We start from the raw sequence: 57,039 nt of genomic DNA on the forward strand, positions 1-57,039 counted from the left end.
TTTTGCATGGATAATAATCGGGCATTAAGTATACCACCGAAGCTATGGCTTCCGAAAGGAGGGGTAGGGGAGCATTCTATATGCGTTGAAGAAGAGCTGTGAGGCGATTTGGAGCGTATAGAAACGAAAATGTAGGCATAAGTAACGATAATGCGGGCGAGAAACCCGCACGCCGAAAGACCAAGGTTTCCTCAGCTATGCTAATCAGCTGAGGGTTAGTCAGGTCCTAACACGAACCCGAAGGGGGTAGTGGATGGGAAAGCAGTTAATATTCTGCTACCTGCATAACGCTAAAAGTGACGGAGGACAGAAGAAGGTGCGTACTGACGGAATAGTACGTTGAAGGGAGTGGTGACACCCCGATAGTACACTACGGCTTCGGCCACGGTGATAATCCTTTGTATGTACTTCCAAGAAAAGCGAGTTATGCAGCCTGTACCGTAAACCGACACAGGTGGTTGGGATGAGTATTCTAAGGCGCTCGAGCGATTCATGGCTAAGGAACTAGGCAAAATAGACCTGTAACTTCGGGAGAAAGGTCGCCTCCCTCCGGGGAGGCCGCAGAGAAATGGCCCAGGCGACTGTTTATCAAAAACACAGGACTCTGCTAAATCGAAAGATGATGTATAGGGTCTGACACCTGCCCGGTGCTGGAAGGTTAAGAGGAGATGTTAGCATTAGCGAAGCATTGAATTGAAGCCCCAGTAAACGGCGGCCGTAACTATAACGGTCCTAAGGTAGCGAAATTCCTTGTCGGGTAAGTTCCGACCTGCACGAATGGTGTAACGATCTGGGCACTGTCTCGGCCATGAGCTCGGTGAAATTGTAGTAACGGTGAAGATGCCGTTTACCCGCAGTGGGACGAAAAGACCCCGTGAACCTTTACTATAGCTTCGTATTGACTTTGGATAAGTGATGTGTAGGATAGGTGGGAGACTTAGAAGCAGCATCGCCAGGTGTTGTGGAGTCGTTGTTGAAATACCACCCTTTGCTTATCTGAAGCCTAACTCCCTTATGGGAGGACAGTGCGTGGTGGGTAGTTTGACTGGGGTGGTCGCCTCCAAAAGAGTAACGGAGGCTTCTAAAGGTACCCTCAGCACGCTTGGTAACCGTGCGTAGAGTGCAATGGCATAAGGGTGCTTGACTGAGAGACCTACAAGTCGATCAGGTAGGAAACTAGAGCATAGTGATCCGGTGGTTCCGTATGGAAGGGCCATCGCTCAAAGGATAAAAGGTACTCCGGGGATAACAGGCTGATCTCCCCCAAGAGCTCACATCGACGGGGGGGTTTGGCACCTCGATGTCGGCTCGTCACATCCTGGGGCTGGAGAAGGTCCCAAGGGTTGGGCTGTTCGCCCATTAAAGTGGCACGCGAGCTGGGTTCAGAACGTCGTGAGACAGTTCGGTCTCTATCTACTGTGGGCGTTAGAAATTTGAGTGGATCTGACTCTAGTACGAGAGGACCGAGTTGGACAAACCTCTGGTGTATCTGTTGTTGCGCCAGCAGCATTGCAGAGTAGCTATGTTTGGAAGGGATAAGCGCTGAAAGCATATAAGCGCGAAACCCGCCACAAGATGAGATTTCTTTAAAGGGTCGTGAGAGACGATCACGTTGATAGGCTACAGGTGGAAGTGCGGTAACGTATGGAGCCGAGTAGTACTAATAACCCGTAGACTTATCTAGCAGCTTTTTTGTTTTTGTTTTTTAAGTATAGTATCTCAATATGTACCTTATACAGGTGTTTAAAGCACTTGAAAGATTTAAGGTGGCTATAGCGATGGGGCTCACCTCTTACCATTCCGAACAGAGAAGTTAAGCCCATCAGCGCAGATGGTACTGCTTATTGCGGGAGAGTATGTCGCCGCCTTGTTTTAAAACCCTTCACTAATTTAGTGGAGGGTTTTTTTGTTTTTTGTATGGTGTGAGTTATGTTTTTTTTAAAGCAACTACTTTTACCTGCAAAAAAAGCTTTGTGTGAGGGGATAGAAGCGGTATCCTTTTGTTTTAAAAAAACAAAAGATTTAAGCGGATAGCCCGACCCGAAGGGACACACCCAAATAAATGAAAACGGATTTAGACAGCTACTTTTTGTTAAGAATATATGGGTTTTACTTGCGAAATTTAATAAGTTATACTTTCTTTTTAATTTTATACAGAATAGTAAAGAGTTAAATTTTTAAGCATGAACCAATCTAAAAGGGAAGAATTTTGGAATGTAATTTCTCATGCGATAGGGATATTATTTGCTGTAATTGGGTTGTTTATTTTACTTTTAAATAATAATGATAAAACTCCTTATAGTACTTTTAGCATTGTAGTTTACTCAGTGTCGTCGGTAATTTTGTTTTCTGCTTCTACAATATATCACGCAGTAACTAAAGAATCTTTAAAGAAATTTTGGAGGAAGATAGACCATATTAGCATTTATTTTTTAATAGCGGGCACATATACGCCGGTAAGCTTGATTACTTTAGAAAAAGAATCTGGTTGGTTATTGTTTTGGATTGTTTGGGGTATTGCTTTTGTAGGAACGGCATTGAAAATATTTTTTACCGGGCGGTATGAAATTTTATCTCTTGTGTTGTATTTATTGATGGGATGGTTAATAGTTTTTGATTTGAAAGCCTTATTGAATAATTTATCTGAAACGGGATTGTATTTATTGTTATTAGGAGGTGCTTTTTACACTTTAGGAACAGTTTTTTATGCAATAAAAAAAATACCATACAACCATGTAATTTGGCATTTTTTTGTTCTTGGAGGGTGTGTTTCTCATTATCTTTTTATATTACTTGAAGTTGTTTAGTTTTTAATTATATCTTGATATTCTAACCAAAACGCTTCGAATTTTACCATTTTTTGATACAAAAACTCCATAGTTTCTTGCCATGTGTTTTTGTTGTGAATGCACACATTGTTAAGCTGTGTGTAGATTCTTGAGATTTCTTTTCCGTTTTCTAATATATAGCAATCTTCAAATATTACATCCGGAATATACTCTTGTTGTAGTATAGTTTTTAGAGAGCGTACTTTTTCGTAGTACTTTATTCTGTTTTCCAGGTTAGTGTCTTCTATGTCTAGCGCTACAATTGCTTTTTTGGTATCAAAATAAAATTTAAAAGAGAAGTCTTTAATTTTAGTGTTGTAAAGAATCCACTTTCTTGGGAAAGATTTTCCGAAAGAAGTCCAAAATTCTTGTCGTATTCTTTTAGATTCTTCTTTACTAAACATATTTATAATATATATGCTATACTAATTGCCAGTACAATTGCAACTAATTTATTGAGATTAAATTTATGACCTTCTGAGCTTTCAAATAAAATAATGGTAGATATGTGTAAAAATGTACCAATTACAAGTGCATTTACATAAGGCTCTATATGTTGCAAGAGGTTAGTTTGATTTGTTATTATGGTTCCGAGTGGGGTCATTAAAGCAAAGAGTAAAAGTATTACCAAAATTTGCCATTTTTTTACGGCCGTTTGCATTAAAAAAGTAACAAGTATAATGGTTACCGGCAGTTTATGAACCAAAATACCGTACATAAGGTTATTATCTTGTTTTATAGGGAATCCTTCTAAAAATGCATGTATAAACAACCCAATTAATACAGACCACGGAATTGTTGTGTTTGTTGGTGTATGAATATGACCGTGTTCTACTCCTTTAGAAAAATACTCTAAGATTATTTGAAGTAATATGCCCAATAAAATAAAAAGGCCTACTACTTTTTCATGCCCAAAACTAAAAGCTTCCGGAATGATTTCGAAAATTGTGATAGATAGTAAAAAAGCACCACTAAAAGCTAAGAGTAATTTTGTGTTTTTGGGTTTGTTTGGTTTTATAATAAAAACAATTAATGCGCCAATAATAACTGCATAAATAGGGAATAAATACTTGTTCATTATTTAAAAATCATGATTAAGCGTTCTGAGCTTTCGGGTTTAAATTTAGTAAGTTTATAGTCTCCAAATATATCTAATAAATAAGCTCCTGCCTCATTAAAATAGTTTTCGAAATCTGAAAGTGATAACGCTTTTACTTTTTCTACATAAAAGTGATCTTGTTGGTTGTGTGTAAATTTAATTTCTTTAAACAAATATCCGTCTTTTATGTAGCGTTTTTGATGAAACTCTATTCCGTTTACGGTTTTTACATCTTCGGGTATTAAATTGGTTTTAACATACTCTATGTTTAAAAAATCTATAACGCCAAAACCAACTTTGTTTAAGTTACTTTTTATTGCCTTAATGGTGTTTAGGTTATCTGCTTCGTCATCAAAATAACCAAAACTAGTAAAGAGATTAAAAACAGCATCGAAAGTGTTATGAAATGGTTTTGTCATATCATGAATCACAAATTTAAGCGATTCATTTTCAAATTGTTTAGCATAGTTTATGCTATTTTCAGATAAATCTGCCCCAGTAACATTATACCCTAACGTGTTTAAATAAATAGAATGACGGCCTCTACCACATGCTAAATCTAAAATACTGCCACCCTTAGGAATACTAAGATATTGGGTTAAATTATCCATAAATAGTTTGGCTTCTTTATGGTCTCTGTCTTGGTAGAGTAAATGATAATATTCTGTATTAAACCACTTAGTGTACCAATTGTTAACTGCTTTTTGCATGAAAGTAACTTTAGGGTGCAAAATTAACGTATTTTTGCTTCTTTATAGGAAGAAAAAATGACTGATAATTATACCATGATTGCCAAAACATTATATGGTTTAGAAGATGTTTTGGTAAAAGAACTTAAATTACTCGGAGCTATTGCTCCGGAGAAAGGTGTTAGAAGCGTTAGCTTTAAAGGAGATAAAGGATTTATGTATAAGGCAAATTTGTGCTTGCGTACTGCACTAAAAATTTTAAAACCAATACATAAAGCCACCGTAAAAAATGAAAAAGATTTATACAACACTATATATAATATAGCTTGGGAAAATTACTTAAACGCAAATCAAACTTTTGCCATAGGTGCAGTTACGTTTTCTAAAGATTTTACGCATTCTAAATATGTTGCGTTAAAAGCAAAAGATGCTATTGCAGACAGGTTTAGAAAAGTTGTTGGAAAAAGACCTAATGTAGATGTTAAGTTCCCTGATTTGCAAATTAACATACACATACAACATAAAACATGTACAATTTCTCTTGATTCTTCCGGACGGTCATTACATCAAAGAGGGTATAGGACAGACACTAACAAAGCGCCAATTAACGAAGTGTTAGCAGCAGGAATGTTATTGCTATCCGGATGGGATGGACAATGTGATTTTTTAGATCCTATGTGCGGAAGTGGTACAATACCTATTGAGGCTGCTATGATTGCTTGTAATATTCCGGCTAACATTAACAGAAAAGAATTTGCTTTTGAAAAATGGAATGATTTTGACGCTGATTTATTTGATAAAATTGTAGAGAGCAGTTTAAACAAGGCTCGAGATTTTAAATATACTATTAAAGGATATGATAGAAGCTTTAGTGCTGTACGCAAAGCACGTGAAAATGTTAAGAATGCTAACTTGCAAGACTATATAACAATTGTAAAAGACGATTTTTTTGAAACCGAAAAGACTTCAGAAAATAAACTGCATATAGTGTTTAATCCGCCATACGGAGAGCGTTTACCAATAGATGTAAACTATTTTTATTCGCAAATTGGTAACACATTAAAACAAAATTACAGCAATAGTGAGGCATGGTTTATAACATCTAACTTAGAGGCTTTAAAGCATGTTGGTTTACGCCCAACCAGAAGAATAAAGCTTTTTAACGGGAAATTAGAAAGTAAACTTGTTAAATACGATATTTATAAAGGAAGTAAAAAAGCTAAGCAAAAATCTTTTAATATATGAAAGCAGAGAACAAAGCATTTGCTTTAAATTTTTTATGTTTTGCAGTACTATTTTTAGTAATGCGTTATGCGCTTGTTTTATTGTTTAACTTAACAAGTTTGTTTGGAGGCGTATTGGCTGCTGTTTTAGCAAGCATATTAGCGCCAAAATTTAAAGTTATAAAACAAAACAAAACCTCTAAAATGTATATTTCTTGGTTTTTTAAGAAAGGAAAACCGCTTTAGTTTTTTTCTTTTTTATATAACGGGATAAAATAAGATACGGTATAGTTAAAACTTACTCCAAAATTATTACTTAACGTAACTTTATTAAACCCCGGAATCCATAAATTAGGAAACTCGTCAGAAGCTTTATCGCTAATTAAATAATGCAGTCTAATACTTGCTCCAAAGTATAAGTTATTAAACATTTCTGCTTTTAAACCAAAAACAGCTTCTGCCCAGAGAGCATTAAGGTTTTTAAATTCTCTAAGTAAATCCGGATTATTACCGGCCTCTTGAGGTTCTTGCCAATAAGGTGTATCTGTAAAAAAAGAATATGAATTAAGCTCTTGACTAAAAGTACTTGCACTAATACGTAAACCGGTATAAATACTATTTTCCATCCCATACCAGTTTTCGTAGGTATTGTAGTCTAAACCTACTTTAAAATAGCTTCCTTTAGAGGTGAAATTAAATAAATCTTCTTGAGTTGTTTTTTGTTCTGTACCCAATTCTCCGGCTAAATAAAAACGCTTAGAGATTCTAATATCTCCTACTACTTCTAAACCGGTGTAATCGTCATCAAAAAAAGCACGTACCGGTTTACTAACATCTATTCCTATACGCAATCCGTAACGCTCTTTATAAACAAGTGTATCTTGTGAAGTTTGCGCTACGTTAAGTAATGGCAATGCAAAAACTAATAAATTAATGATATATTTTAATATGCGCTGATGTTTCATTTTCTACGTTCTGCTGCTGAATAATTATTTGTTTAATCCAATTGTCTGAGTCTGATGTAACCGAAGCATTTATGTTTGTGAAGTTTGCAATATATCCGCAAGCTCTAGAAATAAATACTTCTTTAACAGTATAGGTAAATGTTACCGTATCCGGATTTTTTACAACAGTTGTATCTGTTGATGCACCGTTTAAAGTAAGGGTAAAAGCTGTACTATTTTCTAAAGTTTTTAACGGTATAGCAATAGAGTCTGCACTTGCAACCGGAAAAAGTAATTCGTTGCCAACACCTTGTATCGTTAAATTGCTTACAGCTTTAGTTTGAGTAGTGTCTGTTTCATCATAAAATCTAACAATTAGTAGCGGAGTATTGCCTTCTACACATATATCATCTTTTTCACAAGAAGATATTGTCCCAATGCAGCATAGTATAAGTAAATAATACCAAATAGTTTTCATAATAAAAATTGGTCTATCGTTCTAAAAGTACAACATTTTCTACATGATAGGTTTGCGGAAACATATCTACCGGTTGAACTTTAGTTATTTTATAAGTTTCTTTTAACAGTGCTAAATCTCTGGCTTGTGTTGCGCTATTGCAGCTTACATACACAATTTTTTTAGGTTTTAGCCATAAAAGTTGTTTTACTACATCTTTATGCATACCATCTCGAGGCGGATCGGTTATTACAACATCTGGTTTTCCGTTGGCTTCTATAAAGTCTGTATTAAATACAGTTTTCATATCGCCTACAAAAAAATCAACATTTGTAATGTTATTTTCCTTTGCATTTTGTTTTGCAGCTTCTATGGCTTCAGGAACAGCTTCTACGCCTACAACTTTCTTTGCCTTTTTGGCTACAAACTGAGCTATAGTACCGGTGCCGGTGTATAAATCGTACACTAGTTCATTACCGGTTAGCCCTGCAAAATCACGTGTAATTTTATAGAGTTCTAAGGCTTGTTCCGGGTTGGTTTGGTAAAACGACTTAGCATTTATTTTAAATTTAAGTCCTTCCATTTCTTCTACAATGTAGTCACTACCATGGTAGCAAATTACATTTAAATCATAGAGCGTATCGTTTGCCTTATTGTTAATTACGTACAATAATGAGGTGATTTCAGGGAAGGTTGTTTTTATGTAGTCTAATAATTTAGTTTGTAGCGAATGGTTTTCTTCTCTAAACTGTATTAAAACCATTATTTGCCCAGTAGTGGTGGTCCTAATTAGTAAAGAGCGCAAAAAACCTGTTTGTGTTTTAGTATTAAAAAAAGTCATGTTATTGGCTACAGCAAAGTTTCTAACGGCCAATCTAATTGCGTTGCTGGGATTTTCTTGTAAATGACATTCTTTAATATCTAAAACTTTATCCCACTTACCAGGAATATGAAAACCTAGTGCATTTTTATCGGTTATTTCTGTGTTACTTTCCAGCTCTTCTTGTGTAATCCATCTACTATCAGAAAAAGAAAACTCCATTTTGTTTCTGTAGTAGTACTGTTTTTTGGAAGCTTTAATAGGAAATACTTCCGGGAGTGTTAACCCTCCAAGTCTTGTAAGGTTGTTTTCTACTTCTTTTTGTTTGTAGTATAATTGATGCTCGTAAGCCATATTTTGCCACTTGCATCCTCCGCAAACGCCAAAATGTTGGCAAAGAGGTTCTGTTCGTTTATTAGAATATTCATGAAAATAAATGGCTTTGCCTTCGTAATAATTTTTACGCTTTTTATAGGTTTCTACATCTACAATATCTCCCGGAACGGTGTTGGTTAAAAAAATAACCCTACCGTCTGGTGCTTTGGCAACGCTCTTACCTTTAGCCCCGGCATCTATAACAGTTAACCGGTTAAATATTTTACGATTTCTTTTTCTAGACATAGCGCAAAAATAGCGCATTTTAGAAGTTAGCTTGTAAAAGGGAAGAAAAAATTAAAAACTATCCTTAAATAAGGGGTTAGTACCCTTCGAACTCACTTACAATATTTTTTAAATTTTCTAATGTAATTGGTTTAATAATGTAGTTAGTAACGGCTTCGTATTCTTTAGCTTTTTGCATGTCTTTAGGGTCTGCAGATGAGCTTACAATAAAAATGGTGATTTTCTTTTTATTAGGAATTTTAATGAACTCCTCTAAAAATTCCCAACCATCCATTATGGGCATGTTTAAATCTAACAAAATAAGCTCAGGAACATCTATACCTGATTTAATAACGGGAGTGAGTTTATTTATAGCTTCCTGTCCGTTTCTAAACACCATAAATGAATTGCAAAAATCTACCACCTCCAGTATTTTTTTGGTGCCAAAAACAAAAATCGGATCATCATCTATGATGCAAGCTATATCTATTTTTTTCAAGACTGAAAAAAGTTGGTGTTTATGTAAATATAATCATTAATTAGTTGTAGTACTAATCATGAAGCAAGTTTAAGATATATTTTAAACTCTGTGCCAACATCTACTTGACTATTTACTTCTATTTTACCACCCATGGCTTCTACTTGATTTTTGGTAATAAAAAGCCCAATACCTCTTGCATTTTTGTTGTTATGAAAGGTTTTGTACATGCCAAATAGTTTTTTACCATGTTTTTCTAAGTCTATTCCTAAGCCATTATCTGTAATTTGCAGTACACAATAGTTGCCATCTATATAATTATTTATTGTTGCTCTAGATACCCGTTTAGGCGATCTGTATTTTATGGCATTGGTTAAAAAATTAATAATTATGCTCTCTAAATACGCCGGAATAGCCATTACCATAGTACTATTATTAGTTTTGTTTGTTATTGCGCAATTAGCATCTTTAGCCAAACCGCTAACATTTTCTAATGCTTTTTGTGCAAATTCATTTAGGTTTAATTTTTGAAGATTATCGTGAATTTTAGTGTTTATTACTACAACTTCATTTAAATGTTGTACGGTTTCATTTAAATTTTTAGAAGCATCTGTTAAATGACCAAAAAGCTCGTTGTTTACAACTAAATCCGGATATTCAGACTCGAATAAGCTTAACAGCATTCCAATGTTTCCGGTATGCGATCTTAAATTATGAGATACTATATGAGCAAAGTTTATTAGGCGTTTATTTTGATCTTCGAGTGTATCTAAAAGTTGTTTTTTTTCTGTTATATCTTGAATTTGAGATACAAAGTGAATAGGTTCACCTTTATCATTTTTAACCATAGAAACCGATAAATTAACCCAAACTATATCGCCATTTTTTGTAAAGTACCTTTTTTCTAATTGGTAACTGCTACGCTTTCCATCTATAAGCTCTTGTAGTAGGTTAAGGTCTAACGTTAAATCATCTGGGTGTGTAATATCTTGAAAGGTGAGTTTAAGCAATTCCTTTTTAGGATAAGCAACAATATCACAAACACTTTTATTTACATCTAACCATTTACCATCAAGCCCAACAAGAGCCATCCCAATAGATGAATACTCAAAAGTTTGTCTGAATTGTTCTTCTCTGAGCGCAATTTTTAGTTGTGATTTTTTTAACTCATCTATATCTTGAAACAGGCCGTAAAAACGTTTAATATTTTTTGTAGAGTCTATAATACCGATAGCTCTAACCCATTTTAAATTATTTTTATAGGTTTTAATTTGTAACTCTATATCATAATTTACACCATTGTTTATTGCTTGGTTAACAGCATCTTCAATTTTTTCTCTGTTTTCACCTTCAGGGTAAAAGTTAAAAGCATTCTCAAAATTAGGAGAAAAGCTGTCCGGTACTTCATGAATTTCCCTGGTAGTGTTACTCCAAAAAACTTCATTTTTTTCTAAATCTACTTCCCAAGTGCCAATTTTGGCAGCAGCATTAGAGCGCTCTAATAAATCTTTATAGTTTTCAAGTAAAAGCTCATTTTTTTTACGGTAGGTTATATCTATGTGAGAGCCTGTCATTAATAAAGGTTTTCCATCGTCTGTCCAACTAACAACTTTCCCTCTATCTACAATCCAAACACAGTGACCGTCTTTATGCTTCATTCTACCTTCATGCATATAAAGCTCGGTTTTCCCTTCAAAATGGTCTTGAAGTAATTTATTAGACTTCTCTAAATCGTCGGGGTGCGAATGTTTTACCCAAGTTTCTATACTAACAGGACTAATTTCTTCTAAAGTATAGCCAATAATCTCAGCCCACCGTTCATTAAATCTGGTTTCGTTGGTTTGAACGTTCCACTCCCAAGTACCTATGTTAGTACCTTTAATTATGTGGCTGTAACGTTTGTTTTGTAGGGCTAGTTTTTCTTGTGCTTTTTTTTGAGGAGTAATATCTATATGAGTCCCCAACATTCGGGTGGGTTTACCATTTTCATCTCTAATTACAACACCTTTACAGCGCACCCAAACAGTATGCCCCTTTTTGTGCTTGTACCTAACTTCTTGGTCGTAAGGATGGTTTGGGTCTTCACAATGTTTTATGAAATTATCGGTTGCAGTTTTTAAATCGTCCGGATGAATTATATTCTGCCAAGCAGCAGCTTTATGAGGCATTTTTTTTGGGTTGTACCCAAGGGTTTTCCAGAATTTATCATCCATCCATTCGTTTTCAGGGTTTTCTAAATCCCAATACCACATTCCGTCTAAAGCATTGCTTGTAATAAACTCAAAAATTGAGCTGTCTTTAAGCATTAAGGAATACAGTTCTTTTTTTAAATAATTATCTTTAGAATTGATTGAATACATTAGATTGGTGGCAGAAAGCGAAGTATTAAAGAGGTTAATATGTTACTAAAATAGACTTTATTTTTCGGAAAATCAATACAAATAATACGGTTTATCTTAAAAACAATAACATTAATCGGTATTTATTATTGTTTAATCGATGCTGTTTTTTTGTTGATTAAAGAATGTTTTAAAGGTTAAATTTTACTTCTAATAACTTTTACTGGTTAAGTATCAAGAAAAAAGCAACGTTAATACACTCATAAGAAACTTTAAAAAACCCAAAATATTTGCTAATTTGCGGGCGCTACAGGATGATTTCTCTCCTACTTAAGAAGGAATTGCGAAAGTTTTACCCTAAAAAATTACATTATGGCAGTTTTAGAAAAAATCACGTCAAAAGACGCCATTGCATTAGAAGATAAGTATGGAGCACACAACTACCATCCGTTACCTGTTGTTTTAAGTAAAGGAGAAGGTGTTTATGTGTGGGATGTAGAAGGAAAAAAATACTTTGATTTTCTTTCTGCTTATTCTGCAGTAAATCAAGGTCATTGCCACCCCAGAATTGTACAAGCAATGACCACTCAAGCACAAAAACTAACGCTTACATCAAGAGCATTTTACAATGATGTTTTAGGTAAATACGAGCAGTATACAACACAGTATTTTGGTTATGATAAGTTATTACCAATGAATACTGGAGCAGAAGCCGTAGAGACCGCAATTAAAATTTGTAGAAAGTGGGCATACGAGAAGAAAGGAATACCGGAGCACGAGGCACAAATAGTTGTGTGTGAAAATAATTTTCACGGCCGAACAACAACAATAATCTCTTTTTCTAACGATCCTGATGCTCGAAAAAACTTTGGGCCTTACACTCCCGGTTTCATTAAAATACCCTATGATGATGCAGATGCTTTAGAGAAAGTTTTAAAAGAACATAAAAATATTGCAGGGTTTTTAGTAGAGCCAATACAAGGAGAAGCTGGTGTTTATGTGCCAAACGAGGGCTATTTGGCTAAAACTAAAGCATTGTGTGAGGCGCATAATGTACTATTTATTGGCGATGAAATACAGACAGGTATAGCCCGAACCGGAAAATTGTTAGCTGTAAACCATGAAAATGTTCGTCCGGACATTTTAATTTTAGGTAAAGCACTAAGCGGAGGAGCTTATCCTGTAAGTGCTGTATTAGCTGATGATGAGATTATGAATGTAATTAAACCCGGACAACACGGAAGTACCTTTGGAGGAAACCCGGTGGCTTGTGCCGTTGCTATGGAGGCATTACAGGTTGTTAAAGATGAAAATTTAGCCGAAAATGCTGCTAAATTAGGAGAGCTTTTTAGAGCCGAAATGAATAAGTACATTGCAAACAGCTCTATTGTAAAGTTAGTAAGAGGAAAAGGACTTTTAAATGCTATTGTTGTAAACGATAGTCCTGAAAGTGATACAGCCTGGAATATATGTTTAAAACTAAGAGATAACGGTTTGTTGGCAAAACCTACTCATGGTAATATTATTAGATTTGCTCCACCGTTAGTTATGACAAAAGAACAACTTTTAGAATGTGTAGATATTATCACTAAAACCCTAAAAGAGTTCGAAAAATAGAAAAAAAAGCTGCCTTTTGGCAGCTTTTTTAATAACTATAATTTTCACCAATAAAAAATGCCATAATCACTCCAAAGTAAATAATAAAAAACACTAACATTAGTAAGCCTAATACTAAGCCAATCCAAGACATTACTTTGCCAACACTAACGTTATTGTAGCCAATATACTTACTCGGGTTATCTTTATAAATAGTATTTGCTTTTTGAGCGTAAATTAGTCCAATAATACTAAATATTATACCAAAAGGGCCACAGCAAAAAAGAGTACCAACCAAAGAGCTAATACCCATGGCTAAAACTAAATCTGAATATGGTAGTTTTTGCATAGTAATGGTTTATTGAAATTGTTCTAGCTGTCTTTGGTACTCTTCTATATAAGCATCTATACCTCCTAAAGAGATTATGTAAACTACAGCTATTATTAAATTAATGGCAGCTAATATTAGTCCGATGATGGCAATAATTTTTGCAGTTTTTAACTGACTGTAGTTACTGTATAGCTCCGGATTTTGTGCATATAATTTTTCGTCTTTATTTACAAAAAAATAGGCTATCCCAGAAAAAAGCAAACCGCCAATACCAGAAGAGCAGCAACAAGCAATGAAAGAGATAATTCCCAATACTAAAGAGAGGGTTACATTAGGTAGTTTTTGTTGTTCCATGCTTTAGTTATATAGTTTTAAAATGTAATTGGTGAGTATAATGGTTAGGTTAATTACTGCAAGAGTAATTATAATTTTATTAGCGTATTTTACCGTATAAAATTTGTTAAATGCTAAAAAACCAAAAAGTAATAGCAAAGTGTAAATTGCCGGATACATTGCAAAAGCTGCTCCAAACTCACCTTTAAATAGCAGTACAACAGCTCTTTGGATACCACAACCAGGGCAAGCAACTCCAAAAAGTTTTTTATTTAAACAAGGCAGCATGTAAGAATCTGCATTTATAAATAAAGAAAGTGCGGTATGCATGGTTGTATTGGTAGTACAATTTCGTTCGTATAAAAATACAACTATTTTTGTAACACTAAATATTATAAAATGCGGTCTATTTATTTAAACTTACTAAGTATTGTTTTAGGAGTTATTTTGGTTTGGAGTTTTTTAAACAAAGAAGGTTTTTTATATGTGTTTGCAACTGTTATTGGTTTTGTGTTAATTATGTTTGGGTTATACAAAACAACAAAGTTTACACAAGCTAATAAAACTGATGCTGACAACAACACAGAAGAAAACTAATTAAAAATGGGTTTTGCAATAGGCGATAAAGTAGAGACTATTGATGATAATTTAACCGGAATTGTTACTAAAATAACAGGAAATGTTATTAGCATAGAAACAGATTTTGGGTTTGAATTAGATTTTAAAGCTCATGAACTGGTTAAAATAGAAAACAACCAATTACTTAAAAAAGTTTCTACGGCAGATGTTAAGCATAAAATTTCGTCCGAAACACAAAACACCAAAAGAAGAGTTGTAAAGAAAAAAGAAAAGAAAGAACCCCCAATGCAAGTAGATTTACATATAGAGAAGCTGGTAAAATCTACAAAAGGAATGACTAACCATGATATTTTAACCTACCAAATAGAAACAGCTAAACGCAAATTAGAGTTTGCCATACAAAATAGTATTAAACGTGTTGTATTTATACACGGAGTAGGAGAAGGGGTTTTAAAAATGGAGCTAGAATATTTACTGGGGCGCTACAATGTATCTTTTTATGATGCAAACTTTAAAACCTATGGTTTTGGTGCTACGGAAGTCTATATTTATCAGAACAATTAGTTTTCTACTTGGGTAGTAACCGTACCAAACTCAATTTCGTTTAAATCTGTAATTCGCTCACCTTCACTATTAATAAAAGTTAGATTGCTTAATGTTATGGTATGATTGTAACTTGTTGTAGTGCCTTCTGCTACAGCTTCTGTATAAACGTTTACAATACCGTCTTTAGCCGACACTTCTTCAACCACAACAGGGTTTACCGGAGGGATATCGTCACAAAAATAACCTTTAGTAACAGTGTTGTTAAACACTCTGTACACTAAGGTAGTGCTAGAACCTATTGTTGCGGTACGAGGTTCGTTTTCAGGTGTTTCTTCGTTTTCTATGAGTCCGCTTTGTAGGGTAAGTACAAGTGCTTCTTCAGTATTAATTTTAAAAAATACGTTTGTTTCTGTAGTTACTTCACTACACGTTTCTACAGAAGCGTTAGAGAAATCTATAGTCTCTATTTGCAAGTCGCCATCATCACAAGAAAAAATCAAAAAAAGTGCTAAAAAGAATACAATTTGTTTCATAACTATACTTGCATTGTATGGCAAATGTAATAGAATACAGGTTTATTAAGAAGTATAACAATATTATTTTTTAAAGTTTTATTTTTGCGCTTATGAGAAAAGTGTACTTAGATAGCGCAGCTACCACTCAGGTTAGAGAAGAGGTAATAGCATCAATGCAAAAAGCATTGCAAGAACATTACGGAAATCCCTCTTCTACACATAGTTTTGGCCGTTCGTGCAGAAGTATGATAGAGCGTGCCAGAAAAACAATTGCAAAACAGTTAAATGCTCATCCTTCTGAAATAATATTTACTTCTGGAGGAACCGAAGCAGATAACATGATTTTGAGGTGTGCTGTTAGAGATTTGGGAATACAGACCATTATTACGTCTAAAATAGAGCACCATGCAGTGTTACATACTGTAGAGCAATTGGCGGTAGAATATAATGTTACAGTACACTATGTAGATTTAGACGAAAAAGGTTTTGTTAAGATTTCTCATTTAGAGCAATTATTAACACAAGACTCTTCAAAAAAATTGGTGAGTTTAATGCATGTTAATAACGAAATTGGTAACATGCTTGATATAGATACAGTAGCCAATTTGTGCAAAGAAAACAATGCATATTTTCATTCAGATACGGTACAATCTATTGGGCACTTTGAGTGGGATGTGCAAAAAACAAAAGTAGATTTTATGGCTGCTGCTGCCCATAAATTTCATGGGCCTAAAGGTGTTGGTTTTGCATACATTAGAAAAGATTCCGGTTTAAAACCACTTATTTTTGGGGGCGGACAAGAAAGAGGATTTAGAGCCGGTACAGAAAGCTCACATAATATTGTTGGTTTAGAAACAGCTTTTGTAGAAGCTTACAAAAATTTAGACCAAGAAAAAGCCTATGTAACCAATTTAAAACAGTACTTTATTAATAAACTTACAGAAGCAGTACCGGAAGCTAAGTTTAATGGTGGGTGTGCAGATTTAAACCGTAGTACCTACACCTTAGTTAATGTAAGTTTACCATTTACTGCAGAAAAGGCACAATTATTACTCTTTAATTTAGACTTAAAAGGGATTGCATGCTCTAAAGGAAGTGCTTGCCAATCTGGAAGCAATATGGGCTCTCATGTTTTAAGAGAAATCCTTACTGAAGAAGAATTACAATACCCGTCGCTACGTTTTTCTTTCTCTAAATATAATACTAAAGAAGAGTTAGATTACGTAGTACAAGTACTAAAAGAACTTTTAAATAGTTAATTTTTATCGTAAGGAAATTTTCTAGCAGCTTGTTTCATCATACTTTCTATGATGGCTTGTGTGTTTTTGCCAGATTTTCGGGTAATGGTTTTTTCGTATTTCCAGAGTAATTTGCCGGTTGCGCCATCACTTATTTTAATGGCAATTCGGCCGTAATCAGACTTTCCAGTTAAATAATCAATTAAATTAAAATTATCAGAAACACCCTTAGAAATTAAGGCGTTAAGAGTTAAGTTTCCGCTAATTACTGCATCTACACCTAAAATTTCGGCAAGCTCTTGGGTAGTATAAACATCTATGTTTTGGTATGTAATATTGTTTTTTTGTAAGCTGGCATTGGTGGCTGCTATATCTTGAAAACTAACCGATAGCTTTTTTCTTTTTTTTCTTTTTAAAAAATAAGTTTCTAAAGCATTTTGTACTGCATAACCTTCTGTTTCTTCAAGTTCTTTTAATTGGTTTTCAGAAATGGCTTCGTCAGAAAGATGCAGTGTTGCTAAAAAAGGTATAATTGCTATGGTTTTATGATTTTTGCTAAGAGATTTAAAAGCAGCACTTTCGTAAATTGTTTTTTGGGCTAAGCAAAAAGAATTAACACTGAGTAAAAGTATAAGTACGTATATTTTTTTCATTACAACTGCATATTCAATTTCACATTAAACACTCTACCGGTCATAAAATTTGGTATTCCAAACTGCTGTTTACTATACACATCTCTAACCCATGTGTTAGTAATTGCATTTTGGACGTCAAAAATATTGAATATTTCGAACCCAACACTCAGTTCTTTAAATTTATGTAGCCAATGCCCTTTTTTAAATTGATTGTTATAATCTGTTAGCACATACCAAATACCTAAATCAGCTCTTTTGTAATCGCGCAATCTGTTTTGAAACAAGTACGGATTAGCATAGCTGGGAGAGCCTCCCGGCAAGCCGGTATTATACACCATATTTAAATACATTTTTAGTTGAGGTATGTTGGGTACGTAATCCTGGAATAAGAGAGCAAACTTTAAACGCTGATCTGTTGGTCTGGCAATATACCCTCTGTTATTTAAATTCTCTTGAGTTTTAAGATACCCAAAACTAAACCAAGATTCTGTACCCGGAACAAAAGCTCCGTGCAAGCGTAAATCTAATCCGTAAGCATATGCTGTTGCGTTGTTGTTTGCTCTATACCTAACCCTCACATTTTCTACTGTGTAGGTGTTTACATTGTTTAGTTTTTTGTAATAGGCTTCAGATATGAGCTTAAAAGGACTTTTCCATAGCGTGAAGCTATATTCGTGTCCGGCTACAAAATGTATGGATTCTTGAGCCTTAACATCCGGTACTACATTGCCGGTACTGTCTCTGAGCTCTCTGTAAAAAGGCGGTTGATGATACCACCCACCGGAAAGTTTAAAAACCATGTCTGTTTCCCAGTTAGGCTTAAAAGAAATTTGAGCTCTCGGACTTATAGTAAAATCTGATGAAGATTGATTGTTTTGTGCAGATACATTCCAAAACTGAGTTCTGGCACCAAGATTTATGTAAAGTTTTTGATTGTTAAAACCTAACCTTTTAGACCATTGTGTAAAACCAGATACTCTGTTTATAGTTGTATTGTTTTTTGCTCTAATATTTTGGTAAGGAGTTAGCGGAGCAACAAAGGGTTGGTAGGGTTGGTTGTTATTAAATTCTGCTAATGGAGGCCTAATAGAAAATCCTGTAGAATCAATAACTTCCCATTCAACAATTCTATCATTTATTGCTTCGTACGTAAATGTTGCTCCCCATTCTATTTGATTGTTATTTACTTGATAGTTCCCTTTATGAGTGATATTAAAAATTGATGCGTTTACTGTATTACGACCATGATTTAATTGAGAGCCAATTCCTTGAGAAAATGTAACCTGACCCAAATCATCCGAGCTAAAATCTGTATTAATATCGGCTAATTCATATTGGGCCAGCAAATCAAAATACTCTCTTTCTGTAGTTACATATCCTGATGCTATTAGTTTTAATGTAAGGTTTTTATTAGCAAAATATGTTGCTTTAAAAGCACCTAAAGCAGTTTTATAAGCATCGTCTTCTTTACCTTGATAATTAATAATTAATGCAACAGGATTTAATAACGATCCAAAATTGGTTTGCCTTGTTAATGGTTTGTATTTATATCGATTTATAGATGCTGTGCCCAGAAAATTAAATTCTAATTGGCTTGAGGCTCTATAAGTTGTATAAGATTGAAAATCTGCAAAAAGCGGATTAAAGTCTGTTTGTGTTTCTTTACTGTTTACTAATAAACTATTATCTCTGTACCTAATTCCGTTAATGCTTAACCATTTTCCGTTTTTATTCTTTGTGGCCAATGTAGCGCTCGCACCAAGTAAACTGGCAGCTATTTGCGTGTAGTTAACATCAGGAATTTTATAGGTAATATCTAAAACAGACGATAGTTTGTCGCCGTACTTAGCTTGAAATCCACCGGCAGAAAAATATATATTCTGAACCATATTAGAGTTAACAAAACTTAACCCTTCTTGTTGTCCGGAGCGAATTAAAAACGGACGGTAAACTTCTATTTCGTTAACATAAACAAGGTTTTCATCGTAATTACCACCTCTAACATTATATTGTGTACTAAGCTCATTGTTATTACTAACTCCGGGTAGTGTAAGCAGTATGTTTTCTACACCTGCATTCGCACCCGGAATTTTTCTTAGTTGTTGGGGTGTAATATGAGTAACACCTTGAAGTAGTTTATTTTGATTTGCTACAAGTGTTATCTCTGAAATTTGTGCAATTTGTGTTTTTAGTACCGGATTAAACTCAAAATCTGCACCGTCTTTTAAAGTAATTGTTAGGGTAATGTTTTTGTATGAAACATGACTAAAAACTACTTGTATACTTTTGTTTGTAGGTAAATTTATACTATAAAACCCGTTAATGTTGCTTACAGTGCCATTACCGGCAGATGTGCTAATATTTACATTACTTAGCGGTTGGTTATTTTCGTTTAATACTACACCTTTAAGCGTAGCATTTTGAGCTTGTACACTTAACAAAGAGGCGCAAAAAACAGTAAGAAAAAGAAAATAACGCATTAAGTGTTTTTATTTTTTATAAAAAACGCAAGAGTAGGTAGTTGTGTTGCCCACATTATCTGAAACAACCACTCTAAGATTATATTTTGTGTTTTTAAATGTTTTATCATTAAAATTATACTTTAAAGTTGCTGTTTTAGGATCGTACTCCATTAAAATCCATTCTCCATTCAGGTAAGCATTATAAGTAGCAATTCCGCTTAAATCGTCTTTAATTTTAAGAGTTAAGTAATTGTAGTTAGATAACCATTTATTAGGCTTAAAGTTCTTAGGTCTAATTGTAGGTGCAATAGTATCTGTACTAAGAGTAAACTTACCCAAGGTTTTAGTACGGGCGCTAAAGGTGTTGTTTCTTTTGTATGTTTTTAAAAATACAGGTTCATTTTTATTATTTAAATACGCTATAAACATTTTTTCGCGCTCTTTATGGCTGTATTTGGCTACGTTAAAAGTAATGGTAAAATTTCTGTGAACAGGAACTTTATTATTATGAACAATAATTGTATCTGAATTAGATAATAGTTGTAAGTTTTGGTTTTTATAAAATGTTCCGGCCGGAAAATACACGGTTGCAATACCTAAATTATAACTATTGGGTTGGTTAGAAATCAAGTAGGTGTTTGCAGGTTCGGGTTTAGGTGTAGTTAACACCTCTTGCGCTTTACCTTCAACAGGAATATTAATAGTGGTTTGATTGCCATAAATATCTTTAACTAAAAGCTTTATGTTGTAAAATTGCCCGGGGTTAACAGTAAGTAATCCGTTTCCGTTTTTAGTATTGTACACACTTAATTTACTGTGAGGCTGTTTAAAACAGTATTGTATTCGTCTTTTGTCTTCTATGTAATGTTCGTAATCTATAAGCGTATTAATATATCGTGTTTCGGTAAAAGAAAACGAATCAAAATTATATGAAAAATGAGGCGTACCATTAACAAGCATTTGTACTTGGTAAACTCCATTTTTGTTGTATGCCAAATCTTGCCTGTCGTAGGTGTTAATTCCAAATCCAATTGTACCCAAAGCAGTTACTTTACCAGCCTCTAAGCTACCTGAAGGAGTTCTGTTAAGAGGTATCCTAACTTTTTTGGCAGATTGGTTAACTTGTGAATTTTCTCCAACAGGATAAGCGTATAGCTCTTGTACCATGGGACTTTGGGTGTCTTTAACATCAAAACCAAAAAACAAAGGATTAATAGGTTTTTGTGTTGCAGTATTTCTAATTTCAAAATGCAAATGCGGCCCGCCAGACCCTCCGGTGTTACCACTGTAAGCAATAACATCACCTTTGTTAACTTTTAGTTGAGTTTCATCAGGAAATAACTCAATTTCAAACGTTTCTTGCTCGTATTGTTTTTGTTTTATGTAGGCTTCTATTTCTGGAGAAAATTTTTGTAAATGCGCATAAACAGAGGTGTAGCCATTAGGATGTGCCACATAAATAGCTTTACCGTAACCCCATATAGAAATTTTAATACGGGTAACAACACCATCGGCAATTGCATATACCGGAAGCCCTTCTCTTTGTTGAGTTTTTATATCTATTCCTGAATGAAAGTGATTAGAACGTAACTCTCCAAAAGTTCCCGATAAAATTAACGGAATATCTAAAGGTGATCTAAAATAGTTTTCCGGATAATTATATTGAGCAATACAGGTAATGTAGCTACTAACAAAAAAGCAAAGCAAGAAGAGTGTTCTCATAGTAATAGGCTTCGAGACTAATGTATAAAATTTAAAACAATCTTATAAAAAACAAATACATAAAACAAGCGAGTTTTATAGGTAAGAATATTTTAACAAAAAATATTGCGAACTATGCTAAGGTATGTTACCTTTGTAAGTAACATGTATTGATTTTGCAATATGAGCGATATCTCTGAAATTGTGGATGTTCTAGAAAATCGTATTAGCAAATTGCTTCATAAATTAGAATTATACAAGCAAGCTAATGGTAAATTACAAGAGCAAGTAGCAACTTTAGAGAACCAGAAAGTGCAACTTGAACATGAAGTTGCAGACTGGAAAGAAAAATACGAATCGCTTAAGTTGGCAAGCTCAATACTTGGCAGTAATGAGAAAAAAGAAGCTAAGCTAAAGATAAATGCTTTAATTCGGGAATTAGACGAATGTATATCGCAATTAGCCGAATAGCTGTTAAATACATATGGATAACAAGCTTAAAATTAAACTTACTATTGCAGACAGAGTATATCCGTTAACCATTAACCCCAGTCAAGAAGAGGGGCTTCGGAAAGCTGCAAAAAAAATAGAAGGTTTAATTAAGCAATTTGAGCAAAGTTATGCGGTACGAGATAAACAAGATGTATTGGCTATGTGTGCATTGCAATTTGCGTCTCAGTTAGAGCAAAAAAACATAGATATAGATAATGATGTAGCTCAAGCTAAACAACGTCTTGAAACCTTAAATAAGCTTTTATCTGAGCATCTTAGCTAACGTTCTTTAAATACAATATTTATTACTGCCTACATTGGTGTTTTATTTTGACAAACTCAACACTATTACAATTAAAAAAGGTGAGTTCGTGTTGTAAAAGCATGCCGTCTTAGTCACGGATCCTTGATCAGCATGGTAGCCTTAAACCTGTCAGAAGGAGTTTGTACAAAACTTCAAACCAATGTAGGCTTTTTTTATGACTAAAATAATATTGATACGATGGATGCAACAACACTTATTATTACAGGAGTAGTTGGTTTGGTTTTAGGATTTTTAGTAGCAAAACTAGTAGAAAAGAGCAAGGCGTCTAAACTAATTGCTAATGCAAAAAAAGAGGCTGCTTCTATACTTAAACAAGCAGAAGCAGAAGGAGAAAATATTAAAAAAGACAAGATTTTTCAGGCTAAAGAAAAATTTTTAGAGCTTAAAGCAGAGCACGAAAAAGTAATTCTCTCTAAAGAAAAGAAAATTGGTGAAATAGAGAAAAGAGCCAGAGATAAAGAATCTCAAATCTCTAATGAGCTTGCTAAACAAAAAAAGCTAAATAGCGAGGTAGAAGCTAAAATTAAAGACTACGATTACAGGCTTGATTATTTAGAAAAAAGACAAGCTGAATTAGATAAGCTTCACAAAAACCAAATTGAACAATTAGAGGTTATATCGGGTCTATCGGCAGAAGATGCAAAGGCGCAACTAATAGAATCGCTTAAAGCAGATGCTAAAAGTGATGCGATGACCTATATTCAAAAAACATTAGAAGAGGCTAAACTAACTGCACAGCAGGAAGCCAAAAAAATTGTAGTTAACACCATTCAACGTATAGGTACAGAAGAAGCAATAGAAAATTGTGTTTCTGTATTTAACTTAGAATCTGATGATGTTAAAGGAAGAATAATTGGTAGAGAAGGACGTAATATTAGAGCTTTAGAGGCTGCTACCGGAGTAGAAATTATTGTAGATGATACTCCGGAGGCAATTATACTTTCTTGCTTTGATTCGGTTAGAAGAGAAATAGCAAGATTATCACTTCACAGATTAGTAACAGACGGAAGAATACATCCTGCCAGAATAGAAGAGGTGGTACAAAAAGTTACTAAGCAAATTGAAGAAGAAATTATTGAAGTTGGAAAACGAACTGTAATAGATTTAGGAATTCATGGCTTACACCCCGAGCTTATTAAAGCTGTGGGTAGAATGAAGTACCGCTCTTCGTACGGACAAAACTTATTGCAACACTCAAGAGAAGTGGCTAAACTTTGCGGAGTAATGGCTGCAGAGCTTGGATTAAATCCTAAACTAGCTAAAAGAGCAGGATTGCTACATGATATAGGAAAAGTTCCGGATACAGAAACCGAAGTGCCTCATGCTATCTTAGGAATGGAATGGGCAGAAAAATATGGAGAGAAACCGGAAGTTTGCAATGCAATTGGTGCTCACCATGATGAGATAGAAATGAAAACTTTATTAGCGCCTATTGTTCAGGTTTGTGACGCTATTAGTGGTGCTCGTCCGGGCGCAAGAAGACAGGTGTTAGACTCTTACATTCAACGCTTAAAAGATTTAGAAGATATTGCTTTTGGGTTTACAGGAGTTAAAAAAGCTTATGCAATACAAGCCGGAAGAGAGCTTAGAGTTATTGTAGAGAGTGAGAAAGTAAGTGATGATAAGGCAGCTGAACTATCATTTGAAATTTCTCAAAAAATCCAAAAAGACATGACCTATCCCGGTCAGGTAAAAGTTACAGTAATTAGAGAAACAAGAGCTGTAAATGTTGCTAAATAGACTATATAAATAAGGATAAAAAAAACCGGCAATTTTGCCGGTTTTTTTATTTAATAAATTCTATAAATTTTTAAGTTTTTTGAGTTTAGCTTTCCAAATGCCTAATGACTCTTTGTGGCGCTCAATATTTTTCATTACTTCTTGCACCACCGGATTACTTTCGTCTGCATTAATAAACTCTAAATTATTTTCTAACTGTCGTATTTCGTTTTTAACTTCATCAATCTTACGTTTAATAAAAATACGCTCATTATCTATTAAACGTTCATCTTCTGCATTAGATAATTGCTCTATTCTGTTGCCGTATTTTAAAAGCTCTGCCTCTTGTTTGCTTAAATTCATTTTTTTGCACAGAGCATCAATAATTTTATAGAACTTGGCATCTATACTTCGTTTATTGTACGGCACTTTACCAAAGGTTCCCCACTCTTCAATAAAGCCTTTAACAGTTTCTAGATTTTTATCTTTATCATCAGAAAGTTCATAGCTTTTAAGGTTGTCTAAGAAAGCTTTTTTCTTTTCAAAAGCTTCATATTCTTCTTTATTAGCTTCTTTCTTTTGAGCATGATACCTGTCAAAATAATGATTACAAGCCGCCTTAAAATCATTCCAAATTTTATCGGAATATTTTCTCGGAACGTGGCCAATATTTTTCCAATCGGCTTGTATTTTTTTCATTATTGGGGTAGTTTCTTCCCAATCCTCACTGTCTTTAAGAGACTCGGCTATTTTAACCAATTCTAACTTTTTCTCTAAATTTTCTTGTTGTGCTTTTTTAAGGCTTTTATAAAAAGCATTTTTGTTTCGGTTAAAAGCTCTTACAGCCTCTTTAAAAGCAGCCCATGTTTCTTCGTTTACGTGTTTTGGAACCCTTCCGGCTTTAAAGAAAGCTTCTCTAAGCTCTTCTATATCTTTAATTTGTTGTTGCCAACCATTATGATTGTTAGCTGGATTGGCTGTAATTTCTTGAATTTTTTGAATGATTTCTTGTTTCTTCTCTAAGTTTGCTTCATAAACTTTATCTAAGTTTTTAAAATACTCTTGCCTTTTTTTATGAAGCTCTTTTGTTATAGCGCTAAACCTATTCCAAACATCTTCGCGATGCTCTCTATCTACAGGGCCAATATCTTCTTTCCAGATTTTATGAAGCATTTGTAACTCTCTAAATGCTTTCATAACATCTTCTTCATCTAAAAGCGCTTTAGCTCTTTCAATAAGCTTTTCTTTTTCTTCTAAATTTCGTTTAAAATCTAAATCTCTTAAATCTCTGTTTAAATCTAAAAAGTCATAAAAACGCTCTACATGATGGTGGTAGGTTCTCCAAACATCGTTGTAATTTACTCTTGGAATTGGACCCGCATTACGCCACCTATCTTGTATTTCTTTAAAGTGCTTATAAGTGGTATTTATATTTTCTTCTACGTTAATAAGCCCTTTAAGCTCTTCTATTATTTCTAAACGTTTAGCAAGATTTGCTTTTAAGGTTTGCTCTAAGTTTTTATAGTACTGGTGACGTTTTTCTTTATATTCTTTATAAATTTTGTTGAATCTGGTTTTTAATGGAGAAGAAAAGTGAAAATCTATTTCGTTGCCACCTTCATTTATAAACTCTTCTTTTTTCTCTTCCAGTAACTCTTGAAACTTTAAGTCGAACTCATATTTAATGGTGTCAACGTGGTTTTTTATAGCTTGAACCTTTTGAGTTTTTAATAAATGTTCGAGCTCTTGAATAAGCTCGTCCATATTCATAGCATGATAATCCGGCATAGGTATTTCGTGCCGTTTATGATTTTCTTCATCTTCGGCATCTTCAGCATTAGAAGAGTCTATCTCATTTTGCACATCGTCCCCTTTGTTTTCTGAAGCATCTTCTGTTGAGTCTGGCATTGGGGTTTTGCTGGTTTCTTCTTGAGTACTATTTACTGCTTCTTCTTGTCCTTCTGCCTCTGGCAGGTTATCATTTTTTTCTTCTAACATCTATACAATGTTTAAGGTTCACTGTTTCAATGGGAAAGATACTAACAACTGATTAAATGGCAAAACTTTTTGAATAGTTGGCCTGGATAGGGCTAAGAAAATTTAGCTATTCCAGATTTCCCAGGCTTTTTCTGCTTGATTTATTAGCATAGCTAAACCATTTACTGTTGTAGCTCCTTTTAACTTTCCTTCTTTTAAAAAAGCAGTTTCTTCAGGATTATAAATTAAATCAAAAAGTAAATGATCTGAAGATATAAACTGATATGGAATATTGGGTTTTTTTAAAATATCAGGATAAGTACCTAGAGGTGTGCAGTTAATTATTACGGTATTTTGCTCTATAATTTGTTTGGTAAGTTGTTGATAGTTAATACAATTAGATTTTCTTGTACGACTTACCTGAGTGAAGTTTATATTGTTTTGCTGTAACACATAACAAATTGCTTTAGCAGCACCACCGGTTCCTAAAACCAATGCGTTTTTATGAGATGGTTTTAAATAAGATTCAATTGCTTTATAAAATCCGTATGAATCTGTATTAAAACCTTTTAACCCTTTGTTTGTAATTTTAATAGTATTTACAGCACCTATTTTAGCTGCTTGCTCATCTAAATCATCTAAAAAAGGAATTACAGCTTCTTTATACGGTATGGTTACATTTAAGCCTTGTAAATTGGGATTTTCTGATAAGATTTGTTGAAAATGAGCAATAGCATCAATATCAAAATTTACATATTGGTGGTCTTGTAAATTTAGCTCTTTAAACTTATTGGTAAAATAGCCTTTAGAGAAAGAATAATCTATATTTTTACCAATAAGGCCAAATAGTTTAACCGACTTTTTTTGTTCGTTTTCCATACCAGTCTAAAGCCAAAACTATTAAAATTCCAACAACAATAAACAACACCGCCCACCAAGTTTCTTGATTAGATACATCTGGCCAATAGCGCTGGTAGTTTTGAATGATTTTATTGCCGTTAGAGTCTAAAATAAAACTACCATCTTGTGCTGTTTTATAAATTGTTTTTTTCCAGGGCCATACCACGCCTAAAGACCCCGAAATAAAACCTATTATTAGGGCAGTTGTAATATTTTTAAAATGCTTTAGAACGTAATTTAGCAAATGCGATAGGGTTACTAACCCAGTGGCAGAACCCAAGGTAAATACAGCAAGAATTTTTAATTTTTCTATACGATCCGGATCTTTAATAAAATCAAAATCACCACTAAAAACATCAGCGAATGTATCATATAGAGCATTTACAGAATCAACTAAAAGCAACACGTAATTACCTAAAAGTATAAGAATAAAAGAACCGGATAAACCGGGGAGCGTCATTCCGGAAACACTTATAATTCCACAGAAAAAAACAAAAATTAGGTTGTTGTTTTCTTTTGCCGGATTTAAAAAACTTATAGAAATTCCTACTACAATGCCTGTAATAAGTGCAATAATTGTTTTTTTATTCCAATGGTTAAAGTCTTTTGCTATGTAGTAAATAGATCCTAATATCATTCCAAAAAAAGCGGCCCAAACAAAAAGCTCTTTCTTTTGAATGAAATAGTCTAAAATTTTAGAAACGCTAAAATAGCTAATTAGCATTCCGAGTATTAAAAGACCTAAAAAACGAGCATTTGTATATTGAAAAAAGCTTTTAAACCTGCCATTTATTAAAAGTTTAAATGCTTTTAAATTTATTTTTTGAAGTGAATAAATAAATTCTTCGTAAAAGCCGGCAACAAAAGCAACAATTCCGCCAGAAACTCCGGGAACTTTGTTAGCTGCACCCATAGCTAACCCCTTTATAATTAAGAAGATTTTATCCTGAAACGTCCTGTCACTATTCATTACCTTCTTTTTTTTGTGCTAGTTTTTCTAAAATAACAATTGTTAAAAAACCAACAAGAGCCAACACAATAGCACTTAGTAATTGGCTGTCTCCTTGAAATTGAAACGGAGAAATACTTTCTTCTTTTAGCACTATTTCTTTGCCGGCAATAATTTTAGTTTCTAATACCTTTTTCCAAGGCCATATTTTGTTAAGTGAGCCTAAAATAAAACCTGTGAGTAGTGCTAAGGTGGTGTTTGGGAAATTATTAAATAACCACTTTAACACTCTAGAAAAACTTAGTAAACCAAAAACAGCACCTCCGGCTAAAATTGATAAGGTTTTAAAATCAAAATCATGAGTAGCGTCAGACACCACTTTGTAAGCGCCTAAAAGTACAAGTATAAATGCTCCGGAAATACCGGGTAAAATCATTGCACAAATTGCCAGTGCGCCACATAGAAAAAGAAAATAAGGGCTGCTATTGGTTGCTAAAGGAGGTAGTGTAGTTATGTAATAGGCTATAAAAGCGCCTAAAATTAATGCAGCAACAAGTGTAAAATTCCATTTTTTTATTTGCTTTCCAACAAAGAGTATACTTGCTAACACCAATCCAAAGAAAAAGGCCCAAAGTAATATTGGATGATTTTCTAGCAACCATTTTACTAAGCGCATTAGCGTGAAAAAGCTTATTAAAATACCACTTAAAAGTGTTGCAAGAAAATTACCGTTTATGTGTTTCCAGGCTGCTAGAATGCCATGGTTTCGCAATATTTTTAGTGCTTGTAAATTAATATTGTTTATAGAAAGTATTAGCTCTTGGTATATGCCAGATATGAAGGCAATTGTACCACCAGATACCCCAGGGACCACATCGGCAGCACCCATGGCGATACCTTTAAGCAAAACAATAAAGTAATCTAATAGCGTTCTGTTTGCCATACTTTTTGTTAAAAACAGCCACAAAAGTAGGCAAATTTAAGCTGAAGTATTTTTAAAATCTGTTATAATATTCTTAATTGAAGGTCTGGTGTAAATTGTTGGAAATTTATTTTTTAAAATTTGATGCTTTGTAAAGTTAGTGCGTAGGGCATTTTTTAAGTGAAATTTTCCTTTTAAAGCATCAGACATTAAATAGTAAACACCAGCCAATCTGTACTCTATATCTGCATTTTCCGGGTAAAATTCTATAGCTTGTAATAGTGTATGAACGGCATCTTTGTATTCTCCCAGTTTAACTAATATATCTGCCCAAGAAATCCAAGTGTCTAACTCATAATTACCAAGTTCTACAGCCTTTTGGTATGCTATATCTGCTTCTTCGTAAAAATGTAGTTTTTTGTTTATTTCTGCACTTCGTTTCCAGTAAAGCACATTTTCTGTATCTATACTAATGGCTTTGTTAATGTAGTAAAGGGCTTTTTGATAATTTTCTTGACGATAGTAAAAATCTGTAATGGCTGTCCATCCTTTATCTAATAAAGGATCTTCATGAACTGTTTTGTAGTAGTATTTTTTAGCTAAATCAAAGTTGCCTAATTTTTCGTGACATTTACCAATTCTTAAATAAGCAAATGATGTAGGATCGTCTAGAGAAAGAGTTATTTCGTAATTTTCTATAGCCTCATTATACCTGCCTAATCGCTCTAAAACTTTTCCTTTTTCTAAATACGCACCTATAAAAGTATCATCAGAAATAATGGCAAAATCAAAAGCAGTAAGTGCCTCTTTAAACATTTTTTTGGTAAAGTATTGTTTGCCTAATTGATGCCAAGCAACTTCACAATACGGATTACTGTCTATATAAATGTTTAAATAATCTATAGCACCATCATTATCTTCAAGAAAATCAAAACAATAAATAACATTATAAAGTGCGGTATAATCTTCTTTGTCTATTTCTAAACACTTCATAAAGTATTCTTTAGCCGACTCATAATCTTCTAAAAACAAATACTCCATACCGATTAAGGTATAAACATCTGCCGGATCTTCAGAAACGGCTAATGCCAATTTTAAAAACTCAATAGCATCTAAATGTTGGTCTTGTTTAGAAAGAATGTTGGCTCGTTGAATGTAAATTTCTTCGTTAGAGGCTTCGATTTCTTGTAGTTGATCAAGAAGCTCATCGGCTTGGTCAAATTTATTCTCAAAAACAAGAATTTCAACCCTTAGCAATCTAAGCTCTATTGAGGTTGGATGCTGACTTAACCCTATGTTTAAGGCTTTTTTAGCCAACGATATTTTTCCGATGTTTAAGTAATGGTGAATTATTTGCTCAAAATCTTCTGCATCAAAAAAATACACATCGTTTGTTTTGAGCATTGATTCAAATTTTGAAAGGGGTAAATTGTTGTCTGCACCAGAGTTAAGAAGCATAGGCAATCGGTTAGATTTCTATGTAATTAAAATTAAAATTTGATTAGATACCTTTGGGGTAAATCTCTTATTGTTATTAACAAATTAGTTAACAGGTTTAGTATACACTTCGTCTAAAGTTTCTAACAAGATGTTACAGCCTTTTAAAATTTCTTCTTCAGAAATGGTTAAAGGAGGAGTAATTCGTATTGCTTTCGGTTCAAATAAAAGCCAAAATAAAATGAGTCCTTTTTCTTGACAGCGCAAAATAACCTTGTTTACTAATTCTGCATTGTCTAACATTACGGCAAGCATTAAACCTTTACCTCTAATTTCTTTAATTAGAGGGTGTTTTAAGTGAGTTCTGAATAGTTTTTCTTTTTTTAAAGTATCTTTTATTAATGAGGTAGTTAATAGCTCTTTTAGGGTTTGTAAAGCTGCAGCTGCAATAACAGGATGCCCGCCAAATGTGGTTATATGACCCAATTTAGGGTTGTTTTTTAATAAAGCCATAAGCTCTTGCGATGCTGTAAAAGCACCAATTGGCATACCACCACCCATACCTTTACCCATAACCAAAATATCGGGGGTTACGTTATAGTTCATAAAACCAAAAAGCTTACCGGTTCTACCAAATCCGGGTTGTATTTCGTCTAAAATCAATAGCGCACCAACTTCTTGGCAACGTTGTTTAACTTTTGCCAAATAATTGTTTTGGGGCTCAATAAAACCTGCACCTCCTTGGATAGTCTCTAAAATTACTGCTGCTGTTTTGTGGGTTATTTTGCTTAAATGAGCTTCCTTATTAAATTCTATAAAGGAAACGCCGGGCAGTAGTGGTCTGAAAGCTTGTTTGCGTTCTTCAAAACCCATAACGCTCATAGAACCCATTGTATTACCATGGTAAGCTTTTTTTGCAGCAATTATTTGATGTCTGCCTGTAGCTCTCTTAGCTAATTTTAAAGCGCCTTCTATGGCTTCTGTGCCTGAGTTAACCAGATAGGTAGTTTTTAACGAGGGCGGTAAATTTTCAGCCAAAAGTTTTGTGAGTTCTACAGCTGGTTTTTGCACATATTCTCCGTACACCATTACATGCATATATTGCTGAGCCTGTTGGTGTATGGCTTCTACAATTTTAGGGTGCGAATGGCCTAAAGTACATGCAGACACACCTGCAACAAAATCAAGATATTCTTTTCCGGTATTATCGTATATAAAGCTTCCTTTGGCATGTGAAACTTGCATTGCTAAAGGATGCGGTGTAGTTTGCGCTTGGTATGTAAAGAAATCTTCTTTCAACTTTTTAATTACCGGTTTTACTATCTTTCTTTTTTAAAGGTTTTTTGGTAAGGGTGGCCTTGTTATTTAACTTTTGAGGTGGCTTGTTTTTGGTTGGAGTATTGTTATTGCTTGGTTTGTTTATATGATTTTTTTGATGTTCTAATTCTTCGGTTTCTATGTCTATTGGGTTGTCTATTCCTCTAATTTTAACCAGTTTAATATTGTTATCGTCTTCATCAAAAATATCTTCTTTACTTTTTATTTGCTCATCGCCTCGCCAAATAAATCCTCTTAACTTTCTGGCATTTTCAGGAAAATCTTCTTCAGGCAAAATTTCTCCATCAACATTAGTAATGAAATTAATTTTTACTATTTGGTTGTCAGACAGTGTCATTTTAATGGCACTGCACTTACTTTTATTTATACCAACAAGGTTGTTTTCATCATTATACATGTAATAAATAACTTCTGTGTTTTTTACTACATCTACATATTTAAGCTCGTTATCTATAAATCTTCCAAAAAGGTCTTTTCCTTTTATTTGATTAAAGCCATCTTTGCTTAAGGTATCTTTTTGAATTATAAATGCATTATTTAGCACTTTCAGAGAGTCTAATTTTTCTGTTTTTAAATTAGATACTAAATGAATACTATCTCCGGTCATTTGGTTTTCTCCAGACCAAATAATAGGGGTTTTAATTAGTTGGGTTACTCCTGTTTTTTGATCAAAATGAATAGAGTCGCATTTACCACTTAAATCGGTTTTATAAAATTTAGCATTGTTAAAAGCTCTCAAAATTCTGTGTTCCGGTTTTCCGGTAACCATAAGTTTATCTGCATGAATGTACATAGAGTCTTGCTCTATAACGTTTATGGCTACTGCTCTTTTGGTTATAACTGCAGAATCTTTGGCTTTGTAAATTTCTCCGTAATGACCTCTAATAACCCCTTTATTTAAAGTGTCTATGATTTTAATATTGTTTGTTGCCGAAGCAAATTCTGTTGCTTTTTCAAAGTATAAACTGTCGCCATATATTTCACGATTGCTGTAGTCTATTCGTGAATTTTTCACAAAATACCCAAACTCATCTTGAGTATCATAAAAACCTCTTTCACAATATACTTTATAATCTTTTCCGGTTATGATAGATGGGCCGTACAAATAGGCATGTTTTGTTGTTGTGTAATAGTCTAATTGTTCTGATTCTAAAACGTAATCCGGATGGGTAATAGTTACGGCTGTTTTAAATTGATATTTTTTTGATTGGGTAAAATAGCGTCCCTTTTCGCTGGTTAATACATTTACAGAATCTCTTATAGTGCCAAAACTATTGTAATAAGCTTGCTGAATTTGTCTGTCAAAATAAAGGGTATCTGTAGTTAAGGTCATGTCTGGATTCATAAGGGTTACCCCATCTCGTGCAGTAGCTAATTTGGTGTTACCGTTATATTCTATATAGCCACTACGCATTTGTAAAGAGTCTCCTTGAACAAACCTAACGTTACCGTAAGCTCTTACTCTGTTTTCTTTTTGGTAAAAGATTGCCAAATCACAAAAAAGGTCGGCCCCTTCATGTTGAAACTGTACTTGTTTGTGGTCTTTACTAAAAATGCTTGCCCCCGGATATTTTACTTCGTCTTTTGTAAAGTTTCCACCGTGCGGAATAAGAATTTGGGTTTTTTCTTGAGCCAAGGCAAAATCAAAAAAGACGATAAAAAATGCTAATAAGTATGTTATACGAATATTGCTCATAGTAATAGCAAAATTACTCTATTTAGTAGGCAAGATAACAGTTGCTACCTATGAATAGTTTGCGTTCTATCCGGCCCTACCGATACTATTTTTATAGGAACCTGAATTTCTTGTTCTAAAAATGCTATATAATCATTTAATTCTGTAGGTAAATCATCTGCACTTGTTAGTTTTGTTAGGTCTTTATCCCAGCCTTTTAAAGTTGTATATATTGGTGTTACATTATGGCTTTCTATATTGTATGGTAAGTGCGTTATGGTTTTACCACGATAGTTATAGGCCGTACACACTTTAATTTCTTTAAAACCACTTAACACATCGGCTTTCATCATCATTAATTGGGTAACACCGTTTATTTGCACGGCATATTTTAAAGCTACCAAATCTAACCATCCGCAACGTCTTGGTCTTCCTGTAGTAGCACCAAATTCATTGCCCACTTTAGCCATTGTTTTACCATCTTCATCAAATAGCTCGGTAGGGAAGGGGCCACTACCAACACGTGTGGTATATGCCTTAAAAATACCCAGCACCTCATTAATACTGGTTGGTGCAACGCCTAATCCGGTACATGCACCTGCTGCAGTTGTGTTAGATGATGTTACAAAGGGGTACGTACCAAAATCTATATCTAACAAAGAACCTTGTGCACCTTCGGCAAGAATAGTTTTACCTTCTTTTTGGGCATTATGTAAATACTCCTCGCTATCTATAAAAGTTAATTTTTTTAGTGTTTCTACACCTTCAATAAATTCTTCTTCAAGCTCTTTTAAGTTATACTGTACATCTACATTATAAAAAGAAATCATAGCTTCGTGCTTATTGGCTAATGCACGGTATTTTTCTTTCCAATCAGGCAGCTCTAAATCTCCAACTCTTATACCGTTTCTGCCGGTTTTATCCATATAAGTAGGACCAATACCTTTTAAAGTAGAACCAATTTTTGCTTTGCCTTTAGCTGCTTCACTAGCTGCATCTAATAATCGGTGTGTAGGTAATATTAAATGCGCTTTTCTAGAAATTAGCAGTTTACTACTAATATCTATATTAAATTTAGCAAGGTTATCTAATTCGCGTTTAAAAATTACCGGATCTATTACTACCCCGTTCCCAACTATATTTATGGCATTTTCATGAAAAATACCTGAAGGAATTGTATGCAGTACATGTTTTATGCCATCAAACTCTAAGGTATGCCCGGCATTCGGGCCTCCTTGAAATCGTGCAATAATGTCGTAGTTTTTAGTGAGAACGTCTACAATTTTACCTTTACCTTCGTCTCCCCATTGTAGACCGAGTAGCAAATCGACTGCCATAATTTTTTAGTGTAGATTATTAGTTGTTGTCTTTGTCTTCTGTATTGTTTTTTGTGCCGTAAAAGTATAAAGAATGATTGTGAATCTTGATATTAAATACCTCTTCTATAGTTTTTTTAATGGATTGAATTCTTGGGTCGCAAAATTCCATAACCTCTCCGGTGTCGGTAAGTATTACATGGTCGTGCTGCCTATCAAAATACGATTTCTCGTATTGAGCCTGATTTTGCCCGAATTGATGCTTTCTAACTAAGTTAGATTCAAGCAAAAGTTCTATGGTGTTATATAGCGTGGCTCTACTAACACGATAGTTTTTATTTTTCATTTTTATATACAACGACTCAATATCAAAATGATCATCGCTGTTATAAATTTCTTGAAGAATGGCATATCTCTCAGGAGTTTTTCTGTGCCCGTTTTCTTCTAAAAACTTAGTAAATACGTTTTTAACTATTTCTTGATTCTTGTCGTTCCCCATATTTTCGGTTCACAATTTTGGCTTACAAATGTAGTTTAAATTCGGGTTATTTTCTCTATCCCGTTTATTTTCTTTAGGTTCTGTATAAGTTTTTTAAGTATAGTATTGTTTTTAACCTCTACAGTAATTTTTCCTTTAAATACACCTCCATCTGTATCAAAACTAATGTTTTTCATGTTTACGTGCATGTTGTTAGAAATTACCTTGGTTACATCGCTAACTAAACCAAGGTTATCTATACCTTGTAGTTGTATTTCGGCTGTAAATTCTTGTTGTGTAGAGTCTATCCACTTAGCTGGTATTATTCTGTATGCGTAATTAGACTGAAGTGCAATGGCATTCGGACAGTTTTTTTTGTGTACTTTAATTCCGTCTGTTACGCTAATAAACCCAAATACATCATCACCCGGAATCGGGTTACAACAATTAGCCAGCTTATAATTAAGTCGCTCTTCTTCTTTCCCAAATACTAATAAATCATATTTAGAAGTAATTTCTTCCTTATTAATTTCTTCAGGAGGGGGCGATTTTCTAATTCTATTTTTAAAGAAATTTAAGAAAGCATTATTGTGTGTAGCAGCAAAGTCTTTGAGCATTTTGTTATCTATAGAGCCAATGCCAACTCTGTAAAACAAATCTAAACTGGTTTTTAGTTTAAAGTAGCTAACCAGATTGTTTACGGTTTTTTCATTGAGTTCTATTTTTAAATGCTTAAGCTTTCTGCGAAGAATTTCTTTACCGTCTTCTGCAATACGCTTTTTCTCTTCTTTTAACGACGATCTAATTTTAGAGCGTGCCTTTGCAGTAGTAGCGTAATTAAGCCAGTTAGCAGTTGGTTTTGTGTTTTCTGAGGTAATAATTTCTACTCTATCTCCACTCTTAAGCTCATGGCTAAGCGGAACCAGCTTGCCATTTACTTTGGCGCCTCTGGTTTTTAAACCAACTTCTGTATGAATTGAAAATGCAAAGTCTAAAGGAGTTGCCCCTTTTGGCAGCGATTTTAAATCGCCCATTGGAGTGAAAACAAAAATCTCTTTAGAGTATAGGTTAAGTTTAAATTCTTCAACAAAATCTACAGCATTTCCTTCAGAATTTTCAAGTGCTTCTTGTAAACGGTTAAGCCAGTCTTCAATACCAACTTCTTTTTGTGTACCATGTTTGTATTTAAAGTGAGCTGCATAGCCTTTTTCGGCTATTTCATGCATACGTTCACTACGTATTTGCACTTCTACCCATCTGCCTTTGGGGCCTACAACGGTTATATGTAATGCTTCGTATCCGGTTGATTTAGGAGATGAAATCCAGTCGCGTAATCTTACAGGGTTAGGCCTAAAGTGATCGGTTACGATAGAGTAAATTTTCCAGGCTAAAAACTTTTCGTTTGCGGGGTCTGATTTATAAATAATCCGAATAGCAAATTTGTCGTAAACCTCATCATAGCTCACATTCTGAGCTTTCATTTTTCGTCTTATAGAATAAATAGATTTGGTACGACCTTTAATTTCGTATTCCAGACCTTCTTTATCAAGACTTTCTTTAATAACGTTGGCAAACGATTGTATGTAGGCTTCTTGCTCTTCTTTACTTTCTTCTACTTTGCTTAAAATGTCGTTATATACTTCGGGCTCTGTATATTTTAATCCTAAGTCTTCTAATTCTGTTTTAATATTGTAAAGTCCAATTCTGTGTGCAAGTGGAGCGTAAATGTAGAGTGTTTCTGAAGCAATTTTAACCTGTTTATGCTCCGGCATAGAATCCATGGTTTGCATATTGTGCAAACGGTCTGCTATTTTAATAATAATTACCCTTATATCGTCATTAAGGGTTAATAACATTTTTCTAAAATTCTCTGCCTGTAGAGAAATATCGGTTTCTGTACTTAGATTAGATATTTTTGTAAGCCCGTCTACAATTCTTGCAATTGTTTCGCCAAACATTCGCTCTATGTCCTCAAGCGTATATTCGGTATCTTCTACTACATCATGCAACAAAGCAGCAGCAATAGAGGTGGCATCTAAGCCAATTTCTGAAGCAACAATACGAGCTACAGCGATAGGATGAAAAATGTAGGCTTCACCAGATTTTCTACGCTGATTTTTATGGGCATCTACAGCCACATCAAAAGCACTACGAATAAGTTTTTTATCTTCTTTAGTTAACGTCTGATAACTTATTCGTAAGAGCTCTTTGTATTGTTTTTTGAGCTCTTTGTTTTCTTGCTCTATTTGGGCTTCGGTAAGCATATTTTAAATGTAGTATAATCTTTTGTACTAAACAACTAATTAACGTCCTTTAAGTTTTTAATACGTTGCCATAAAGTTGGGTGAGAATAATGTACAAAAACGTATGCTTTATGCGGAGTCAGGTTGCTTAAACTGTTTTTTGAGAGTTTTTTTAGAGCCGAAATTAAAGGTGCTGCTTTATAGGTTTCTTTAGCATAATTGTCTGCTTGATATTCAAATTTTCGCGATAAGTAATTCATTGCCAGCCCGGTTAGTTCTGATATGGGACTGTATAAAATTCCGAATGCTATTAGCGCTACATGAAAACTTGGTGTACTTACGCCTAATGCTAACGATAATGTAGGGCTATTTACAAAGATTGCTAATAAATAGAGCATTATTCCGGTTAACAAAACAGAGGCTATTAGATTATAAATTATATGATTTTTTTTGTAATGCCCGACTTCGTGTGCTAAAACGGCAACAATCTCATCTTCTTCTAAATCATTCAGTAAAGTATCATAAAGTGTAACTCTTTTTTCTTTACCAAAACCAGAAAAATACGCATTGGCTTTTGTAGATCTTTTAGACCCATCTATTACAAAAATGTTGTTTAATGTAAAACCAACTTTATTGGCATATTCTTTAATAGCTTCTTTAAGGCTTCCCTCTTGCAAAGGGGTTTGTTTGTTAAATAATGGTACAATGAGTTTACTGTAAAAGAGATTCATAAAAACGGTGAAAACCGTGATAACTATCCAAGCATAAAGCCAAAAATTCTGACCTGCTTTTTCATAAAACCAAACAATTGCAGCTAGCAAAAATCCTCCTAAAAGAGCCATTAATACCCAGCCTTTAATTTTATCTAAAATGAATGTTTTTAAGGTGGTTTTGTTAAAGCCAAAACGTTCTTCAATAACAAAAGTGTTATAGTATGAAAAAGGTAAGCTCACAATGTCGGCACCAATCATTATAACACCAAAGAAAATGAGTGCGATTAGAATATTATTATCAGCGTAGCTTCTTGCTATAGAATCTACCCACTCAAATCCGTCTAAAAAGAAAAATAATAGTGTAATTAGTAAACTAAAGGTGCTAGATATCACACCAAATTTATACTTGGTTTTTTTGTAAGCTTGCGACTTTTTATAAGCTTCTTCATCATACACATCTTGCAATGCTTGCGGGATGGGATCGTTAAAATGTTTAGCATTTACGTAATCTAAAATTTGATCTACAATAAAACTTATTAGTAAAATGGTTATAATTACATAAAATAAAGTATCTGCACTCATAGGCTACTTAAAGTTACGTTGTCTTTTGGCTTCAAAAATAACAATTGCGGCTGCAACCGAAACATTCATAGAATCTATTTCTCCTTGCATTGGGATAATAATATTTTGTGATGCATTTTTAAGCCAATCTTCACTAAGTCCGGTTGCCTCTGTTCCAACAACAATGGCAGCAGCATCTTTAAAATTTTGAGTATAGTAAAGTGCAGATGCCGTTAGAGCTGTACAGTAAATAGGAATGTTTTGCTGTTTTAAAAAATTAATTACCTCTGTAGTTGTACCTGTTGCAATTGTATTTGTAAATAAACAACCAACGCTAGAACGCACAATATTAGGATTGTACAAATCGGTTTTTGGGTTTGCTATTATTACAGCATCTAAATTTGCCGCATCTGCTGTTCGTAATAATGCTCCAATATTTCCGGGTTTTTCAGGAGCTTCTGCAACTAAAACCAAAGGATTTTTATGCTTAAAGGTAAGCTCAGATAAATTGTGGTTTTTGCTATTGGCAATTGCTATTACTCCTTCTGTAGAGGTTCTGTAGGCTATTTTTTTATAAACAGCTTCAGAAATGGTAACTACATTGCTTGTAGTAGTTTGTTTTAAAAGTTTAGCTACAGCACTTGTATTGGCAACAGATTCACAATACAATAAAGTGTTTACGGTATAAGCACCTTTTAGTGCAAGTTGTATTTCTCTAATCCCTTCAATTATAAATAATCCGCTTTTTTTTCGTGCCCGAGATTTTTCTTGAAGCTGAAGAACTTGTTTTATTAGAGGGTTTTGAGTACTGGTTATTTGCATAGTTTAATAGCAATTAAGTGCAAATGTAATTTATATTTTTTGCTCTATCTAAAGCATTTTAAGGTGTGGTAATATAAAAAGAGCGTAACACTTCTGTTACGCTCTTAAAATAGTTGTTATGTTAGTTGCTTTATTCTCTGCTATATTTTTCCATGTATCGTTTCCATAGTTTAGTTTGATGTGTTTCTAAACTAATTTCACGACCTTGTATAAAAGCATGTGTTACAATATTGGTGCGCATATCTAAAGCATCACCTTCAGAGATAAATAGGGTAGCATCTTTGCCGGTTTCTAATGTTCCGGCAATATCATCTATACCAATAATTTTTGCTGCATTTTCTGTTATAAGCTGCACAGCTTTTTCTTTATCTAAACCATAAGCAGCGAATGTACCTGCATAAAATGGAAGATTTCTTGTATTCATTCGTTCCATTGATCCGCTAGGTTCTATACCAACCAATATACCCTGGTCTGAAAGTTCTTTGGCTAACATAAAAGGTAGTTTTACATTATCATCTTCTCTTGGAGGCAGTCTGTGAGGCCTGCTAAGTAAAACAGCAACATTATGTTTTTTTAATAAAGAGGCAACTTTATAAGCATCATTTCCTCCAACAATTACTAAATTATTAATACCAATATCAGACATTGCATTAACTGCATCGGTAATTTCACGTTCTCCTTGCGTATGTACAAAAAGCTTTTGCTTACCATTAAATAATCCAGCTACAGCTTCAAAAGGTAAGTTTTTACTTTTTTGATTTCCTTTTAAATAAGCTTTTGCATTTTTTAAGAAAGAAACTAATTCGGTTACTTGATCTGAGTACTTATTGTTTGGTTTAAGTCCTGGATCTTCGCCAAGCCACCATCTTCCTCTTGTAAAACTATTAGGCCAATTAACATGAATGCCGTTATCTATTTTTAAGGCCGCATCTTCCCAGTTCCAGGCATCTAATTGCACTACAGACGATGAACCTGAAATTCTGCCACCTCGTGGAGTTATTTGTGCCATTAAAACGCCATTAGGACGCATACTTTCTACAATTTTAGACTCGGCATTGTACGCAATTAAGCTTCTAATGTGAGGGTTGTACATACCAATCTCTGCATCGTCATCGGTTGCTCTTACAGCATCTATTTCTACTAAACCTAAGGTGCTGTTAGCAGCAATAAAGCCGGGATAAACATGCTTTCCTGTTGCATTTATTACTCTGTTAAAATCTGATTGGTTTACGCCGGTTTGTGCACCAACATATGTTAATTTTCCGTTGTTAAATCCAATAGCACTATTCTCAATTACTTGTCCGTTGCCAATGTGAGCAGTAGCCCCTATAATTAAGATGCTTTCATTTTGTGCCGGAGCAGGAGTTTGTTGTGAATAAGCAATAGTAACAAAGGCTAAAAACGCTCCTAATATGTTGTATATTTTAGTTTTCATTTGTTCCGAGATTTAAAGTGAATCACAGTGTAAAAGTTCTTTTTCTTTTTTCTTAGGGGGTTGAGTTTTCATCCCTTTGTTTTTGGCTTTAATCATTTTATTGATTAGCTCATTACGCTCTTTTTCTATTTCTTTCTCCATTTGTTTCATTTGCTCATAATCATAGTAAATTTTACCTTCTATGATTGTTTTTTCGGCAATTGCATAAATAGACATTGGGTGATCATTCCATAAAACTAAATCGGCATCTTTACCAACTTTTATACTACCAACACGATCATCAATTCTTAATAGTTTTGCAGGATTTATGGTAACAAATTTCCATGCTTCTTCTTCAGAAACACCACCATACTTTACAGCTTTAGCAGCCTCTTGATTAAGTCTTCTAGACATCTCGGCATCATCAGAATTTATAGCTACAGTAACACCTTGGCTATGCATTATTGCTGCATTAAATGGTATAGCATCGTTTACTTCGTATTTGTAAGCCCACCAATCAGAGAAGGTAGAGCCACCAACACCGTGTTCTCTCATTTTATCGGCTACCTTATAACCTTCTAAAATGTGAGTAAATGTGTTTATATTAAATCCAAAGCGTTCTGCAACTTTCATGAGCATGTTAATTTCACTTTGAACGTACGAGTGACAAGAAACAAAGCGTTTTTTATTTAAGATTTCAGAGATAACTTCCATCTCTATATCTTTTCTGTACGGCTTTCCGCTCTTTTTAAGCTCATCGTACTCTTTTGCTCGCTGAAAATAATCAACAAAAACTTGTTCAACACCCATTCTGGTTTGTGGAAATCTGCTAAAGCTTTGCCAGTTAGATTGTTTTACATTTTCTCCTAAGGCAAACTTTATAAACTTTGGTGCATTTTTAAATAGTAAACCGTCCGGGCCTTCACCCCATTTTAGTTTAATAATTGCCGATCGGCCACCAATTGGGTTGGCAGAACCGTGTAAAATTTGAATAGTAGTAACACCACCCGAAAGGTTTCTATAAATATTTATATCGTCAGGGTCTATTGCATCTTCTATAGTTACTTCTGCAGAAGAGTTATGACCGGCTTCGTTAATACTTGATGCAGCAATGTGAGAGTGCTCATCTATTATACCTGCTGTTAAATGTTTTCCGGTAGCATCTATAACTTTAGCAGAAGCATCAGATAAGTTTTTACCTATTTTGGCTATTTTACCATTTTTAACAAGTACGTCTGTGTTCTGCAAAATTCCTTCATCTTCACTAGTCCAAACAGTTGCATTTTTAAACAATAATGTTTGTTGTTGAGGTTTGTTTTTAAACCCATAGGCAAGGTTAGGGTAGGTTACAGGTACTACCTCCGGTTTAGTATCTTCTTTTGTGGTTTTCTTGTTGGTTTTAGAATCTGAATCTGATTTTTTAATAGCATTCCAACTTATAGTTGAACCATTTGTGAGAACTCCGGAACCGGTTAAGTTATCAGAGCTTTTTGTTACCGGAGCAGAAAGCCTAACAAACTCTGTTTTTTCTTCGTTTATAGGAGTGTAAAAAATAGTAACCCAGCCATTTTTATATTCAATTTTAGAAGCAAGCTCAGTAGAGTCTTGCATTATTTTAGACTTAGGTTTTTCTATGCTTCCAGTTAATGACAAAGAAAGTTGCTTTCCTGCCACGTTTAATGTATAATCACCACGAATATCTTTTGTATTCATATTGGTAATTACATATCTATTCCCGGCAACCCAGTTTTCGTAAAGCGTTGTTTTCTCATCAAAAATATCACCAGATGTAATTAAAAAGTTAGCATAAGCTCCATTTTTTAAAGAGCCAATCTCATTACTTTTTCCTAATAGTTGCGCAGGAACTGTTGTTAAGGCTTCTAGAGCTTTTGTTTTATCTAAACCGTACTCTATAGCTTTTAGTAAATTACTTTTAAATGCTGAGGTGTTTTTTAAATCGGCTGTAGTAAGCGCAAACGTTATGTTGTTTTTTGCTAATTGAGCCGGATTTGTTGGTGCTTGATTCCATTTACGCATATCTGCTAAACTAACTTTAGTAGCTTGGTACGGGTCTGTAACATCATATGCATTCGGGAAATTTAACGGAATAATGTACTTGGCATTGGTTTTTTTAATCTCATCAATTCTTTCGTATTCATCACCACCACCTTTAATAATCCAATCTACCTTAAGCTCATCAGCAATTTTATCGGCTCTTAAATCATTTAATTTTCCATTTGCTTCAATAATTTGAGGCAAGTTTTTGTTTTTTAAGTAAGCCTCTATTGATAAGTCTTTGGTTTTAGAAGCTCCTGTGGCATACCATTGGGCATCATAATGAAACTGACGTAGCAACGCCATAGCACCCATTATAGATGTTGGATAGCTTTGATTAGAGGTAACACTTTTTCTAAATGACAAATGCTGAGCCGCATTTTGATCTAAAATTCTCTCGGCATTATCACTATCAGGCTTTAAAGCAACCAGAACACTTGTCCCTCTAATTATACCATCTTTAATATGTGCATTAACAACACCAAAGCCAGATTTGAGTAAGTTTTCTGCTTCTTTGCTGTTGTACTTAAATTTTTCTATAGCTTGATTCTCCGGCATTACGTGGTCATTCCAGTAATACCCCTCACGAGTTGGTTCGTATTGAGGCGATCTTCCTCCTCCGGGTTTTCGCTTAGGTTGCTCTACTCCAAAACCGGAATAAAGTTCAATAAATGAAGGGTAAATGTGTTTACCGTTTAAATCTATAACTACTGCATTTTCAGGAATAGAAACAGATGTGCCGGTGGCCACCACTTTACCGTTTTGAATAAGTAAAGTACCATTGTTAATTACTTGTGTTGGGGTAACGTAAATGGTTGCATTTGTAAATGCAGTGTAATTGTTGTTCTCATTGGCTTTTACGCCGTCGTTTTTTGGGAAATACTCTTGAGAAAATACAGAGAAACTACACCAAAACATGGTGAGTAACCAAAGAAGTTTTTTCATGATTATAAGTGTTGATTAATTAGCTATCTAAAGGTAAAGGTTACGTATTAAAAAACGGTTAGGTTATGATTTTTTTAACATTTAAAGCGGAGTGTCTTTAAAATAATTAACCAAAAGCGATACTACATAACGATAGCTTTTTAACCCGTCTTTTTGCTGATTAGCTTTTAAAAATATGTTATAGGTTTTTTTAAATGCCGGCTCTGCTGCATTCCTGTAACGTTTCCAGAACTCACTAACTTCTATATAGTTTTTTATAATCCCCGGATTAATTTCACTGTTAAGTTTCTCGAACATTACATTATCTCGTTGCTTCACTTCACCCAAACAATATCTGAGTATGTAGGCATAAGCAGCATATTTAAAATAAGGATCCGGATTGTTTTTGGCAGCTAAAAAACCTATAAAATTAGCCTCGTTTTCTGCAGAGTAACCCAGTTGGTGCGCAACTTCATGGCAGCTAACCATTGGAAATTTAAAATCTAATGGCAAGCCATTTACATGCGCCTCATTTGTAAACGGGTTTAAGTAACCGCTGTAGCCCATATACGTTAAAGAAATACTGTACGACGAAGTTTTTATACTACTATAGTTATAGTTAAGTGTAGCAAAAGTTTTACTTATGCTGTCAAATCCAATAGGCGTTAGTTTATAAATGTAATTTTTACTGTAAGGGATGGTTACTTTATCTAACTTATTTGAGGCTAGCTTTAAATGTTCTTGATTGGTTTTTTTAATAAGCCTTTCTGTAAAGGCTTCAAGCTCAGAAAGCGTATAATCGTTTTTAATATTGAGGGTTTTGTACAAAGGTTGCCTGTAATAATTAAGCCCCCAGCATAAATGAAAAGTAAAATAGAGAATAGAAATAAGCATTAAAATATCTCTACCAAACAACAGTGGCTTTTTTATGATTTTTTTTCTGTTAACAATAACATGTCTGATAGCTAATACACCTGCAGCTGTATAAAAAATATCACCCATAGAGAAAGGAATCCACCCAAAAATAAATCGCATGCATTGCGATAAAAACAAATAGAGCCCATTACTGTAGTAGTCTTCTATAAATTGGGGGTATTGTGCCAATATTTTGACAACTATAATTTGTGGAAAAATAGAAAGCGCAAGTATTGTTTTTGCTCTATCATTCATCTGTCAAAAATAACCAAATAAATGGTATAATACTTTTCAATGCTTACTTTTGTGCAACTAAAAAAAATACGATGAATCAAGATATCCTTTCTTTAGAACCTAAATCTATTTGGAAAAACTTTGCAAAACTCAATGCTGTTCCCAGAGCTTCAAAAAAAGAAGAGAAAGTAATTGCTTTTATGGTAGCGTTTGGCAAGAGTCTTGGCTTAGAAACTATTACAGATAAGGTTGGGAACGTAATTATAAAAAAACCGGCAACTCCCGGAATGGAAAACCGTAAAACTGTAGTACTACAATCGCATTTAGATATGGTGCACCAAAAAAATGCCGATGTAAATTTTGATTTTGATACAGAGGGAATAAAAATGTATGTTGATGGAGACTGGGTAAAAGCAAAAGGAACCACTTTAGGTGCAGATAACGGACTGGGCGTTGCAACTATTATGGCAATTTTAGAAAGTAACGATATTGCGCATCCCCCAATTGAAGCACTATTTACCATAGATGAAGAAACCGGAATGACAGGCGCAATGGGCTTAGATGAGAATGTACTTAGTGGAGATATTTTACTGAATTTAGATACAGAAGAAGATGATGAGATAGATATAGGATGTGCCGGAGGAATAGATGTTACTGCCAAACGAACGTATAAAGAAGAACAAACCCCCGAAGGGACAATTGCTTATAAAATTACCGTTAAAGGTTTGCAGGGAGGTCATAGCGGTATGGATATTCATAAAGGGTTGGGGAATGCCAACAAAATTATGAATAGATTACTGTTTGACGGGTATGAGAATTTTGGACTTAGAATAGCTAAAATAGAAGGGGGAGGCCTCAGAAACGCAATACCGAGAGAGAGTTTTGCAGTAGTAGTTGTAGATAGCATTCAACATGATGCTTTTGTATTTGAGTTTAACCAAATGGCCGCTACTATTAAAAATGAACTTAAAACGGTAGAGCCTTCATTAACTATACATGCAGAAGTTACAGATTTACCAGAAAAAGTATTGGAGCTTGGTGTACAAGAGGGTATAACAAGAGCCATTTATGCTGCACATAATGGCGTATATGCAATGAGTAATGATATGCCCGACTTGGTTGAGACTTCTAATAACATTGCCAATGTACTAATTAAAGACGGTACCATTAAAGTGGGTTGTTTAACACGATCTTCTGTAGAGTCTGCTAAGTTAGATTTGGCTAATGCCTTACGAGCAGCTTTTGAGTTGGCCGGTTGCGAAGTTACCTTTAGCGGAAGCTATCCCGGATGGAAACCCAATGTAAATTCAGAAATATTACAAGTATTACAAAGCAATTACAAGAAGCTTTTTTCGCAAGAACCCAAAGTTGTGGCTTGCCATGCTGGGTTAGAATGTGGTATTTTAGGACAACATTATCCGGATATGGATATGATTAGCTACGGACCAACAATTAAAGGAGCACATTCTCCGGATGAACGCGTTAGTATCTCGTCTGTGCAAAAGTTTTGGAAGTTTACTAAAGAAATTTTAAACAATATTCCGGCTAAAAACTAATTAGAAAAGGCCTCAATTTTTGAGGCCTTTTTTTCTATTTGATTTTAACAATTTCTATATCAAAAATTAAATCGGCATTAGGTGGTACCGGTCCAAGACCATCTGTACCGTATCCTAAATGAGAAGGTATAAATAGTCTTGCTTTTTCACCTTCGCGTAATTGTAAAAGACCTTCTCTGAATCCTGCAATTAACTGAGCTTCGGGGCTGTAAAGCATAGTTACAGGATTGTAACCTCGCATTTGTTTTCTTACATGATTAAACTTATTATACTTTTTTGCTACCTCTTCAATATTTGTGTCAAAAAGTTTTCCATCATTAAAATAGCCAGCATATTTAACTAAAACCGATTGACCAATTTTAGGTTTGGTGTTTTCTGGTGCTTCTTTTAAATAATATATTTTTAAGCCAGATTCTAATTGTTTAGCAACTTTGCTTTGCTCTTGAGTTTCTTTAATAAACTCATTAAGCATATTTGTATAGGCTTTTATAGCTTTTTCTTCTTCTTCAAAATAATTAGAAAGTACTTTTACAGCATCAAATTTTTTAGCCTCTTTTCCTTTTCTAATTATTTCTACTCTTTTCATTACTACATCTTTAAGAGGCCTGTCTTTCTCATCTGTTTTAACATTGGCAATACTATCTACTACTTCTAATCCTTTAACTACCTCACCAAAAACAGTGTGCTTGCCATTAAGCCAAGGGGTTTGGGTGTGAGTTATAAAAAACTGGCTACCATTGGTTTTTGGTCCGGCATTTGCCATCGATAAAATTCCGGCTTTATCATGTTTTAAAGTGTCTACAATTTCGTCTTTAAATTTATATCCCGGGCTTCCACTTCCGGTTCCGGTAGGATCACCTCCTTGAATCATGAAATCTTTTATTACCCTGTGAAAAATCACTCCGTCATAGTATTTTTTGTCTTTATATTCTTCTTTTACAAAGGGATTGTTGCCTTCTGCTAACGAAACAAAATTAGCTACAGTAACAGGAGTTGCTTTATAGTGAAGTTTAACAACAATATCACCTTTGTTGGTTTGGATGTCTGCATACATTCCGTCAGATAAATCAGAATAACTAGACTTACACGATGCAAATAGTAAGATTAAAAGTGTATTAATTAGCAATAATTTTTTCATGGTATTATTTGTTATTGTTTTGAGGATTAATATCTAAAATTGTTACAGTGCATTTTATTGGAACATTAGTACCAATTTTATTGTTATCGCCATGATAGCCAAAGGCCAAACTAGACGGAAATAAAAAAGTAACTGTTTCTCCTTTTCTTATAAGTTTTACACCGGCTCTAAGTCCCGGAAAAAGCTCTTGCTTATCAACCCTGTAAGTTATTATTCCTATTTCTTGTTGGGTATAAATAGGCGTATTATTTAGTGTGTTAATGTTGTAAGTTAGTGTAACTAAATCGTCTTCTTTGGGTAGATAGTTGCTGGTAGAGTCTATTTTATTGTAATAGTACCAAAACCCATTTGCTGAGGCTTTGTATTCATGTATTGAGTCTTTAGCGATAATTTGCTTTATTATGGCTTCTTCTTGTGCTAATAATGCTTTGTTTCTCTCTATAGATTCTTTTAAGAACGTACCGGTTTTAACCGAAATAGGTTTTCTTGCTTCGGGCTCTTTACAGGCAATAAAGGTTATTGTTAAAATCAGTAAAAAAAGTAGTGAATATTGTTTTCTCATGAGCAAAGTTCGTCTTTGTAATCTTGTAGAATGGTTTTAAAATAAGTAATGGTTTCTTCCATGGTTTTATCGCTACGTCCACCGGCTGCATTTATATGTCCGCCACCATTAAAATGGTCTCTTGCCATTTTGTTAACAGAGAAATTGCCTTTAGAGCGCAACGATATTTTTATGTATGGTTCTTGCAAGTTTTCAATAAAAATGGCGGCCAGCTTTACACCTTTAATAGATAGACCGTAATTTACAAAACCTTCTGTATCTCCTTTTTTAAAATTATTGTCTTCTAATTCTTGTTTAGTTAAGGTAATAAAAACAGTATTAAGCTCTTTTAAGTAAACCATGTTCTTTAAGGCACAGCCTAATAACTGTAATTTACTTGGCGTGTTGGTGTCAAAAACAGCATTGTGTATTGCTGCATTGTCTGCGCCTTTATCTATTAAATGTGCAACTATTCTATGTGTAGTGCTGGTTGTAGAAGGGTATTTAAACGATCCTGTATCGGTCATTATTCCTGTGTACAAGCAAGTAGCAATTTCTGGAGTAATGTTGTGTTCGTCTCCCATTAAAGCTATAAAATTATACACCATCTCGCAGGTAGAGCTCATACTAACATCACTATACATAAACTGAGCGTAATTGTCCGGTTGCTGATGATGGTCTATCATTGCAAATTGTGCCTTTGCTTTAAGTAAATAAGGCTTTAACTCTTCAATTCTATCTAAAGAGTTAAAATCTAACGTAAAAATTAGTGATGCTTGTTCTATTAAAGCAATAGCTTCTTCTTGATTAGTTTCAAAATTTACAATGGTATTTTCTCCGGGCATCCACTTTAAAAACTCAGGATAATCGTTAGGAGCAATAACTGTAACCTCGTGTTTTGATTTTAGGTAATGATATAACCCTAATGTAGAGCCTATGGCATCTCCGTCAGGATTTTTATGAGGTATTATTACAATTTTTTGAGGTGTTTTTAAAACAGATTTTATATTACTAATATCGGTGTTTTTCATGGCCAGCTAAGATACAACTTTAAACCTTAGATTTAATTCAGAAAAAAGTACTTTTACAGAACTTTTAATTATAAATAGTTGCCGACTAAAATACTAATTACATGAAAAAAACATTAATCTTTTTAACCTTACTGTTAATAGTAACCGCATGTAAAACAACACAACCTTATGTAAATGTAATAGCAAATAAAGATGATGCTGTTGTTAAAATTGCTTTTGGCTCTTGTAATAAAACAACACTTCCTAATTATTTATGGGATGATATTATAAATGAAGCACCCGATGTATGGGTTTGGGGAGGCGACATTGTGTATGCAGACACAAAAAACATGAATGTTTTAAGAGATAAGTACAATACCTTACTTAAAGATTCTGCATATACTGTTTTAAGAAATAAGATACCTGTTTTAGGAACTTGGGATGACCATGATTATGGATTAAATGATGGTGGTGCAGAATTTGTAATGAAACAAGAAAGCCAACAAGCACTACAAGATTTTTTGCAAGTACCCCAACAAAGCGAAGAAAGAAAAAGAGAAGGTGTTTACACCAGCAAAATTATACAAACACCAAATGGGTCGGTAAAAATTATAGTGTTAGACACCCGATATTTTAGGACAGCACTTACAAAAGATACACTTACCAGCAAACGCTACACGCCTAATATGTACGGCAAAGGAACCCTTTTAGGAGAAAAACAATGGCAATGGTTAGCTAAAGAGCTGTACAACTCTAAAGCAGAGTTTAACATAATAGTAAGTAGTATTCAGTACTTGTCCGGTAAACATGGTTTTGAGAGCTGGGGTAATTTTCCGCATGAAGTAGAAAGGTTAGAAAAACTTTTGGTAAACAGTGATGCAAAACGAGTTATAATTTTATCAGGAGACAGGCATATAGCAGAGTTTTCAAGAAAACAAGTTAATGGACTAAAGTACCCGCTTATAGATTTTACAAGTAGTGGTTTAACCCATGTATATAGTAGTTTTAAAGGAGAAGAAAATCCTTTTAGAGTAGGCAAAGTTGTAAATAAACTTAATTATGGTATTGTAGAACTTAACTTAAAAACAAAGCAGGCCGTATTACAAATTAAAGGAGATAACCAAAGCGTGTTAGAATCTATAAAGCAACAATACTAATAACTTGTAAATTAAAGTAAAATTGGTACTTTTGCGCAAAATTTTAAAGAACGATGGCAAATAACAGAACTTTTACAATGATTAAACCTGATGCTGTAGAGAACGGACACATCGGGGCTATTTTAGAAAAAATTACAGCTGCAGGGTTTAAGATTGTTGCAATGAAATTAACTCAGCTTAGCAAGCGCGATGCAGAGCAATTTTACGCAATACACAAAGAAAGACCGTTTTTTAATGAACTAGTTGCCTTTATGACTCGTGGACCAATTGTTGCAGCTATTTTAGAAAAAGAAAATGCTGTAGAAGATTTTAGAGCTTTAATTGGTTCTACAAACCCGGAAGAAGCTGCAGAAGGTACTATTAGAAAACTGTATGCTAAGTCTATAGGAGAAAACGCAATTCATGGCTCAGATAGCGATGAGAATGCTGCTATTGAGTGCGCTTTTCATTTTTCAGGAAGAGAAATTTTTTAAGCAAAATCTTAATAAAAGTTTTAAAAAGCATCTCGGTATTCCGGGATGTTTTTTTATAAAATAAGGTAGGGTTTTTTACGTTATAATTGTTATAGTATTGAACCCAAAAAAAAATCATGAAAAAACTAAAATTATTCAGTCGAGTTTTAATGTTACTTGCTGCAACCGTGTTTATGGTAAGTTGTAGCGATGATGATAATAATGATCAATTTGTACAATTAAGAGTAAATGGCGAAGTGATAGGTGTAGATTTTGATAGAAGTGACGATTTTAACGGTGATATTGATGGAGATTTTACCGGTAACGGTGGTAGCGGAACAAGATCGTTTACTTGGCTTAATAACCTAAGCACTGCAGATTATAATGCAGATATTACTGCTACATCTGAAAGTGAGTTTACCATGCAAGTTTTTGATGCTAACCAGACATTAGTTTTAGAAAGATCGTTAAAAGGCAACCAAGATCCGGATTCTTTTTCTGGAGTTACAGCTTCTGGTGCATCGGGAATTTGGACAGTTACCATTACGCTAACATCATTTAACGGCGATGGTAGTTTTTCTTTAAGCGAAGGAGATTAAAAAACTAAATCATAAAAAAAGCACAGCAATAATTGCTGTGCTTTTTTGTTTTAAAAAGGTATGTTTTAGTAGCTGCTTTATTATCTAAGCACTAATTTTTTAACCAAATCTTTTCCGAGCTCTTCGTTAATCAAAGTAATTATTTTTTCTTTTCCGTAGCTAAGTTCCTCGCGCAATACACTAGATGATAGTTTAACATACAACGTGTCGGCTTTAAAATAAATATCTGTAGTGTAATTATTTACGCCATTGCCCATTAGTTTTTGCCACGCTTGCTCTACGTTAACCTTATCTAGCCCTTTATCTAATTTATTGTTGTTTATAAATGCTTTTAAAGCATCTGCTAATGATAAGTGGTTGTTTTCACGCTTAGCCATTACTCTGTAATTTGAATATTGTTAAATTTCTTGTAATGATATACGTTATTGTTTTGGTTTTTAACAACAAGCTCGGTAGGAGTAAGCTTGGTTATAGTTTCTGTCCACGTATTTAAGTTGTTATTGTATGTTAGCTCTATAGTATTTTTTAATTTTTTTATGGTAAAACGTTGGGCATCGTTAGTAGCTATATATCTGCCGTTTAGTTGGGGTTGCACTTTTTTTCTAAACCCAACAGAATCGTTTTCTAACATAAAATAATCAACTACTGTATTAATGCTGTATTGTTTAGTAGTACCAGAAGGGCTTTCTACTTTTGCAATTTCCCAATATCCTTCAAGGTAAGATATATTTTCTACATTTTTTTTGCATGAAACAGCAGTTATTAAGAATACAAGAATCACGATTTTTTTCATGCCTAAAGTTTAAATAGTTTATAAGATTGTTGTGTTTTTTTAACTACTTGTTCTGTTCGTTCCGGATGCGTATCACTTATAAATATTTGTCCGAAATGGTCATCATTTACAAGTTCTATTATATGAGTTACCCGGTTTTCATCTAATTTATCAAAAATATCATCTAATAACAATATCGGGGCAACACCGGATTGTTTTTTTATAAAATCAAATTGAGCCAATTTAAGCGCAATCAAAAAAGACTTTTGCTGCCCTTGGCTGCCAAACTTTTTTATAGGATGTCCGTTAATTTCTAAACTTAAATCGTCTTTGTGTATTCCAACACTTGTGTATTGTAAAGCTCTGTCTTTTGCTAAATTCTCTGAGAACAAATTTTCTATAGATTCTTTATTTAACTGACTGTCATACAAAATATTAACAGCTTCTTTGCTGGCGCTTATAAACTGGTATCGGTCTTTAAAAATGGGTATAAATACGTTTAAAAATTCTTTACGTTTGTTAAAAATAGGTGTTCCTAATGCTGCAAGTTGTTGGTTGTAAACCTCTAATGCATTGACATCAAAAGTTTGATTTGCTGCAAAATACTTTAGTAAAGCATTACGTTGTGCTAAAACTTTGTTGTACTGAATTAAATTGGTGAGATAGGCTTTATCTGATTGAGAGATAACACCATCCATAAATTTTCGCCTGGTTATACTTCCTTCGGTTATTAAATCTCTATCGGCCGGAGATATTATTACAAGAGGTAAAAAACCAATATGATCTGAAAATTTATCGTAAGGTTTACCGTTTCGTTTTATAACTTTTTTTTGCCCTTTTTTTAAACTGCAAATTACAGTCTCATCTTTTTCATTCTTTTCAAACAGCCCTTCAATAACAAAAAAATCTTCACCGTGTTTTATGTTTTGTGTTGCCACCGGATTAAAGTAGCTTTTGCCAAAACATAAATGATATACACTGTCTAAAACATTGGTTTTACCAATGCCGTTATTACCAACAAAACAATTTATTTTGTTATCTAAATCAAAAGAGGCCGAATCAAAGTTTTTGTAATTTACTAAAGATAATTTTTTGAGTATCAAAGGTTTCATTTTAACGTAAAATCGCTCAATAATTATTTGTATCTGCCCTATAAGCTAAATGCGCAAAATATTGAAAATAAACGAATATTTTACCTTTACTTATTGAATAAAAATTTTATTTTTGCGCCACTAATTTACATTTTATGGCTACGTACAAGAAAAGAGGACATAAGAAAACCAAAGCACAAGAACAAGCACAAGAAAACGTTCAAAGTACTACTGCAGAAGTATTTAATACCTTAGATGAGCAAGCTTCTAAGAGCGAAGCATGGGTTGCCAAAAACCAAAAGTATATTTTGAGTGGTATTACTGCAATAGTAGTTTTAGTTTTAGGATATTTAGCTTACTTTCAGTTTGTACAAAAACCAAAAGAGCTTGAAGCTGCAAACGAAATGTTTCATGCTCAGCAATATTTTGATCAAGCCATAAATTCTGCACAAAAAGATTCGTTATTTACCTTAGCTTTAGAAGGCGCAGAAGGTAAATATGGTTTATTAGATATTATTGATGTTTACAGCGGAACTAAAGCTGCTAACCTTGCAAAGTACAGTGCAGGGATTGCTTATTTAAACATGAATAAGTACAAAGAAGCCATTGAGTATTTACAAGAATTCGAGTCTGATGATGCCATGTTGGGCGCCATTGCAAAAGGTGGTATAGCCGATGCTTTTATGCAGCTTAACCAACCCGAAGACGCATTAGAATACTACGAAAAAGCATTTAAACACAATAACAACAACTATACAACTCCAAAGTATTTATTTAAAGCAGGAGTTACTGCTTTAGCGTTAGGTAAAAACGATAAAGCATTAGAGTACTTTACCAGAATAAAAGACGAGTTTGCTACTTCTGCCGAAGGTAGAGATATTGATGTTTTTATTGGTAAAGCCAAAGCAGAAAGTGCACAATAATGGCAACAGAAAATAAAAATTTATCGGTTTACGATAAGGCTACAATCCCAAACGCAAAAAAAATGCGCTTTGGGATTGTTGTTTCTGAGTGGAATGCACAGATTACCGAAGCGCTTTATAATGGAGCTAAACAAACACTTATAGATTGCGGAGCGCTTCCTGAAAATATTATTACCTGGAATGTTCCCGGAAGCTTTGAACTTACTTTTGGGTGCAAAAAACTTATAGAGCAATATTCTCCGCATGCCGTAATTGCCATTGGTAGTGTAATACAAGGAGAAACAAAGCACTTTGATTTTGTATGTAGTGCCGTGGCAAAGGGTATTACAGACTTAAATGTTAAAACCAACACTCCTGTAATTTTTTGTGTTTTAACAGATAACACTTTACAGCAAGCCATAGATAGAAGTGGTGGTAAACATGGCAACAAAGGAGTAGAAGCTGCTATTGCTGCCATTAAAATGGCTGCATTAGGATAATTTTACAACTCTTTCTTAATTTATCCCTTCTAACATTAGTTTTATTAGACTAAGCTGTTAACATTTTTTAGCAGTAAGGGTTTAAAAATGTTAGGCAATTTCAGTACTTTTGATAAGAATCAAAACAAACCATTGTGAAATTCAAAGTTTTTAAACTTAATAAGAATAAACGATTTAATTATACACCCAGATATTATGATGGTAAAGACATAGGTAATGTGTATGATTTTGATTCTAAAATAGTTAAGTACAGAGATGCTGTAAATTCTCGTGATTTTGGTGCTCAATGGCAAGAAGCTCGTAAAGCTAGCAGACACAGAGGTAACAGAGAAATAAACACTCGGTTACTGGTAATTTTTCTTATTTTAGTGTTGTTGGTTTTATGGTTTTTTGATTTTGATCTATCAGTATTTATCCCCAGAAAATAATGTCAGATATTATTAAGCTTTTACCCGATCATGTTGCAAATCAAATAGCAGCAGGAGAGGTTGTACAAAGACCCGCTTCTGTTGTTAAAGAATTACTTGAAAATGCAATAGATGCCAAGGCTACAAGTATAAAATTATTAGTTAAAGATGCCGGGAAAACACTTGTTCAAGTAATTGATAATGGTGTTGGAATGAGCGCTACAGATGCGCGTATGAGCTTTGAAAGACATGCTACCTCTAAAATAGAAAAAGCCGATGATTTATTTGCGCTGCATACTAAAGGATTTAGAGGAGAGGCATTAGCCTCTATTGCTGCTATTGCTCATGTAGAAATGAATACCAAACTGGCAGATGATGAACTTGGCACTCAAATTAAATTAGAAGGGGGAAAGGTGGTTTACCAAGAGCCTACTGTAACCCCAACCGGAACATCTGTAGCAGTAAAAAACCTTTTTTTTAATATTCCGGCAAGAAGAAATTTTTTAAAAAGCGATTCTGTAGAGTTGCGTCACGTTATAGATGAGTTTCACAGAGTTGCTTTGGCGCACCCGGATATTGAATTTGAAATGTATCATAATGGTGCCGAGCTGTTTAATTTACCCAAAAGTAATTTACGCCAGCGGATTGTTGGAATATTCGGGAAGAAAACCAACGAGAAATTAGTTCCTGTAGAAGAAACGACCGATGTTGTTAGCATCTCCGGGTTTGTGTACAAACCAGAATTTGCAAGAAAAAGCAGAGGAGAGCAGTTTTTCTTTGCTAACAATCGTTTTATAAAAAGTTCATATTTACACCATGCTGTTACGGCAGCATTTGATGGGTTAATAAATCCGCAAACACATCCCGGTTATTTCTTGTATTTAGAGGTAAATCCTAAAAATATAGATATAAATATTCATCCAACTAAAACAGAAGTTAAGTTTGATGATGAGCATACAATTTATGCGATTTTAAAATCTGCCATAAAGCATAGTTTAGGACAATTTAGTGTTGCTCCTGTGTTAGATTTTGAAAGAGATAGTAATTTAGATACTCCGTATGCTTACCAAAATAAACCCGCTACAACTCCAACAATAGAGGTAGATCCTAACTTCAATCCTTTTAAAGACGATGTAAATAAATCGTCTAAAAAAGTATATCAAAGACACACAGAGAAAACACCTGATTGGGAGAGTTTATACGTAGGTTTAAATACTCAAAAAGATTTTAGTAGCATAGAGGTAGAGTCTGAAGAAGTTGTGGGTTCACTTTTTTCAGATGAAACATCGTCTGAAGTACAAACAATAACCTACCAGCTTCAAAAAAAATACATAGTAACAACTATTAAATCGGGGTTAGTGGTAATACACCAAAATAGAGCACATCAACGTATATTATACGAGCAGTTTTTAAAAAGTTTAACGGTTTCAGATACGGTTACACAACAACTACTGTTTCCGTTAACGTTACATTTTTCAACAACCGATGTAGCAGCTTTACAAACTATTAAAGCCACTTTAGAGCAAGTTGGTTTTGGTTTTGATAGCCTTAAAGATGATACAGTTGTTTTATCTGGTATACCACTTCATATAAACGAATCTCAAGTGAAAGATGTTTTAGATAATTTGGTGTTTAGTTTACGTGAAGATATTCCAGAAACAAGCTTTTCTCAACCAGATTTATTGGCCAAAACAATGGCTAAAGCAACAGCTGTAAAAGTTGGTGAAACCTTACAACCCGAAGCTCAAGAGGCATTGGTTAATAGTTTGTTTGCATGTAAAGAGCCATCGGTATCACCATTTAATAAAACTACATTTGTAACATTAAGTGTAGAGGATTTAGATAAAAAGTTTTAGTATGGGTAGAGTAGGAGATGCAGTTAAGCATTTGGTAATAATAAATATTATCTTTTTTGTTGCTACAACCACATTTGGAAACCAAATGTACCAATGGTTTTCATTATGGTTTCCAAAAAACGAAAATTTTGAACTGTGGCAAATAGTGTCTCATATGTTTATGCATGGTGGTTTCATGCATATTTTATTTAATATGTATGCACTATGGGCTTTTGGTTCTCCATTAGAGCAAATAT

Annotated in this window: 55 protein-coding genes, 2 rRNA genes and 1 other RNA gene (2 of these 58 running past the window's edge); 22 read left to right on the forward strand and 36 right to left on the reverse strand. The window is 34.0% G+C overall.

All coding sequences use genetic code 11. The annotated features are described in order from the left end of the window. The 3 genes from ACZ5CF_RS06385 to trhA all read left to right on the forward strand — a co-directional run. Positions 1-1,684: ribosomal RNA gene (locus ACZ5CF_RS06385) — 23S ribosomal RNA — on the forward strand (it extends 1,145 nt beyond the left edge of the window). 78 nt (positions 1,685-1,762) lie between these two features. Next, positions 1,763-1,871 (forward strand): 5S ribosomal RNA (gene rrf, locus ACZ5CF_RS06390). A gap of 312 nt (positions 1,872-2,183) precedes the next feature. Continuing rightward, complete coding sequence (trhA, locus tag ACZ5CF_RS06395) at positions 2,184-2,807, forward strand: PAQR family membrane homeostasis protein TrhA (RefSeq protein ID WP_464578333.1); 624 nt, start codon at positions 2,184-2,186, stop codon at positions 2,805-2,807. On the opposite strand, the gene ACZ5CF_RS06400 is transcribed toward trhA, so the two are convergent. From ACZ5CF_RS06400 to ACZ5CF_RS06410, 3 genes are read right to left on the reverse strand one after another with little or no spacing between them, the layout of a single operon-like run. Next, positions 2,804-3,232, reverse strand: a complete 429-nt coding sequence (locus ACZ5CF_RS06400; RefSeq protein ID WP_464578334.1) for a DUF4268 domain-containing protein — start codon at positions 3,230-3,232, stop codon at positions 2,804-2,806. The genes trhA and ACZ5CF_RS06400 overlap by 4 nt on opposite strands. Before the next feature lie 2 nt (positions 3,233-3,234). Further along, positions 3,235-3,906 carry a ZIP family metal transporter gene (locus ACZ5CF_RS06405; RefSeq protein WP_464578335.1) on the reverse strand — a complete coding sequence of 224 codons (672 nt, stop codon included), beginning with the start codon at positions 3,904-3,906 and terminating at the stop codon, positions 3,235-3,237. Continuing rightward, complete coding sequence (locus ACZ5CF_RS06410) at positions 3,906-4,637, reverse strand: class I SAM-dependent methyltransferase (RefSeq protein ID WP_464578336.1); 732 nt, start codon at positions 4,635-4,637, stop codon at positions 3,906-3,908. Before ACZ5CF_RS06410 ends, ACZ5CF_RS06405 begins: the two co-directional genes overlap by 1 nt. 57 nt (positions 4,638-4,694) lie before the next feature. Here ACZ5CF_RS06410 and ACZ5CF_RS06415 point away from each other — a divergent pair, with 57 nt between their 5' ends. Both ACZ5CF_RS06415 and ACZ5CF_RS06420 read left to right on the forward strand, forming a co-directional pair. Continuing rightward, a complete protein-coding gene (locus ACZ5CF_RS06415; RefSeq protein WP_464578338.1) occupies positions 4,695-5,861 on the forward strand; it encodes a THUMP domain-containing class I SAM-dependent RNA methyltransferase in 1,167 nt (388 codons plus the stop codon). Next, the gene (locus ACZ5CF_RS06420) at positions 5,858-6,085 is read left to right on the forward strand and encodes a hypothetical protein (protein WP_464578340.1); all 228 of its coding nucleotides are present in this window, start codon (positions 5,858-5,860) and stop codon (positions 6,083-6,085) included. Before ACZ5CF_RS06415 ends, ACZ5CF_RS06420 begins: the two co-directional genes overlap by 4 nt. Here the strand turns inward: ACZ5CF_RS06420 and ACZ5CF_RS06425 are convergent. The 5 genes from ACZ5CF_RS06425 to ACZ5CF_RS06445 all read right to left on the reverse strand — a co-directional run bounded on the left by ACZ5CF_RS06425 (position 6,082) and on the right by ACZ5CF_RS06445 (position 11,498). Further along, complete coding sequence (locus ACZ5CF_RS06425; protein ID WP_464578342.1) at positions 6,082-6,804, reverse strand: DUF6048 family protein; 723 nt, start codon at positions 6,802-6,804, stop codon at positions 6,082-6,084. The genes ACZ5CF_RS06420 and ACZ5CF_RS06425 overlap by 4 nt on opposite strands. Continuing rightward, positions 6,770-7,261, reverse strand: a complete 492-nt coding sequence (locus ACZ5CF_RS06430; RefSeq protein WP_464578343.1) for a DUF6452 family protein — start codon at positions 7,259-7,261, stop codon at positions 6,770-6,772. The genes ACZ5CF_RS06425 and ACZ5CF_RS06430 overlap by 35 nt, the downstream gene beginning before the upstream one ends. Positions 7,262-7,274: 13 nt before the next feature. Beyond that, positions 7,275-8,681 carry a 23S rRNA (uracil(1939)-C(5))-methyltransferase RlmD gene (gene rlmD / locus ACZ5CF_RS06435; protein WP_464578344.1) on the reverse strand — a complete coding sequence of 469 codons (1,407 nt, stop codon included), beginning with the start codon at positions 8,679-8,681 and terminating at the stop codon, positions 7,275-7,277. 76 nt (positions 8,682-8,757) lie between these two features. After that, complete coding sequence (locus ACZ5CF_RS06440) at positions 8,758-9,159, reverse strand: response regulator (RefSeq protein ID WP_464578345.1); 402 nt, start codon at positions 9,157-9,159, stop codon at positions 8,758-8,760. A 56-nt stretch (positions 9,160-9,215) separates the two neighbouring features. Then, positions 9,216-11,498 carry a PAS domain-containing sensor histidine kinase gene (locus ACZ5CF_RS06445; protein ID WP_464578346.1) on the reverse strand — a complete coding sequence of 761 codons (2,283 nt, stop codon included), beginning with the start codon at positions 11,496-11,498 and terminating at the stop codon, positions 9,216-9,218. Between the two features lie 351 nt (positions 11,499-11,849). Here ACZ5CF_RS06445 and rocD point away from each other — a divergent pair, with 351 nt between their 5' ends. After that, positions 11,850-13,094 (forward strand): ornithine--oxo-acid transaminase, encoded by a 1,245-nt coding sequence (rocD, locus tag ACZ5CF_RS06450; protein ID WP_464578348.1) that lies wholly within the window; start codon positions 11,850-11,852, stop codon positions 13,092-13,094. Positions 13,095-13,122: 28 nt separating this feature from the next. On the opposite strand, the gene ACZ5CF_RS06455 is transcribed toward rocD, so the two are convergent. From ACZ5CF_RS06455 to ACZ5CF_RS06465, 3 genes are read right to left on the reverse strand one after another with little or no spacing between them, the layout of a single operon-like run. Next, positions 13,123-13,422, reverse strand: coding sequence for a CCC motif membrane protein (locus ACZ5CF_RS06455; protein WP_464578349.1), 300 nt, complete (start codon positions 13,420-13,422; stop codon positions 13,123-13,125). Between the two features lie 9 nt (positions 13,423-13,431). Next, entirely contained in the window at positions 13,432-13,758 is a 327-nt protein-coding gene (locus ACZ5CF_RS06460; protein ID WP_464578350.1) for a CCC motif membrane protein, read from the reverse strand. Between the two features lie 3 nt (positions 13,759-13,761). Then, positions 13,762-14,067, reverse strand: coding sequence for a DUF2752 domain-containing protein (locus tag ACZ5CF_RS06465; protein ID WP_464578351.1), 306 nt, complete (start codon positions 14,065-14,067; stop codon positions 13,762-13,764). 69 nt (positions 14,068-14,136) lie between these two features. On the opposite strand from ACZ5CF_RS06465, the gene ACZ5CF_RS06470 reads away from it, so the two are divergent. Beyond that, positions 14,137-14,334 carry a hypothetical protein gene (locus ACZ5CF_RS06470; RefSeq protein ID WP_464578352.1) on the forward strand — a complete coding sequence of 66 codons (198 nt, stop codon included), beginning with the start codon at positions 14,137-14,139 and terminating at the stop codon, positions 14,332-14,334. 6 nt (positions 14,335-14,340) lie between these two features. Further along, a complete protein-coding gene (locus ACZ5CF_RS06475; RefSeq protein ID WP_464578353.1) occupies positions 14,341-14,880 on the forward strand; it encodes a Smr/MutS family protein in 540 nt (179 codons plus the stop codon). On the opposite strand, the gene ACZ5CF_RS06480 is transcribed toward ACZ5CF_RS06475, so the two are convergent. Continuing rightward, the gene (locus ACZ5CF_RS06480) at positions 14,877-15,395 is read right to left on the reverse strand and encodes a hypothetical protein (RefSeq protein ID WP_464578354.1); all 519 of its coding nucleotides are present in this window, start codon (positions 15,393-15,395) and stop codon (positions 14,877-14,879) included. The two genes, ACZ5CF_RS06475 and ACZ5CF_RS06480, sit on opposite strands and share 4 nt — an antisense overlap. A 92-nt stretch (positions 15,396-15,487) precedes the next feature. Between ACZ5CF_RS06480 and ACZ5CF_RS06485 the strand changes: the two genes are divergently transcribed. Next, positions 15,488-16,636 (forward strand): cysteine desulfurase family protein, encoded by a 1,149-nt coding sequence (locus ACZ5CF_RS06485; RefSeq protein ID WP_464578355.1) that lies wholly within the window; start codon positions 15,488-15,490, stop codon positions 16,634-16,636. Here the strand turns inward: ACZ5CF_RS06485 and ACZ5CF_RS06490 are convergent. Genes ACZ5CF_RS06490 through ACZ5CF_RS06500 form a run of 3 tightly spaced genes read right to left on the reverse strand, consistent with a single transcriptional unit; the run spans position 16,633 to position 21,434 of the window. Further along, complete coding sequence (locus ACZ5CF_RS06490) at positions 16,633-17,268, reverse strand: hypothetical protein (protein ID WP_464578356.1); 636 nt, start codon at positions 17,266-17,268, stop codon at positions 16,633-16,635. The two genes, ACZ5CF_RS06485 and ACZ5CF_RS06490, sit on opposite strands and share 4 nt — an antisense overlap. After that, a complete protein-coding gene (locus ACZ5CF_RS06495) occupies positions 17,268-19,730 on the reverse strand; it encodes a TonB-dependent receptor (protein WP_464578358.1) in 2,463 nt (820 codons plus the stop codon). The genes ACZ5CF_RS06490 and ACZ5CF_RS06495 overlap by 1 nt, the downstream gene beginning before the upstream one ends. 9 nt (positions 19,731-19,739) lie before the next feature. Beyond that, positions 19,740-21,434, reverse strand: a complete 1,695-nt coding sequence (locus ACZ5CF_RS06500; RefSeq protein ID WP_464578359.1) for a M23 family metallopeptidase — start codon at positions 21,432-21,434, stop codon at positions 19,740-19,742. A gap of 162 nt (positions 21,435-21,596) precedes the next feature. Between ACZ5CF_RS06500 and ACZ5CF_RS06505 the strand changes: the two genes are divergently transcribed. From ACZ5CF_RS06505 to rny, 4 genes are all read left to right on the forward strand, one after another. Next, on the forward strand, positions 21,597-21,884 hold the full coding sequence (locus ACZ5CF_RS06505) for a hypothetical protein (RefSeq protein ID WP_464578360.1): 288 nt from the start codon (positions 21,597-21,599) through the stop codon (positions 21,882-21,884). Positions 21,885-21,897: 13 nt separating this feature from the next. Next, positions 21,898-22,188: a cell division protein ZapA gene (locus ACZ5CF_RS06510; protein ID WP_464578361.1), complete on the forward strand. Its 291-nt coding sequence runs from the start codon at positions 21,898-21,900 to the stop codon at positions 22,186-22,188. Between the two features lie 54 nt (positions 22,189-22,242). Continuing rightward, positions 22,243-22,351: non-coding RNA, 6S RNA (ssrS, locus tag ACZ5CF_RS06515), on the forward strand. Between the two features lie 56 nt (positions 22,352-22,407). After that, positions 22,408-23,970, forward strand: a complete 1,563-nt coding sequence (rny, locus tag ACZ5CF_RS06520) for a ribonuclease Y (RefSeq protein ID WP_464578362.1) — start codon at positions 22,408-22,410, stop codon at positions 23,968-23,970. A 60-nt stretch (positions 23,971-24,030) separates the two neighbouring features. Here rny and ACZ5CF_RS06525 read toward each other — a convergent pair whose 3' ends face one another. The 15 genes from ACZ5CF_RS06525 to ACZ5CF_RS06595 form a co-directional block, all read right to left on the reverse strand. After that, the gene (locus tag ACZ5CF_RS06525; RefSeq protein ID WP_464578363.1) at positions 24,031-25,947 is read right to left on the reverse strand and encodes a DUF349 domain-containing protein; all 1,917 of its coding nucleotides are present in this window, start codon (positions 25,945-25,947) and stop codon (positions 24,031-24,033) included. 102 nt (positions 25,948-26,049) lie between these two features. After that, the gene (locus tag ACZ5CF_RS06530; protein ID WP_464578365.1) at positions 26,050-26,805 is read right to left on the reverse strand and encodes a shikimate dehydrogenase family protein; all 756 of its coding nucleotides are present in this window, start codon (positions 26,803-26,805) and stop codon (positions 26,050-26,052) included. Beyond that, positions 26,777-27,796, reverse strand: coding sequence for a DUF368 domain-containing protein (locus tag ACZ5CF_RS06535; RefSeq protein WP_464578366.1), 1,020 nt, complete (start codon positions 27,794-27,796; stop codon positions 26,777-26,779). Before ACZ5CF_RS06535 ends, ACZ5CF_RS06530 begins: the two co-directional genes overlap by 29 nt. Next, positions 27,789-28,718, reverse strand: coding sequence for a polyprenyl-phosphate transporter (locus ACZ5CF_RS06540; protein WP_464578367.1), 930 nt, complete (start codon positions 28,716-28,718; stop codon positions 27,789-27,791). Before ACZ5CF_RS06540 ends, ACZ5CF_RS06535 begins: the two co-directional genes overlap by 8 nt. Before the next feature lie 36 nt (positions 28,719-28,754). Further along, positions 28,755-30,155, reverse strand: coding sequence for a tetratricopeptide repeat protein (locus tag ACZ5CF_RS06545; RefSeq protein WP_464578369.1), 1,401 nt, complete (start codon positions 30,153-30,155; stop codon positions 28,755-28,757). A gap of 84 nt (positions 30,156-30,239) precedes the next feature. After that, positions 30,240-31,433 (reverse strand): aspartate aminotransferase family protein, encoded by a 1,194-nt coding sequence (locus ACZ5CF_RS06550; protein WP_464578371.1) that lies wholly within the window; start codon positions 31,431-31,433, stop codon positions 30,240-30,242. 4 nt (positions 31,434-31,437) lie between these two features. Next, positions 31,438-33,168 carry an OstA-like protein gene (locus ACZ5CF_RS06555; protein WP_464578372.1) on the reverse strand — a complete coding sequence of 577 codons (1,731 nt, stop codon included), beginning with the start codon at positions 33,166-33,168 and terminating at the stop codon, positions 31,438-31,440. 44 nt (positions 33,169-33,212) lie between these two features. After that, positions 33,213-34,484: an adenylosuccinate synthase gene (locus tag ACZ5CF_RS06560; protein WP_464578374.1), complete on the reverse strand. Its 1,272-nt coding sequence runs from the start codon at positions 34,482-34,484 to the stop codon at positions 33,213-33,215. Positions 34,485-34,503: 19 nt separating this feature from the next. Then, the gene (locus ACZ5CF_RS06565; RefSeq protein WP_464578376.1) at positions 34,504-34,962 is read right to left on the reverse strand and encodes a Fur family transcriptional regulator; all 459 of its coding nucleotides are present in this window, start codon (positions 34,960-34,962) and stop codon (positions 34,504-34,506) included. Positions 34,963-34,997: 35 nt separating this feature from the next. Continuing rightward, positions 34,998-37,205 carry a RelA/SpoT family protein gene (locus tag ACZ5CF_RS06570; protein WP_464578377.1) on the reverse strand — a complete coding sequence of 736 codons (2,208 nt, stop codon included), beginning with the start codon at positions 37,203-37,205 and terminating at the stop codon, positions 34,998-35,000. Positions 37,206-37,240: 35 nt separating this feature from the next. Continuing rightward, positions 37,241-38,479, reverse strand: coding sequence for a M48 family metallopeptidase (locus tag ACZ5CF_RS06575; RefSeq protein WP_464578378.1), 1,239 nt, complete (start codon positions 38,477-38,479; stop codon positions 37,241-37,243). 3 nt (positions 38,480-38,482) lie between these two features. Further along, positions 38,483-39,280, reverse strand: a complete 798-nt coding sequence (locus ACZ5CF_RS06580; protein WP_464578379.1) for a TrmH family RNA methyltransferase — start codon at positions 39,278-39,280, stop codon at positions 38,483-38,485. 130 nt (positions 39,281-39,410) lie between these two features. Further along, entirely contained in the window at positions 39,411-40,715 is a 1,305-nt protein-coding gene (locus tag ACZ5CF_RS06585) for an amidohydrolase family protein (RefSeq protein WP_464578380.1), read from the reverse strand. 12 nt (positions 40,716-40,727) lie between these two features. Further along, positions 40,728-43,694 carry an amidohydrolase family protein gene (locus ACZ5CF_RS06590; RefSeq protein ID WP_464578381.1) on the reverse strand — a complete coding sequence of 989 codons (2,967 nt, stop codon included), beginning with the start codon at positions 43,692-43,694 and terminating at the stop codon, positions 40,728-40,730. 81 nt (positions 43,695-43,775) lie between these two features. After that, entirely contained in the window at positions 43,776-44,843 is a 1,068-nt protein-coding gene (locus ACZ5CF_RS06595) for a DUF3810 domain-containing protein (protein ID WP_464578382.1), read from the reverse strand. A 71-nt stretch (positions 44,844-44,914) separates the two neighbouring features. Here ACZ5CF_RS06595 and ACZ5CF_RS06600 point away from each other — a divergent pair, with 71 nt between their 5' ends. Then, positions 44,915-46,378 (forward strand): aminoacyl-histidine dipeptidase, encoded by a 1,464-nt coding sequence (locus ACZ5CF_RS06600; RefSeq protein WP_464578383.1) that lies wholly within the window; start codon positions 44,915-44,917, stop codon positions 46,376-46,378. A 34-nt stretch (positions 46,379-46,412) separates the two neighbouring features. On the opposite strand, the gene ACZ5CF_RS06605 is transcribed toward ACZ5CF_RS06600, so the two are convergent. The 3 genes from ACZ5CF_RS06605 to ACZ5CF_RS06615 are packed head-to-tail and all read right to left on the reverse strand — an operon-like array spanning position 46,413 to position 49,088. Continuing rightward, positions 46,413-47,516, reverse strand: a complete 1,104-nt coding sequence (locus tag ACZ5CF_RS06605) for a peptidylprolyl isomerase (RefSeq protein WP_464578384.1) — start codon at positions 47,514-47,516, stop codon at positions 46,413-46,415. Between the two features lie 4 nt (positions 47,517-47,520). Further along, on the reverse strand, positions 47,521-48,078 hold the full coding sequence (gldI, locus tag ACZ5CF_RS06610; RefSeq protein ID WP_464578386.1) for a gliding motility-associated peptidyl-prolyl isomerase GldI: 558 nt from the start codon (positions 48,076-48,078) through the stop codon (positions 47,521-47,523). Further along, positions 48,075-49,088 (reverse strand): DHH family phosphoesterase, encoded by a 1,014-nt coding sequence (locus ACZ5CF_RS06615; RefSeq protein ID WP_464578387.1) that lies wholly within the window; start codon positions 49,086-49,088, stop codon positions 48,075-48,077. Before ACZ5CF_RS06615 ends, gldI begins: the two co-directional genes overlap by 4 nt. A gap of 101 nt (positions 49,089-49,189) precedes the next feature. Between ACZ5CF_RS06615 and ACZ5CF_RS06620 the strand changes: the two genes are divergently transcribed. From ACZ5CF_RS06620 to ACZ5CF_RS06630, 3 genes are all read left to right on the forward strand, one after another. Beyond that, positions 49,190-50,224, forward strand: a complete 1,035-nt coding sequence (locus ACZ5CF_RS06620; protein WP_464578388.1) for an alkaline phosphatase D family protein — start codon at positions 49,190-49,192, stop codon at positions 50,222-50,224. A 53-nt stretch (positions 50,225-50,277) separates the two neighbouring features. Continuing rightward, on the forward strand, positions 50,278-50,697 hold the full coding sequence (locus ACZ5CF_RS06625; RefSeq protein ID WP_464578389.1) for a nucleoside-diphosphate kinase: 420 nt from the start codon (positions 50,278-50,280) through the stop codon (positions 50,695-50,697). A gap of 116 nt (positions 50,698-50,813) precedes the next feature. Next, entirely contained in the window at positions 50,814-51,275 is a 462-nt protein-coding gene (locus ACZ5CF_RS06630) for a hypothetical protein (RefSeq protein ID WP_464578390.1), read from the forward strand. Between the two features lie 80 nt (positions 51,276-51,355). Here the strand turns inward: ACZ5CF_RS06630 and ACZ5CF_RS06635 are convergent, their stop codons facing one another. The 3 genes from ACZ5CF_RS06635 to recF are packed head-to-tail and all read right to left on the reverse strand — an operon-like array spanning position 51,356 to position 53,150. Further along, positions 51,356-51,652, reverse strand: a complete 297-nt coding sequence (locus ACZ5CF_RS06635) for a DciA family protein (RefSeq protein ID WP_464578392.1) — start codon at positions 51,650-51,652, stop codon at positions 51,356-51,358. Next, complete coding sequence (locus ACZ5CF_RS06640; protein WP_464578393.1) at positions 51,652-52,068, reverse strand: hypothetical protein; 417 nt, start codon at positions 52,066-52,068, stop codon at positions 51,652-51,654. The genes ACZ5CF_RS06635 and ACZ5CF_RS06640 overlap by 1 nt, the downstream gene beginning before the upstream one ends. 2 nt (positions 52,069-52,070) lie before the next feature. Then, entirely contained in the window at positions 52,071-53,150 is a 1,080-nt protein-coding gene (recF, locus tag ACZ5CF_RS06645; protein ID WP_464578394.1) for a DNA replication/repair protein RecF, read from the reverse strand. Positions 53,151-53,293: 143 nt separating this feature from the next. Here recF and ACZ5CF_RS06650 point away from each other — a divergent pair, with 143 nt between their 5' ends. From ACZ5CF_RS06650 to ACZ5CF_RS06670, 5 genes are all read left to right on the forward strand, one after another. After that, positions 53,294-54,061: a tetratricopeptide repeat protein gene (locus tag ACZ5CF_RS06650; RefSeq protein WP_464578396.1), complete on the forward strand. Its 768-nt coding sequence runs from the start codon at positions 53,294-53,296 to the stop codon at positions 54,059-54,061. Beyond that, the gene (gene ribH / locus ACZ5CF_RS06655; protein ID WP_464578398.1) at positions 54,061-54,540 is read left to right on the forward strand and encodes a 6,7-dimethyl-8-ribityllumazine synthase; all 480 of its coding nucleotides are present in this window, start codon (positions 54,061-54,063) and stop codon (positions 54,538-54,540) included. The genes ACZ5CF_RS06650 and ribH overlap by 1 nt, the downstream gene beginning before the upstream one ends. A gap of 134 nt (positions 54,541-54,674) precedes the next feature. Beyond that, the gene (locus ACZ5CF_RS06660; protein WP_464578399.1) at positions 54,675-54,968 is read left to right on the forward strand and encodes a hypothetical protein; all 294 of its coding nucleotides are present in this window, start codon (positions 54,675-54,677) and stop codon (positions 54,966-54,968) included. Then, on the forward strand, positions 54,968-56,803 hold the full coding sequence (gene mutL / locus ACZ5CF_RS06665) for a DNA mismatch repair endonuclease MutL (RefSeq protein ID WP_464578400.1): 1,836 nt from the start codon (positions 54,968-54,970) through the stop codon (positions 56,801-56,803). The genes ACZ5CF_RS06660 and mutL overlap by 1 nt, the downstream gene beginning before the upstream one ends. 1 nt (position 56,804) lies before the next feature. Continuing rightward, positions 56,805-57,039, forward strand: partial view of a rhomboid family intramembrane serine protease gene (locus tag ACZ5CF_RS06670; RefSeq protein WP_464578402.1) — the 5' end (the start) only. It continues 512 nt past the right edge of the window; 235 of the gene's 747 nt are visible here — the first part of the coding sequence; the start codon lies at positions 56,805-56,807; the stop codon falls past the right edge of the window.

Source organism: Lutaonella thermophila, assembly GCF_055387725.1.

What these genes read in the sequence shown, in the direction of transcription:
- trhA (WP_464578333.1), top strand. Translation starts at nt 2,184, where the DNA reads ATGAACCAATCTAAAAGGGAAGAATTTTGGAATGTAATTTCTCATGCG.
- ACZ5CF_RS06400 (WP_464578334.1), bottom strand. Translation starts at nt 3,232, where the DNA reads ATGTTTAGTAAAGAAGAATCTAAAAGAATACGACAAGAATTTTGGACT.
- ACZ5CF_RS06405 (WP_464578335.1), bottom strand. Translation starts at nt 3,906, where the DNA reads ATGAACAAGTATTTATTCCCTATTTATGCAGTTATTATTGGCGCATTA.
- ACZ5CF_RS06410 (WP_464578336.1), bottom strand. Translation starts at nt 4,637, where the DNA reads ATGCAAAAAGCAGTTAACAATTGGTACACTAAGTGGTTTAATACAGAA.
- ACZ5CF_RS06415 (WP_464578338.1), top strand. Translation starts at nt 4,695, where the DNA reads ATGACTGATAATTATACCATGATTGCCAAAACATTATATGGTTTAGAA.
- ACZ5CF_RS06420 (WP_464578340.1), top strand. Translation starts at nt 5,858, where the DNA reads ATGAAAGCAGAGAACAAAGCATTTGCTTTAAATTTTTTATGTTTTGCA.
- ACZ5CF_RS06425 (WP_464578342.1), bottom strand. Translation starts at nt 6,804, where the DNA reads ATGAAACATCAGCGCATATTAAAATATATCATTAATTTATTAGTTTTT.
- ACZ5CF_RS06430 (WP_464578343.1), bottom strand. Translation starts at nt 7,261, where the DNA reads ATGAAAACTATTTGGTATTATTTACTTATACTATGCTGCATTGGGACA.
- rlmD (WP_464578344.1), bottom strand. Translation starts at nt 8,681, where the DNA reads ATGTCTAGAAAAAGAAATCGTAAAATATTTAACCGGTTAACTGTTATA.
- ACZ5CF_RS06445 (WP_464578346.1), bottom strand. Translation starts at nt 11,498, where the DNA reads ATGTATTCAATCAATTCTAAAGATAATTATTTAAAAAAAGAACTGTAT.
- rocD (WP_464578348.1), top strand. Translation starts at nt 11,850, where the DNA reads ATGGCAGTTTTAGAAAAAATCACGTCAAAAGACGCCATTGCATTAGAA.
- ACZ5CF_RS06455 (WP_464578349.1), bottom strand. Translation starts at nt 13,422, where the DNA reads ATGCAAAAACTACCATATTCAGATTTAGTTTTAGCCATGGGTATTAGC.
- ACZ5CF_RS06460 (WP_464578350.1), bottom strand. Translation starts at nt 13,758, where the DNA reads ATGGAACAACAAAAACTACCTAATGTAACCCTCTCTTTAGTATTGGGA.
- ACZ5CF_RS06465 (WP_464578351.1), bottom strand. Translation starts at nt 14,067, where the DNA reads ATGCATACCGCACTTTCTTTATTTATAAATGCAGATTCTTACATGCTG.
- ACZ5CF_RS06470 (WP_464578352.1), top strand. Translation starts at nt 14,137, where the DNA reads ATGCGGTCTATTTATTTAAACTTACTAAGTATTGTTTTAGGAGTTATT.
- ACZ5CF_RS06475 (WP_464578353.1), top strand. Translation starts at nt 14,341, where the DNA reads ATGGGTTTTGCAATAGGCGATAAAGTAGAGACTATTGATGATAATTTA.
- ACZ5CF_RS06480 (WP_464578354.1), bottom strand. Translation starts at nt 15,395, where the DNA reads ATGAAACAAATTGTATTCTTTTTAGCACTTTTTTTGATTTTTTCTTGT.
- ACZ5CF_RS06485 (WP_464578355.1), top strand. Translation starts at nt 15,488, where the DNA reads ATGAGAAAAGTGTACTTAGATAGCGCAGCTACCACTCAGGTTAGAGAA.
- ACZ5CF_RS06490 (WP_464578356.1), bottom strand. Translation starts at nt 17,268, where the DNA reads ATGAAAAAAATATACGTACTTATACTTTTACTCAGTGTTAATTCTTTT.
- ACZ5CF_RS06495 (WP_464578358.1), bottom strand. Translation starts at nt 19,730, where the DNA reads ATGCGTTATTTTCTTTTTCTTACTGTTTTTTGCGCCTCTTTGTTAAGT.
- ACZ5CF_RS06500 (WP_464578359.1), bottom strand. Translation starts at nt 21,434, where the DNA reads ATGAGAACACTCTTCTTGCTTTGCTTTTTTGTTAGTAGCTACATTACC.
- ACZ5CF_RS06505 (WP_464578360.1), top strand. Translation starts at nt 21,597, where the DNA reads ATGAGCGATATCTCTGAAATTGTGGATGTTCTAGAAAATCGTATTAGC.
- ACZ5CF_RS06510 (WP_464578361.1), top strand. Translation starts at nt 21,898, where the DNA reads ATGGATAACAAGCTTAAAATTAAACTTACTATTGCAGACAGAGTATAT.
- rny (WP_464578362.1), top strand. Translation starts at nt 22,408, where the DNA reads ATGGATGCAACAACACTTATTATTACAGGAGTAGTTGGTTTGGTTTTA.
- ACZ5CF_RS06525 (WP_464578363.1), bottom strand. Translation starts at nt 25,947, where the DNA reads ATGTTAGAAGAAAAAAATGATAACCTGCCAGAGGCAGAAGGACAAGAA.
- ACZ5CF_RS06530 (WP_464578365.1), bottom strand. Translation starts at nt 26,805, where the DNA reads ATGGAAAACGAACAAAAAAAGTCGGTTAAACTATTTGGCCTTATTGGT.
- ACZ5CF_RS06535 (WP_464578366.1), bottom strand. Translation starts at nt 27,796, where the DNA reads ATGAATAGTGACAGGACGTTTCAGGATAAAATCTTCTTAATTATAAAG.
- ACZ5CF_RS06540 (WP_464578367.1), bottom strand. Translation starts at nt 28,718, where the DNA reads ATGGCAAACAGAACGCTATTAGATTACTTTATTGTTTTGCTTAAAGGT.
- ACZ5CF_RS06545 (WP_464578369.1), bottom strand. Translation starts at nt 30,155, where the DNA reads ATGCTTCTTAACTCTGGTGCAGACAACAATTTACCCCTTTCAAAATTT.
- ACZ5CF_RS06555 (WP_464578372.1), bottom strand. Translation starts at nt 33,168, where the DNA reads ATGAGCAATATTCGTATAACATACTTATTAGCATTTTTTATCGTCTTT.
- ACZ5CF_RS06560 (WP_464578374.1), bottom strand. Translation starts at nt 34,484, where the DNA reads ATGGCAGTCGATTTGCTACTCGGTCTACAATGGGGAGACGAAGGTAAA.
- ACZ5CF_RS06565 (WP_464578376.1), bottom strand. Translation starts at nt 34,962, where the DNA reads ATGGGGAACGACAAGAATCAAGAAATAGTTAAAAACGTATTTACTAAG.
- ACZ5CF_RS06570 (WP_464578377.1), bottom strand. Translation starts at nt 37,205, where the DNA reads ATGCTTACCGAAGCCCAAATAGAGCAAGAAAACAAAGAGCTCAAAAAA.
- ACZ5CF_RS06575 (WP_464578378.1), bottom strand. Translation starts at nt 38,479, where the DNA reads ATGAGTGCAGATACTTTATTTTATGTAATTATAACCATTTTACTAATA.
- ACZ5CF_RS06580 (WP_464578379.1), bottom strand. Translation starts at nt 39,280, where the DNA reads ATGCAAATAACCAGTACTCAAAACCCTCTAATAAAACAAGTTCTTCAG.
- ACZ5CF_RS06585 (WP_464578380.1), bottom strand. Translation starts at nt 40,715, where the DNA reads ATGAAAACTAAAATATACAACATATTAGGAGCGTTTTTAGCCTTTGTT.
- ACZ5CF_RS06590 (WP_464578381.1), bottom strand. Translation starts at nt 43,694, where the DNA reads ATGAAAAAACTTCTTTGGTTACTCACCATGTTTTGGTGTAGTTTCTCT.
- ACZ5CF_RS06595 (WP_464578382.1), bottom strand. Translation starts at nt 44,843, where the DNA reads ATGAATGATAGAGCAAAAACAATACTTGCGCTTTCTATTTTTCCACAA.
- ACZ5CF_RS06600 (WP_464578383.1), top strand. Translation starts at nt 44,915, where the DNA reads ATGAATCAAGATATCCTTTCTTTAGAACCTAAATCTATTTGGAAAAAC.
- ACZ5CF_RS06605 (WP_464578384.1), bottom strand. Translation starts at nt 47,516, where the DNA reads ATGAAAAAATTATTGCTAATTAATACACTTTTAATCTTACTATTTGCA.
- gldI (WP_464578386.1), bottom strand. Translation starts at nt 48,078, where the DNA reads ATGAGAAAACAATATTCACTACTTTTTTTACTGATTTTAACAATAACC.
- ACZ5CF_RS06615 (WP_464578387.1), bottom strand. Translation starts at nt 49,088, where the DNA reads ATGAAAAACACCGATATTAGTAATATAAAATCTGTTTTAAAAACACCT.
- ACZ5CF_RS06620 (WP_464578388.1), top strand. Translation starts at nt 49,190, where the DNA reads ATGAAAAAAACATTAATCTTTTTAACCTTACTGTTAATAGTAACCGCA.
- ACZ5CF_RS06625 (WP_464578389.1), top strand. Translation starts at nt 50,278, where the DNA reads ATGGCAAATAACAGAACTTTTACAATGATTAAACCTGATGCTGTAGAG.
- ACZ5CF_RS06630 (WP_464578390.1), top strand. Translation starts at nt 50,814, where the DNA reads ATGAAAAAACTAAAATTATTCAGTCGAGTTTTAATGTTACTTGCTGCA.
- ACZ5CF_RS06635 (WP_464578392.1), bottom strand. Translation starts at nt 51,652, where the DNA reads ATGGCTAAGCGTGAAAACAACCACTTATCATTAGCAGATGCTTTAAAA.
- ACZ5CF_RS06640 (WP_464578393.1), bottom strand. Translation starts at nt 52,068, where the DNA reads ATGAAAAAAATCGTGATTCTTGTATTCTTAATAACTGCTGTTTCATGC.
- ACZ5CF_RS06650 (WP_464578396.1), top strand. Translation starts at nt 53,294, where the DNA reads ATGGCTACGTACAAGAAAAGAGGACATAAGAAAACCAAAGCACAAGAA.
- ribH (WP_464578398.1), top strand. Translation starts at nt 54,061, where the DNA reads ATGGCAACAGAAAATAAAAATTTATCGGTTTACGATAAGGCTACAATC.
- mutL (WP_464578400.1), top strand. Translation starts at nt 54,968, where the DNA reads ATGTCAGATATTATTAAGCTTTTACCCGATCATGTTGCAAATCAAATA.